Source organism: Pseudomonas sivasensis, assembly GCF_052938085.1.
Genome location: NZ_CP176442.1, coordinates 1,075,753 through 1,133,423 on the forward strand (window position 1 = coordinate 1,075,753; position 57,671 = coordinate 1,133,423).

Below are 57,671 nucleotides of genomic sequence, written 5' to 3' on the forward strand. Positions count from 1 at the left end.
GTCGTTCTGAGTGGCCAGCCAGCGCCAGGCAAGCGCCGCGCCAGGGCCGATGCCGCTGACCAGCGTCGCAGGGCCCTTGAGCTGGCTCAAGGCGCTTTGCAGCGCTTGTTCCTGCAGCTTGCAGTCATCTTTTGGCAAGACCACCTGGACGATCTGCGCTTTGCCACCCTGGCTCAGGGTTAACAACTGGCTATCGGTCAGGGTTTCGTCGGCCATCACCGCCACGGCCACACGGGCTTTCGGGTTGCCGGCCGGAGTCACGCGGGTCATTACCGAGCCATCGGCCTGGGGCAGTTGCTCCAGGGTCGGCTGCGGGGCAGGGCGTTTCAAATACCAAAAGCCGCCACCCAGAACCAGGGCCAGCAGCACTACAAAGGCCAATACATACCGCCAGGAGCGTCGAATCATCAGCGTTTCACCAATCCAGTCAAGCCACCCGCGATCAGGGCGGCGGTATCGGCCAGTGCCACCAGCGGATCAAGTCCTGCGGGCACGGCCATGTAACGGGGTTCCCAGTCTGGCTGGAACTTATCTTTGAAGCGGCGCAAACCTTGGAAGTTATACAGTTGCTCGCCACGACGGAACACCATCGAACCCAAACGCTGGGTCAGTGGCGCGCCGCGTCGCGGTTGCAGGCCCGACAACGGCACCATGCCGAGGCTGAAACGGGCGTAGCCGTGACTCTTATAGTGTTGAATCAGACCGACCATCATGAATTCCATGGTCAACTTGGGCGCATCCGGATGGGCGCGCATCAGGTCGAGGCTGGCCAGGTCGTGATTGTAAGTCTCAAGCAAGTTGGCGAAGGCTACCGGGCGTCCTTCGAAGCGAATGATCGCAATCCGAAAATGCTTGAGGTAGTCGTCACTGAAGCGTCCCAGGGAAAACCCTTTTTCGCGCACATTCTTACCGGTAAGCCATGCGTCCGAGATGACTTTTAATTCATCCATCGGCGCCGTACCCGGTTCATGGATCTCCAGAGACAGACCGTCCCGGGTGCCACGGTTCCAGGTGTAGCGCAGATCCTTCATCTCTTTGCCTTTGGCTTCCAGGTCAAAGCGTTTCAGGTCGACGCGCGCCTCTTCGCCCAGCTTGATCGCGGTTAGGCCGATGTCCATGTAGTAGGGCAGGTTCTCTGCCCGTACCTGATAGAACACCGGACGCGCGTGGTGGATGTCGCACAGGTCGCGGAACTGCCAAATCATCTCGGCCCTTGGCTGGGTCGGTCCAATTGGGTCGTACAAGGCCACCAGGCTGCGGCCGCGACGGGCATACATCAGGAAGGCTTCGTCGTTGGGGTGGAACAGCAGCGCCTTGTCACCGGTCAGCGCAAGGCCACCGTCGGGTTGTGACGAAGCCATCAGGATCTTCGAGGCGCGCTCCAGCTCATCCGGGGTCGGCAGGTGAATCACCGGGCGGGCGGTGCGCAGCAGCCAGGTCAGCGATACGATCACCAGCAGCACGGCGGCTCCCAGCAATGAGCGCAGGCCGCGTGGGGCGTTGGCATCGAGGGTGAACTGCCACCACAGTTGATGGCTGTACGGCACATCTTGATAGGCAAACAGCAGCAGCCAGATCGAGGCACCCAGCACGCAGACGCTGGACACCAGGTACAGCGGTGAGAACGGCAGTTCTGTCAGGCGGCTGGCGCGGTAGAACGAGCGGCGAAAGATCGCCAGCAGCACCGCCGTCATGGTCATCAGGCTGGCTTCTTCCCAGTCGAAGCCTTTGAGCAGCGAGAGCAGGGCGCCCACCAGCAGCAGCACCATGGTCAGCATCCAGGCCGCCGACAAACGTCGACGCAGGCCTTGGGCCAGCAACAGGCACAGTACGCCGATCAGGCTGGCACCAAAGTGCGAGGCATCAATCAGGCGGTGGGGAATCAGGAAGCCGATGTTTTCCAGGCGTGAATCGATCTCTGGCGTGGCGCCTGAAAACAGCAGGACCACGCCGGACAAAAAAACCAGTACGGCCAGCACTGGCGCCGCCAGACCTGAGGCCACGCGCAGGCTCTGCTGGGTCTGGAATAGTCGTTGCGCCTCGTTGATCAGCAGGAACACGCACGCGATCAGGAGCGGCAACACTACGTAGATCATCCGATACAGCAGCAGGGCAGCGGCCAGTGGTGCGGCGCCGAGCTTGTCTGCAAACGCGGCGAGCAGGATCGCTTCGAACACCCCGACTCCGCCCGGTACGTGGCTGAGCACGCCAGCGGCGAGAGCCAGCAGGTAAACCAGCAGGAATGGACCGAAGGGCGGCGCTTCTGGCAGCAATAGATAGAGGACAGTGGCGGCGGCGGCGACATCCAGGGCAGTGATGACCAATTGCAGGAGCGTCAGGCGCCGGCCGGGCAGGCGCAGGGTGCGACGGCCGACTTTGACCAGCAGGTTGTCCGGGTAAGGTTGCTCCGGCAAGCGGCGGCGGTAAATGCCGATACACAGCGCGGCCGACAACAGCAGCACGGCACCGGCAATCGCGCCGAGCAGGCCTTGCGACAGATGCAGGTAGGTCGACGCTGCAGGTAGGTTGCTCAGTGTCGCGAGTGCGGCCAGCGGGGGCAGGGCGCAGCCCAGGGCCAGGCTGGCGAACACAGTCATATGGGCGACTTCCGAGGCCCCGATGCCATGGCGTGCATATAAACGGTAGCGCACCGAGCCGCCGGAGAGCATCGACAGGCCAATCGCATTGCCAATGGCAAAGGCGGTGAAGCCGCCATGGGCCAGTGTCTTGGCGGGCAGCTTCACGCCGGCATAGCGTGCGCCCGAGAACTCATAGCCGAGAAGAATGACAAACCCTGCGACGCCCGCGGCAAATGCTCCCAGCAGTGCAGGCTTAGGCACTTCCAGGATCGAGTCGTGAAGTGCGTAAAGGTCGAGTTCCAGCAGAAGGTGGCGGCAAGCGATCAAGGCGATGGCGAACAGCAACAGGGTGACCGCCAGCCCGAGGGGTTGCCGGTACTTGCTGATCAGATCCAGCCAACGCAATCGGGTAGGCGTGATCGGTTGTTCTGCTGTGACGGTGTCTTGTGGTTCAGACGAGTTGGCGCGCATCAATCACCTCGTGGATTGTGCGCGACAGGATGGGGGTATCCAGCCAAGTTACCAATCCCTATGGACAAAATAATTACAAATATTAACGCGTATCACCGGGGGCGGCGACAGCGGCCCTTGGTCGTAGAGGAGTAAGCATAGCGTGCGATGAGATGGACTCTACAAACCGTGTACGGTTTCATGAAAGATGCCATCCCATTGTTTCAGAAGAACTTTTTCACCGGATACAAAAAAGGCCACTCTTTCGAGTAGCCTTTTTTGATGTTTGGTTGCGGGAGCCGGATTTGAACCGACGACCTTCGGGTTATGAGCCCGACGAGCTACCAGACTGCTCCATCCCGCGTCTGTGGGCGGCATTCTACAGCCAAGCGGCGAGGTGTCAACCGTTAATCAACCGATGGTGCAAATAAGTGTGAATTAACCGCCCATGCAACCTAAGTTCTCGATTGAGAAGGCTTTTTGTGGTGAGCAGGCTTGCTCCGCGTTGGGCGCGAAGCGTTCGTAATGAAGTGCACGCGATCCAGGTTTGAAAAACACACGCGCACAAAAAAGGCCACTCTTTCGAGTAGCCTTTTTTGATGTTTGGTTGCGGGAGCCGGATTTGAACCGACGACCTTCGGGTTATGAGCCCGACGAGCTACCAGACTGCTCCATCCCGCGTCTGTGTGTCGGCATTCTACAGAGGATCACGAGTGTGTCAACCTGTGAGTTGAAGAAAAGCGCTTGTGCTTCAATCGGTTAGCTCTCCAGAAAGCCTTGTAGGGGCCGCGCGAGCCAGGCGGGCCAAGGGTTTCGGCTCTATCGGGATGCTGTTTTCGATTGAAAAAATAAATCCATTTGTGAAATTTCCTACCGCTTAGGCAGAAGATTCAAACTACTGGTGCTATATACAGGTGTGAGTGCGATACTGCCCACCCGTAGGATTTCACCCCTCTATATATGACGCAGCGCAAAATCATCCACGTCGACTGTGATTGCTTCTACGCCGCTATCGAGATGCGCGATAACCCGAGCCTGGCGCAAAAGCCTCTGGCTGTGGGTGGCTCGGCGGACCGAAGGGGCGTGATCGCTACGTGCAATTACGAAGCGCGGGCGTACGGGGTGCGCTCAGCCATGTCGTCGCGCCATGCCTTGAAGCTTTGCCCGGACCTGACCATCGTCAAGCCGCGCATGGATGCTTATAAAGAAGCGTCGAAGGAAATTCAGACGATCTTTCGCGACTACACCGACTTGATTGAGCCATTGTCCTTGGATGAAGCCTACTTGGACGTCTCGGACAGCCCGCATTTTGGCGGCAGTGCCACGCGTATTGCCCAAGACATTCGTCGGCGGGTCTCCAACCAATTGCACATCACCGTATCCGCCGGCGTGGCCCCGAATAAATTCCTGGCCAAGATCGCCAGCGACTGGAAAAAGCCCAACGGCCTGTTTGTGATCACCCCGGACCAGATCGAAGACTTTGTCTCGCAGTTACGCGTGAGCAAGTTGCACGGCGTCGGCAAGGTCACGGCCGACAAGCTGGCTCGTTTGGGCATTGAAGACTGCCTGCAACTGCGCGAGTGGAGCAAACTGGCGTTGGTACGGGAGTTCGGTAGTTTTGGCGAGCGACTCTGGAACCTGGCTCGTGGGATCGATGAACGCGCAGTGCAGAACGACAACCGTCGGCAATCGATCAGTGTGGAAAATACCTACGACGTGGACCTGCCGGATCTCTCAAGCTGCCTGGAAAAACTCCCTGAACTGATGGAGACCCTGGCTGGGCGCATGGCGCGCATCGACAGCAGTTACCGTGCGGGCAAACCGTTCGTTAAGGTGAAGTTTCACGACTTTACCCAGACCACCTTGGAGCAGGCGGGGGCAGGGCGGGATCTGGAGAGTTATCAACAGCTGATGACCCAGGCGTTTAATCGTGGTGATAAACCGGTGCGATTGTTGGGTATTGGCGTGCGGTTGCTGGACCTAAGTGGCGGCCACGAACAGTTAGAGTTCTCTTGGTAGAAACCGGAAACAAAATGTGGGAGGGGGCTTGCTCCCGATAGCGGTGGGTCAGCTACGTATAAGTTGACTGATGCACCGCAATCGGGAGCAAGCCCCCTCCCACATTTGGATCTACAGTGTTTTCGAAGTCTCAGCGTGCTCCGGGATCTGCGACTAACCGCCCCGCGTCCTTGGTCAGCGCCTGCAGGAATTCCTGCTGTAGCTCCGGATCATTTCGGGTCAGCTCAATCAGGCTTTGTTCCAGTTCACTGGCTTCTTCTTCCAAGCCCAGCTCCGACAGACGCTTGACCCGGTGCACCCATTGGCTGACTTCGTCGTCTTCCAGGTCGTCGTAGATCAGGCCGTGGGCTTCCAGCAACTTGCCGCGCAAGGTACTGCTGATTGCCAGAGTCGAGTCCGAATGTACGTCGTCCTGGCCATCTTCCACGCTGATCTTCAGCGTCGTGATGCGATTCAGGTCCTGCTCGGCAAACGGGCTGTCCAACAGGTTCAGGCGCAGGACGCCGTTGCGGTCGGTGGTCAGCTCGTGGATCTTTTTGCCGGCGGTGACCTGCACCGGTCTTTCGCTCCAAGGCAGGCTTGAATACTCCACGCGCTTGTCACGCTGGACTTCATCGATACCTGCCAGATTCTGTTGCGCCCGGCCGTGGGATTGCACGTTCATGAACGGGTTGAGACCGTCCACGCCGTAAGTCAGCCAGTCGTGGGTCATGCTGGTAGGCAGGTTGCCGAGGGCGAAGATATTCGCCACGTTGGCACCCGCGCCCGCCACCAATGCCACCGCACCCAGGGGCAACTCATAGAGTTTGCGCCAGGGCTGGTAAGGCGTGTAGCGGTCGTAGCGACGGGTGACTTCGAATTCGGTGACCTCGAACGTCTTCTGCTCGTGAATGCGAACCCGGCGTTGCGGCAGTTCCAGCACTTTGGGATCGCCTACATCGATCTGCAGACTGTGGTCGAGCAACTTACGCTCGACCCGCTCCTCGTGCTCACTGCGTTGCGACATCTGGTTGGCGCAGCCGCTGACCAGCAGGGCGCCGCACAAGGCGGCGCCCCCCAGGGCTCTGGTGTTTCGCTTGAACATGACTTCTCTTGATCTGGTTTTCAGCGACGAATACGCGCCTGAAGGAAAGACAGCACGTCAGCCACCGGCAATGGTTGGGCTTCGGCTTCGGTCCGGCTCTTGTATTCCAGATTGCCATCGGCCAGGCCGCGGTCGCTGACCACGATCCGGTGCGGGATGCCAATCAGTTCCATGTCGGCGAACTTGATGCCCGGGCTGGTTTTCTTGTCCCGGTCATCGAGCAGCACTTCAAAACCGGCGGCCGTCAGTTCGGCATACAGTTTGTCGGTGGCTTCGCGTACTTGCTCGGTTTCGTAACGCAGGGGTACCAGGGCGATCTGGAACGGCGCCAGTGTGTCGCTCCAGATGATGCCTTTCTCATCGTTGTTCTGCTCGATGGCAGCAGCAACCACGCGGGATACGCCAATGCCGTAGCACCCCATGTCCAGGGTGATCGGCTTGCCGTTCTCGCCCAGCACTTCGCACTTCATCGCCTTGCTGTACTTGTTGCCCAGCTGGAAGATGTGCCCGACTTCGATGCCGCGCTTGATTTCCAGGGTGCCCTTGCCATCCGGGCTTGGGTCGCCGGCGACGACGTTGCGCAGGTCCGCTACGGTCGGAACTGGCAGGTCGCGTTCCCAGTTCACGCCGAAATAGTGCTTGTCGTCGATGTTCGCGCCGATACCGAAGTCGCTCATCAGTTCGACGGAACGGTCGATGATGATCGGCAGCGGCAGGTTCAGCGGGCCGAGGGAACCGGCGCCGGCGCCAATGGCGTTGCGCAGTTCGTCGTCGGTGGCCATGACCAGCGGGCTGGCCACGCCAGGCTGTTGGGCAGCCTTGATTTCGTTGAGTTCGTGGTCGCCACGGATCACCAGGGCGATCAGTTTGCCTTCTTCCTCGGCGCGCACGATCAGGGTCTTGATGGTCTTTTCAATCGGCAGATTGAATTTTTCCACCAGAGCCGCGATGGTCTTGGTTTCTGGCGTGTCCACCAAGCGGAGTTCTTCAGCCGGCGCTGGGCGCGAGGTTTCGCGCGGTACGGCTTCGGCTTTCTCGATGTTGGCCGCGTAGTCGGAACCGTTGCTGAACGCGATATCGTCTTCGCCGGATTCAGCCAGTACGTGGAACTCGTGGGAACCGGCACCGCCGATGGAGCCATTGTCCGCTTCAACTGCCCGGAACTTCAGGCCCAAGCGCGTGAACACATTGCAGTAAGCCTGGTGCATACGATCGTAGGTGACCTGAAGCGATGCCTGGTCAGCGTGGAACGAATAGGCGTCCTTCATGATGAATTCGCGGCCGCGCATCAAACCGAAGCGTGGGCGGATTTCATCACGGAATTTGGTCTGGATCTGATACAGGTTCAGCGGCAGCTGCTTATAGCTGCTCAGCTCGTTGCGCATCAGGTCGGTGATCACTTCTTCGTGGGTCGGGCCAGCGCAGAAGTCGCGGCCATGACGGTCTTTGAAGCGCAGCAACTCAGGGCCGTACTCTTCCCAGCGCCCGGATTCCTGCCACAACTCAGCCGGTTGGGTGCTCGGCATCAACACTTCGAGAGAGCCGGCGGCGTTCATTTCTTCACGAACGATGGCTTCGACCTTGCGCATCACCTTCAAGCCCATGGGCAGCCAGGTGTACAGGCCGGAGGCCAGTTTGCGGATCATGCCGGCGCGCAGCATCAGCTGATGGCTGATCACGACCGCGTCGGAAGGCGTTTCTTTCTGTGTGGCGAGCAAATATTGACTGGTACGCATGGTAGGCCGTTGTCGGTTGCTTGGACTTGAAATGACTTGGGATTGTACGGGCGCAAACTGCCGCCGTACAGGCATCAGAATATAGGGCTGTTTGAAGGAGCGAGGGGGACGCCTAGTTCTTGCTCGCGATGGGGGCGCCGCAGTCTGGCTTTTAAAGGGCCCCCAAAATCAGTCTTCTGCCGGCGGATTCAACCGAATCCGCCGATTCTCCTGAAACCAGTGCAACGCAATCAGCAGCAGCGTCGGCACCCCCAGCATGCAGGTGATCAGGAAGAAGTTGTGATATCCGAACTTCTCCACCATCACCCCCGAATACCCACCGATCAGGCGCGGCAGCAGGAGCATGATCGAACTGAGCAAGGCATATTGAGTGGCGGAAAACTTGAGGTTGGTAAGGCTCGACAGGTAAGCCACAAATGCCGAGGTGGCCAGGCCGGAGCTGAAGTTGTCCAGGGAGATGGTGAAGATCAGCATCTGCAGGTCGGGGCCCATGTCTGCGAGCATCACGAATAGCAGGTTGGTGCCGGCCGACAGGACACCGCCGATAAACAGGATCGGCAGGATGCCGAACCGCACAATCAGCAAACCACCCATGCCGGCGCCGAGCAGGGTCATGATCAGGCCGAAGATCTTGCTGACCCCGGCGATCTGATCCTTGGTAAAGCCCTGGTCGATGTAGAACACGTTGGCCATCACGCCCATCACGGTGTCGGACATGCGATAGGTGGCGATCAGCCCGAGCAGCAGCAGTGCCTGCCAGCGGTAGCGCAGGATAAAGTCGTTGACCGGTGTCAGCACCGGCGCCAGGCCGCGACGGCCCATGGTCGAGAGGCACAGGGCGGTGAGGATGATATAGAGAATGGCGCGCAGGAATGCGCGGTCCTCCATCAGCAGGTCCCACACGCTGGTGTCGTGGAACACCACGCTTCCGAAGTCGGTGTTGTACAACTGGGTAAACATGGCGGGCACTGACACCAGCAGAACGATCAGCACAAACACCGACATCAGTTGGTGCATGAAACTGTAGCGCCCGGCCTGCAACTGGGTGCGCAATGGCACATTGGGTTCGCGCATGAACAGGGTGGTCAGCAGCGCGGGGATCATCAGCACGCCGAACAGCACATAGGTGCCGGTCCACGCCGAGTGTTTATAGTTGAAGCCGGTGGAGCCAAAGCCTTCGGCAAAGAACAGTGCACCCGCCGTGGCCAGCAGGGCGGCTATGCGGTAGCCGGACATATAGCTGGCGGCCAGCGCGGCCTGGCGGCTGTCGTCGGCGATTTCCAGGCGATAGGCGTCGACCGCGATGTCTTGGGTGGCGGACGCGAAGGCGACGACGACGGCAATAGCGATCAGCCAGGACAAATGTTTCTGCGGGTCGCAGAAACCCATGCCGATCAATCCAAGGATCACCAGCGACTGGGCCAATACCAGCCAGGAACGACGCCGTCCAAGTTTGCCGAGCAGCGGCAGGCGCCATTGGTCGAGCAGTGGTGACCAGACCCATTTGAAGGCGTACGCCAGACCGATCAGGCTCGCATAGCCGATGGTCTCGCGGGCCACACCGGCCTCGCGCAGCCACACCGAAAGCGTCGAGAACACCAACATGTAAGGCATGCCGGCGGCAAAGCCGAGCAACAACAGCACTAACGTCGAGGGGCTGGCATAGGCGGCGAGCGCGGCGCGCCAGGTTTTACGGGGCATGGGCTGGAGTCTGCCTCAGGTTTGCGGAAACAAAGCGCGCACTCTAACCGCTGTGCTCTACCGGGCGCCAGCCATGGCGCTGAATATCCACGCGATTATTACGGACAGTGACGCCTTCATCGCGCAAACGCGCACGCTGCTCGTCGCCGGAGGCGCTGCCCACCGGCAGGCTTATCCGACCGCCGGCACCCAGCACGCGATGCCAGGGCAATGTGGTGCCTTCTGGGAGTTGGCTCAAGGTGCGGCCCACCCAGCGTGCAGCGCGGCCCAGCCCGGCCAGTTGCGCCAGCTCGCCGTAACTCACCACGCAGCCGGCGGGGACTTGCGCCAATGTCAGGTACAACGCGGTACGGCGCATCTCGGCCGCGTTTTGCGGGGTGTCGGCAGATTGATTCACTGAGGTGCTATCCGTTGAAAATGTCGGCATATCTGTAAGAAATATGCTGTAAGCAGGGTGTTGAGAATTGAACTCAATACAGATCCTTGAGTCAGTCCTTGCTAACACGTCATCTAAGACGATAATGCCCTCTTTTCGCCAAAACCGAGCCTCGAATCCGCATATGTTGTCCAGAACCCTGCTGTGCCTTGCTGTTTTCAGCGCCTCAACACCTTTGCTCGCCGATACCGTCTGGTTGAAGAACGGTGACCGCCTGACCGGCAAGATCAAGGTATTTGACGGTGGCAAGCTGCTGATCCAGACCGACTACGCGGGTGCAATCCCGGTGGACTGGAAGCAGGTTAAAACCCTGGAGAGCGACCAGGAGTTGTTGGTCAAGCAGGACGCCTACACTGGCGAGAAGGCTAAATCCCTCAAGGCTGCGGATGATGGCAAAGTGGTGCTGGCCAATGGCGAAGCGCCCAAGACTGTAGAACTGGCCAGCATCCAGCAGATCATCAAGCCCAAGCCTGTGATCGAAGACCTGGTGTGGAAGGGCAACGTCGACATGGCGCTGGACTACAAACGCGCCGAGAACGACACCAACGACTACGATATCGACTTCAAAACCACTGCCCGCCATGGCCAGTGGAGGCATACCGGTCAAGGTGAGTACAACCGCGAATTCCAGGACGACGTGACCACCACCGACAACTGGGCTTTGGAATACGACCTGGACCGGTTCATCACCGAGCATTGGTTCTGGCAAGGGCGTTTGACCTACAAGCGCGACAAAGTGGAAGACCTTGCGCGTCAACGCACGGTCGGTACCGGTCCGGGCTACCAGTTCTGGGACGACGAACTGGGTGCGTTCTCCCTGGGGTCGCTGGTCAACCGCACCGATTATGAATATGCCGATGGCGGTAAGGACAACTTCTATTCCCTGGCTATGAAGTGGAACTACAACCGCTATCTGGTGGGCAAGACCGTCGAGTTCTTCACCACTGGCGAACTGGGCAAGCCTATCGATGCGCCCGCGGATTACTCTCTGGATGCGGAAGTCGGCCTGCGCTACAAGGTCACCGAGTGGGCTTCCCTCAATCTCAAGGCCGAGCGCGACGTTATCAGTGGCGACTCGGAAAGCAGTTTGAGCAAGACCCGCTACACCGCAGGCTTCGGCGTGGCCTGGTAATAAGGCTGCATAAAACCTGCTTGGCAACCTGCGCGGATATTGATTACCTTGTGTTGCGATCCATTCCCATATGGGTTGGGCGGCTGAATACCCGAGGAGTCACACGTTGAGCGCGCACGTTGCCAAGAACGCCCGAGAGCTATTGCTCAAGGAATACCGTGGGGCTCTCGCCACACAGTCAAAAGCCATGCCGGGTTTTCCCTTTGGTTCGGTCGTGCCGTACTGCCTGGACGAACAGGGTCGCCCGCTGATCCTGATCAGCCGTATCGCCCAGCACACCCACAACCTGCAAAAAGACCCCAAGTGCTCGCTGCTGGTGGGCGAACGTGAGGCCGATGATGTGCAGGCCGTTGGGCGTCTGACCTACCTGGGGGAAGCCGAGAAGTTGGAGGAGGGCGCCGCCATCGAGGCTGCCGCCGAGCGCTATTACCGCTACTTCCCCGATTCCGCCAACTACCATAAAGCTCACGATTTCGACTTTTGGGTGCTCAAGCCGGTGCGCCACCGTTACATCGGCGGCTTTGGCGCGATTCACTGGGTCGACCAGTTGACCCTCGCCAACCCGTTCGCGGGCAAGGCTGAGCGCAGCATGATCGAGCACATGAACAGCGATCACACCAAGGCCATCGCCCATTACGTTCAGCTTGCCGGCCTGCCTGCCGTGGAGCCCGCGCAACTGGCCGGCATCGACAGCGAAGGCATGCACCTGCGTATCGGCCAATCCCTGTACTGGCTGCCGTTTGCCGAGCCTTGCAACACGCCGACACAAGTACGTGAAGCCCTGGTTTCATTGGCCCACGCCCAAGCCTGGCCGAAAAAAGCCGCGGCTGACGCTTGAATTCACGAAACGGCGACGTCATCTAAGGTGGACTGGCAAGGCATTCTTGCGTTGAGGAACCATTTGATGCGCCCTTTTTTATTGCTCTTTCTGCTGTTCCCGGTGTTGGAGCTGTTCGTATTCGTTCAAGTCAGCAGTGCGATCGGGTTTTTCCCGGCCCTGTTGCTGATCATTCTCGGCTCGATGCTTGGCGTTCTGGTGCTGCGCGTCGCCGGCCTGGCAACGGCACTGCGTGCCCGTGAAAGCCTGAACCGTGGCGAACTACCGGCCCAGACCATGCTTGAGGGTCTGATGATGGCCCTGGCGGGTGGCCTGTTGATCCTGCCGGGTTTCGTCAGCGATGTTGTCGGGCTGTTCCTGCTGCTGCCGTTCACTCGCAAACTTCTGGCGGGCAAGATGCGCCAGCGCGCCGAAGAGGCGGCGATTCGCCAGCGTGCGTTCGCAGACGACCTGCAACCCCGTGGTGGCCCGGCTCCGCGCCAGCCTTTGGGGCGTGAAGGCGATGTGATCGAAGGTGAGTTCGAACACCGCGACAGCAAATAACCGCTTTATTGACACGGCACCTGCGGGTGCCGTGTTGCTTTTATCGCTCGGTGACTGCAAAAAAATTCCGCCGATCGCCCTTGTAATAAGCTTATGCGCCCTTATGTAACGGTCACCGCAAGGTTTCTGGTGGCGACACCAGACAGACTTCCGCGTCTTGCTTGGCGAGGCGCGACCGGCACAGCCGGATAACAACCTGCCGGTACTGACACCGGCCGATGAAAAACACAATTAGGAGAGATCGACAATGAGCAAGCTTCGTCCTCTGCACGACCGCGTCGTAATCCGTCGCAGCGAAGAAGAAAAGAAAACCGCTGGCGGTATCGTTCTGCCAGGTTCGGCTGCTGAAAAAGCCAACCACGGTGTGATCGTCGCTGCAGGCCCAGGCAAGACTCTGGAAAACGGTGACGTACGTGCGCTGGCCGTTAAAGTCGGTGACAAGGTTGTATTTGGCCCTTACTCCGGCAGCAACACTGTGAAAGTCGACGGCGAAGACCTGCTGGTTATGGCTGAGAACGAGATTCTCGCTGTTCTGGAAGACTGATTTCCCCGCTCATTTTCCCGTTACTACAAAGTATTTAAGGAATATCGATCATGGCTGCTAAAGAAGTTAAATTCGGCGATTCCGCCCGTAAAAAAATGCTCACCGGTGTCAACATCCTGGCTGACGCAGTAAAAGCTACCCTGGGCCCGAAAGGTCGTAACGTGATCATCGAGAAGAGCTTCGGCGCTCCGACCATCACCAAGGACGGCGTTTCTGTAGCAAAAGAAATCGAACTGGAAGACCGTTTCGAAAACATGGGCGCGCAGCTGGTCAAAGACGTTGCCTCCCGTGCCAACGATGACGCAGGCGACGGTACTACCACCGCCACCGTTCTGGCTCAGTCGATCGTCAACGAAGGCCTGAAAGCCGTCGCTGCCGGCATGAACCCGATGGACCTCAAGCGCGGTATCGACAAGGCCACCATCGCCGTTGTTGCCGAGCTGAAAAACCTGTCCAAGCCATGCGCTGACACCAAGGCTATCGCTCAGGTAGGTACCATCTCCGCCAACTCCGACAGCTCCATCGGCGACATCATTGCCGAAGCCATGGAAAAAGTCGGTAAAGAAGGCGTGATCACCGTTGAAGAAGGCACTGGCCTGGAAAACGAACTGTCGGTTGTAGAAGGCATGCAGTTCGACCGTGGCTACCTGTCCCCGTACTTCGTCAACAAGCCAGAAACCATGGTTGCCGAGCTGGAAAGCCCGCTGATCCTGCTGGTCGACAAAAAGATCTCCAACATCCGCGAAATGCTGCCAGTGCTGGAAGCCGTTGCCAAAGCCGGCCGCCCACTGCTGATCGTTTCCGAAGACGTTGAAGGCGAAGCCCTGGCGACTCTGGTTGTGAACAACATGCGTGGCATCGTCAAGGTTGCAGCCGTCAAGGCTCCAGGCTTCGGCGACCGTCGCAAGGCCATGCTGCAGGACATCGCTGTTCTGACCGGCGGTACCGTAATCTCCGAAGAGATCGGCCTGAGCCTGGAAAGCGCCACCCTGGAAAACCTGGGTAGTGCCAAGCGCGTGACCATCTCCAAAGAAAACACCATCATCGTTGACGGTGCTGGCGTCGATGGCGACATCCAGTCCCGCATCAACCAGATCCGCGCCCAGGTTGCCGAGACTTCCTCGGACTACGACCGTGAAAAACTGCAAGAGCGTCTGGCCAAGCTGTCCGGCGGCGTTGCAGTGATCAAGGTTGGCGCCGGTTCCGAAGTCGAAATGAAAGAGAAGAAAGCCCGCGTTGAAGACGCCCTGCACGCAACCCGTGCAGCCGTTGAAGAAGGCGTGGTACCTGGCGGTGGCGTTGCGCTGATCCGTGCCCTGGAAGCCCTGGTTGACCTGAAAGGCGATAACGCTGACCAGAACGTCGGTATCGCTGTTCTGCGTCGCGCCGTTGAATCCCCACTGCGCCAGATCGCTTCCAACAGCGGCGACGAGCCAAGTGTTGTGGTCAACGAAGTGAAGAACGGTAAAGGTAACTACGGTTACAACGCTGCAACCAGCGAATACGGCGACATGGTTGAAATGGGTATCCTGGACCCAACCAAAGTCACCCGTTCGGCACTGCAAGCTGCCGCTTCGATCGCCGGTCTGCTGCTGACTACCGAAGTTGCCATTGCTGACAAGCCAAAGGCTGAAGGCGCTGGCGGTGGCGGTATGCCAGACATGGGCGGCATGGGTGGCATGGGCGGCATGATGTAAGCCAGCCTTACCCCTGTACTGAAAAAGCCCCGCCTGCAGTGATGCAGGCGGGGCTTTTTTGTGGGCGTTGCTTTGGGTTCAGGTGTGCGTTGCGCGCTTGGATGGCCGGTACAGCAACAGGCAATACAGCCCGAGGCAGATCAGCCAGCAGAAAATCGCCGTCCACACGTTATGGGAAAAGAAGTGTGCGCCTTGCATCATACGGCTGACGGAAAAGACGCTGCCCAAGCCGACGGCGAAGATGAATGCATAGCGCGCCATGCGCGGCTGCCTGTCCCGCAGTGCAAAAAACAGCGCGAACAAGGCGAACCCGGTGGCGGCATGACCGCCTGGCCAGCAGCGCCCGGGTTTATCGGTGGGCGGGCGAGGGCTCAGCAGTTTGCTGTAGGTCTCCTGACCGCCGAACTCTTGGACGCTCCATGGGCACTGGACGCCGGTGATGGTTTTCAGCGGAGAGACAAACGCCGTCGCCAGCCCGAGTGAGAGCACCAGGCAGCCCAGTTCGCGGCGATAGGGTTTGAGCCGTTGGAGGACAAACGTGCCGACAAATCCCAGGATCGCCAAGACCGAGAACAGGATGACCAACTCTTTGGCGCGGTCATGCAGGATGTCTTCGAGGAAGAAACTGTAACGCCCGATGAAACCGCCCTCCGCGCCGTTGTAGAACAGCTTGGCGAGGTCCATGTCCAGCGAGGTTAGCTCCAGCAACAGCAATAGAAGCGCAGCGCCGCCAGGGATGCCGAGGCATAGCCATAAGTTGAGAGGTTTGGAAGCCGGTACGGCGGGAGTGGTTCGCATGGTGAACCCTGGTGAAACAGTCCCGTACTGACCTGTACGGGACGTTTTGGTTAGCGCGTGCTCAATGCCGGGGCCTCTTCCTTGGGCGCCCTCCAGCTCAGCAACTGTTGTTTGAAGTCATAACTGGCAGCCTGGTAGTAGCTGATCGCCCGCTGGATCAACGGATCATCGCTGCCGACGCGCAGCTCTTTGCTTTCACCCAGGGCTTGGTCGTGTCGGCGTAGGCCCAGGCGCGGGCTGAGAATGGCCAGGTCCTTGCCGTCGAACAATCCCAGGTGCTGGTAGTTACCGACCACGACCCGAGGTGGCAGTGGGTTTTCCTGCAGCAGGTTACGGCCAAAGAACGTTGATTCGTAGCTCAGGTTGAGCAGGCCCAGCAGCGTAGGCGCCAAGTCGATCTGGCTGGCCAGTTGCGCGCTTTCTCGTGGGTCGATCAGCTTGGGCGCATAGATGAATAGCGGAATCTGGTAGTTGGTGATGGGCAGATCTTCTTTACCTGCGCTGCCGGCGGTGTGGTCGGCGACGAAGATGAAGATCGTGTTATCGAACCAGGGTTTTTGACGGGCGGCTTCCAGGAATTGGCCGATGGCATGGTCGGTGTACTTCACGGCGCCGTCGCGGCCATTCCCGGATTTGATGTCGATGCGCCCATCCGGGTAGGTGTAGGGGCGGTGGTTGGAAGTGGTCATCAACTGCAGCAAAAATGGCTGCTGCTTGGCGTAGTCGGTGTCGGCCAGTTTCAGGGTTTGTTTGTACAGGTCCTCGTCAGCCATACCCCAGGCGTTCTTGAACGAGATTTCCGACTCGGGCACGCTGCTCTGGTCCACGACGCGATAACCGTTACCGCTGAAAAACGCGTTCATGTTATCGAAGTACCCGCGCCCGCCGTACACGAACACGCTGTCGTAACCGACGGCCGTGAGTTGCTGCCCCAGGCTGGCGAAGCCGCTTTCACGACCAATGCGCTTGACGATCGAGCGCCCGGGCGTAGGGGGGATCGCCAGGGTAATTGCTTCCAGGCCACGGTCGGTGCGGGTGCCGGTGGCATAGAAGTTATTGAAATACAGGCTCTGTTTGCGCAGTGCATCCAGGTAAGGCGTGAGGTTGCGTTCGTCGCCGTTGCTGCCCATGTATTTGGCGCTGAAACTTTCGATAGTCACCAGCACGATATTGGGTTTGCGCGGCGTCCCCGGGTTGGTGATGGCGCGGCGAATATCCAGCGGGTCCTGACCGATAAAACGGGCGTTGGGCTCGCTGAGTTCGGTGCGCATTTGCTGGGCAACGACGTCCGTTGGCAGGGTTTTGTAGAACTGCGGGTAATCCAACTCATTATTACGGAAGGCGGCAAAGAACTGATACGGGCCATTGCTGGCCAGTTCGTTCTTGTAAGCGTTACCGCCCTGGGCGCGCGGGCTGTCTTGGCTGATCAGTTGCAGGCTCAGCCCGGTCACGATCAGCAGGCCCAAGGCATTCGCCAGCCGGCCACGCATTGTCGGCAGCGGGGCGCTCATCGCCGCGTTGAACGGCTTGCGCAAGGCCAGGCTCAGCACAATGGCCAGCATGGCTAGCAGGCTCAGCAGTTTGCCGATCGGATAGGACTCCAACAGGTTGTTCAACACCTCATCGGAATACACCAGATAGTCAACGGCAATAAAGTTGAAGCGCACGCCGAACTCATCCCAGAACAGCCACTCGGCCACCGAGGTAAACAGCATGGCGAACAGGCTGACGGTGAGCACCGCCTGCAGGAACCAGCGGTGACCGCGACGGCGCCACAGCGCGGGTGGGCATAGCAGCAAATACAGCCCCAGCGGCAGTGCTGCATAGGCCAGGAAACCCAGGTCGTACAGCAGGCCCACGCCAAACACCGGCAGCAGGTTGCCGCCGACTTCATCCAGGTGGGTGATGAGCAGTACGCTGCGAGTGAGCAGGAAAATAAACAGCCAGGCACCGGTTACCAACAGCAAATAGCGCATTGGCGCCATCTTGAGAAACCCCATGTCAATGTTCCTTATATCAATGGGAGGCGATCTTCTGCCTGACACTGTAGTCAGTTTGTGAAGCTATAGTGAAAAACTTGTTCAACTCCTTACAAGGTTGAAAACCTTTATCGTCGTACCTCTCAGCTCTATCCCTTAGCCACACTTGGCCTTAAGCTGCGCGAGCCAACACGGCCGTTACCGCGTACGGAGACACTGCCCATGCGAATTCTATTGGTTGAAGACAACCGCGATATTCTGGCCAACCTGGCCGACTACCTGGGGCTAAAAGGCTACACCGTGGACTGTGCGCAGGACGGTTTGTCGGGCTTGCACCTGGCCGCAACCGAGCACTACGACTTGATCGTGCTCGACATCATGCTGCCTGGCATCGATGGCTACACCTTGTGCAAACGCCTGCGTGAAGACGCCCGCCGCGACACGCCGGTGATCATGCTCACCGCTCGCGACCAGTTGGATGACCGGTTGCAGGGCTTCAAGTCCGGCGCCGACGATTATTTGCTCAAACCGTTTGCCCTGTCGGAATTGGCCGCGCGTATCGAAGCCGTGCTGCGGCGTGCCCAAGGTGGCGGCCGTCGCGCCCTGCAAGTGGCCGATCTTAATTACGACCTCGATACCCTAGAAGTTACCCGCGAAGGGCGCCTGCTCAAACTCAACCCGGTCGGCCTGAAGCTGCTCGCGGTCTTGATGCAGAAAAGTCCCCACGTACTGCGTCGGGAAGTGCTTGAAGAGGCGCTGTGGGGCGATGACTGCCCGGACAGCGACAGCCTGCGCAGCCATGTGCACCAGTTGCGGCAAGTGATCGATAAGCCGTTCGCCAAACCGCTGCTGCAAACGGTGCATGGTGTGGGTTACCGCTTGGCCGAGGGCCGTGATGGAGTTTAAGCAAAGCCTTGCCCAGCGGATCATCATCGCCTTTGCCTTGATGAGTGCGTTGGTGGCGGGCGCCTTCGCCATGGGCATCGTCGCGACCGTGCACCTGGTGGAAGAGAAGTTGATCTCGGCAGGCTTGGGCGGTGACTTGCAGCGCCTGCTGCTGATGGACACCGTTGAGGACTGGCGGCACCGGCCCGAGCCCGATCAGCTGTTTTACTTCAGCGGTGGCCCCGGCGATTTTGAATTGCCCAAGGACCTGCGCCATCTGGAGCCAGGGTTTCATGAGGTGTTTCGGGAGGCGCTGTCGTACCACGCCATGGTCGAAGTAGTCGACGGTCGGCGCTATGTGCTGCTGCAAGATCAAAGCGATTTCGAAGAGCGCGAGCGCGTGCTGTTTGCCGTGGTGTTGGTGGGCTTCGTGCTCAGCCTGGCGCTGGCGGTGTTCCTCGGTTGGGTGCTGGCCCGTAAGGTGATGGCGCCGGTGGTGCGCCTGGCTCGTCAGGTGCGCCACCGTGACCAGTTGCTTGGCCTGGCGCCGCCCCTGGCGCCCGACTATGCCGCCGACGAAGTCGGGGAGTTGGCCGTGGCCTTCGACGCCACGCTGGGGCGCCTGCGTCAGGCATTGTCACGCGAGCAGTTGTTTACCAGCGATGTCAGCCACGAACTGCGCACGCCCCTGATGGTGCTGGCCAGTTCCTGCGAACTGCTACTGGAAAACCCCGCGATCGATCAGCGTGGGCGTAACCAGGTCGAGCGAATCGCCCGTGCCTGTGAAGAAATGCGTGAACTGGTCCAAACCTTCCTGATGCTCGCCCGTGCCCAACATGACGATGGCAGCATGTCGCCCAAGGTCAACCTGTCGCAGGTGGCTGATGATCTGCTTGGCATTTGGCGCGAGCCCATTGAGCACAAGGGCCTGGAGTTGATCTACCAACCGGGCAACCCTTTGGATACCCGCTACAACGCGACCTTCCTGCATGCCGTGATGGGCAACCTGTTGCGCAATGCGCTGCATTACACCGAACGCGGTTTTATCCGGCTGACCCTGGAGCCTACCGGGTTTGTGGTGGAAGACAGCGGCGTCGGCATTCCCGAAGATAAGCGCGAAGCGATGTTCGAGCCGTTTGTCCGCGGCAGTGAGAAGCGCGGTGAGGGCCTCGGATTGGGTTTGTCACTGGTCCAGCGCATCTGCGAGAACCAGGGCTGGAGCGTTACCCTCAGCACTGTGGAACCCAATGGCTGTCGCTTTCATGTTCAGTTGAGTCAGGTCAACGCCTGACCGTTTCCCCTGCCGTTATCCTGCCAGAGATCGCCGTAATTCGGCGAAGATGGCCCCATGATATTGCTTGTATCTGTAAAGTCTTGAAATATATGAGATTGGACAGGACAAGTTTTTCACAATGGGTTGACCTGTTGATCACAGGACGCTGCTTAATGTTGTAGGCATCAGCAACAGGAGATCCGTTGATGCCTACCCCGATCAAACTCGAATTTTCCGACAAGTACGACGACGAACACGCCCACGAATATTTGCTCAAGCATCAGGACAATTTGGCCCGCCGCTTGTCCCACAAGCGCGACGAACAATTGGCCCGTGGTGCGTTGGCGATGGCGGGTGAGCCTAGCCTGGTGCTGGACTTGCCGTGTGGTGCGGGGCGCTTCTGGCCGTTGCTGGCGGAAAAACCCAACCGTGTGATTATTGGCGCCGACAATTCCGCGTCGATGTTGAAGGTCGCAACCGCCGCCCAACCGGCGGATGTGGTGAAACGGGTACGACCTTTGCAGACATCTGCCTTTGATATCGATTTGCCGGATAACTCGGTCGATAGCATTTTCTGTATGCGCCTGTTGCACCACATTGGTGATCCGGCGCACCGACTGGCGATATTGCGGGAGTTTCAGCGTGTTACCCGCGACAGTGTGATCATTTCGCTGTGGGTCGATGGCAATTTCAAAGCCTGGAAACGCAAACGCCTTGAAGGGCAGCGACGCAAGAACGGTGAGCAAGAAGGTTACCAAAACAGATTTGTGTTACCAGCTGCTACTGTTGAAGCAGAATTTGAGCAAGCGGGTTTCCGTGTTCAGGATTCTCTGGATTTCATCCCGCTGTACGCCATGTGGCGAGTGTATGTATTGCGCAAGAGGTAAGAGCATGGCAGTTGAGTGCGTAGCAGGCAGTCACGTAGCTCCCGAAGAAAGATTTGATTATTTCTGGCGCCAACAAGGCGAGTGGGTCGAAGAGCCCAATCGTCGTCGCGGCGGTGAAAGTGGTGTGCAGCGAGTGATGAGCGCCAATGGGCGTCTTCTCTACAGCAAGCGCCAGACTGGCCACATCTACCGCAGTTGGCTGCACCCCTTTGGGCGCCCCACGGTGCTGCGCGAGCGTGATGCCCTCAAAGGGCTGCGCTTGCTGGATGTGCGGGTGCCGGAGTTGGTGTTCTGCGAGGCGCGCCGCGATGCTGAGCACCAGTGGCAGGCGTTGCTGGTCACCGCGTCCCTAGACGGTTTTGACGAAATTGAAAACTGGTACTCCGCGGGTGGCCGTGAACGCTACGGCGAATTAGTCCACGAGCGCGTACTCAAGGAATTGGCCTGCACCCTGGCACGTATGCACAAGGGGCGTTGGCAGCACGGTTGCCTGTACATCAAGCATATCTTTGTAAGGGTGACGGGCGAGGGCGACGCGGCCAACGTGGAAGTGGCACTGCTGGATTTTGAGAAGTGCCGCCAGCGCATTACCGCTCATAAGGCAGCGTCCCACGACATGCTGCAACTGCGCCGCCATTCGTCGTGGAACGATAGCGACTGGGCAAAACTCAGCTACTTTTACGAGACGGCGTTTGGCAGCGCTATCAAGGGTTTAACCAAATGAAGCTAGAAATAGCACGAGGTGTGTTTCTGGTGGGGGCGTTAGGCGTTGCAGCCTTGGCCCTGGCCGCGTGGGAACAGCCTCGCACACAGGTACTCAGTGCGACGCAGGACGGGGCGCAATGCCTGTTGCCGCGCGTCGTCAAGGCGAGTGTGGCGGCCAAGCCTGATCACGAGTTGCTCCTGTTCATGTTTGGAATGTCTCAAGGGATGAGGCCGCAGAGTTGAAACGATTTAAACCACCCCGAAAGGGCCTTGCGATGCGAGGCCCTTTTTTTTGCTTCAAGCCTTATCCGGTTTGGCCAGGAGGGTATAAGCGCAGGGCAGTACAAACAGCGTAAACAACGTACCGATCGACATCCCCGTCGCAATCACCATCCCGATATCAAACCGGCTGACGGCACCCGCCCCGGTCGCGAAAATCAGCGGCACCATGCCGAACACCATGGCGGCTGTGGTCATCAGCACTGGTCGCAGGCGAATCGATGCGGCTTCCTCCACGGCTTGTCGGGGCGTGAGGCCCTTGTCCTTACGCAACTGGTTGGCAAATTCCACGATCAGAATGCCGTGCTTGCTGATCAAGCCGATCAGCGTTACCAACCCCACCTGGGTGTAGATGTTCATGCTCGACCAGCCCAGGAACAGCGGAATCAGCGCCCCACAGATCGACAACGGCACCGTCACCAGGATCACCAACGGGTCACGGAAGCTTTCGAACTGCGCCGCCAACACCAGGAAGATAATCGCCAGGGCCAGGCCAAAGGTTACCCACAGCGCCGAGCCTTCCTGAATAAATTGTCGGGACGCACCGCTGTAGTCGAACGCATAGCCGGGCGGGGTTTCTTCAATGGCGATCTGGCGCACGGTGTCGATGGCCTCGCCCATGCTCACGATCGGAAAGCCTGATATCAGCGCCGAGTTGAGTTGCTGGAACTGGTTCAACTGGCGCGGTCGGGCGCGGTCGGTGAGTGTGATCAGGGTCGACAGCGGCAACAATTCACCCTGGGTGTTTTTCACGTAGTAGTTGTTCAGCCAGTCGGGGTTATCGCGGTAGGCCCGTTCTACCTGAGCGATCACCTTGTAACTGCGCCCATCAAGGGTGAACCGGTTGATCTCCGCCTCCGCCAGCAGGGTTGCCAGGGTGCCGCCGAGGTCTTGCATCGACACACCCATCTGCGCCGCCTTGGCGCGGTCGATATCCACCACCACTTCGGGTTTGTCGAAGGCCAGGTCAATGTCGACAAAGGCAAACTTGCCCGACTCCATCGCGCGCTTTTTCACGCGGTTGGCCACTTCCAGCAACGACTCATAGTCATTGGCGGTGTTGATCACAAAGCCAAACGGCAGGCCCTCACCCGTGCCGGGCAGGGACGGCAGGTTGAAGCCGAACACTTGCAGGCCGGGAATCTGCTCGAGGCGATGCTGCACCTCGGGGAGGATTTGCATCTGGGTCCGGTCACGCTCGTTCCACGGCTTGAGCAGGAAACCGCCGATGCCCGATTGCACGCCGTTGAAGCCATTGATCTGGAACGACGAGTAGTACTCCGGAAACTCCTTGAAGATGTTGATGAACTCGTCGGTGTAGGTGTTGAGGTAGTCCAGGTTGGTGGGCTGCGGCGCGCTGGCAATCATGAAGATGATGCCCTGGTCTTCGTCCGGGGCCAGTTGCGACTGGGTGAACTTGAGGAACACCGGGATCAGGCACAGCACGATCAGCGCAAACACGATCACCACCGGCCGCGTATTCAGTGTGCCGTGGAGCATGCGTTGATAGCGCCGCTTGAGTCTGTCAAAAATCCGGTCGAGGCGATGAGCCAGGCCGCTCGGGTTTTCATCGTGGCGCAACAGCAGGGCGCACATCATCGGTGACAGGGTCAGGGCGACAATGCCGGAAATGATCACCGCCCCGGCCAGGGTCAGGGCGAACTCCTTGAACAGCGCCCCGGTGAGCCCTTCGAGAAAACCAATGGGCGCATACACCGCGGCCAACGTGATGGTCATGGACACCACCGGCAGGGCAATTTCCCGAGCGCCTTCCAGCGCCGCATCCAATGGCGTCTTGCCTTCCTCGATATGCCGGTGGATGTTCTCCACGACCACGATGGCATCGTCCACCACCAGGCCGATGGCCAATACCATCGCCAGCAGCGTCAGCAAGTTGATCGAATAGCCCATCAATTGCATGAAAAACAGCACGCCGATCATCGACAGCGGGATGGTGATCACCGGGATCACCACCGAGCGCAACGCGCCGAGGAACAGGAACACCACCACGATGACGATCAGTACCGCCTCAAACAGGGTCTTGACCACTTCGTTGATGGAGGCCTGGATAAATAGCGTGGCGTCGTAGGCAATTTCTGCCTTGAGGGTGGGCGGCAGCTGGGCTTCCAGCTCTGGCATGATCTTGCGCACTTCCTTGATCACCTCCAGCGGGTTGGCGCTGGGGGTAGCCTTGATGCCGATGTACACCGAGGGCGTACCGCCAAACGAGCTGATGGCGTTGTAGTTTTCCGCGCCCATTTCTACGCGGGCCACGTCCCGCAGCAGCACACGGCTGTCACCGTCGGTTTTAACGGCGATGGCGCCAAAGGCTTCAGCGGATTTGAGGTCGGTGTTGGCGTTGATGCTGGTCACCACGAACTCACCCTTCACCTCGCCGGCGGCGGACAGGAAGTTGTAGCGGCGCACGGCGTCGGTGATGTCGCTGGCGCTGAGGCCGAAACCGGCGAGCTTGACCGGGTCCAGCCAGATACGCATGGCGAACACCTGATTGCCGAGGATCTCCGCTTCTGCCATGCCCGGCAGGGTGGCGAGCTTGGGCTGGATGACGCGAGACAAGTAGTCGGTGATCTGCGGGTTGCTCAGTTGCTGGCTGGAGAAACTGATGTACATCAGCGCCGAAGCGTCGGCCGCCTCTTTGCTCAACACCGGGTCTTCGGCGTCTTGTGGCAGTTTGTTTTTTACCTCATTGGCTTTGGCCAGCAACTCGGTAAACAAGCGGTCGCTGTTGGCGCCGATGCGCGCGTAGATGGAAATCACCGAAAAGTTCTGGCGACTCACCGACGTCATGTAGTCGATGCCCTCGGCGCTGGCCAGGCTTTGCTGCAACGGCTGAGTGATATAGCCCTGGATGGTTTCGGCGTTTGCACCGGGGTAGGCGGTGGTCACCGTTATCAGGGCGTTTTCCATGGTCGGGTATTGGCGCAGCGGTAACTTGCTGTAGGCCTGCAAACCCAGCAGCACGATGAGCAGGCTGACCACCATGGCCAGCACCGGACGGCGGATAAAGGCATCTGTGAACTTCATGGCTCAGTGCCCTGCCGGCAGGTTTTTGTCCGGACTGATGGCGATGGGCGTGCCGTTATCCAGCTTGAGCTGACCGGCGCTGACCACCTGCTCACCGGCGCTCAAGCCCTTGCTCACCAGCACCAGGCCGCCGCGTCGTTCGCCGGTCTCGACAAAGCGTCGCTCGGCGATCAGCAGCGGTTGGCCATTGGCGTCCTTTTCCAGCGCGCCGCTCTCGTTCTTCTTCTCGGCCACGGCGTACACCGAGTTGCCGTAGAGGGTGTAGGTAATTGCGCTTTCCGGCACCACGATCTGTGCGGTGGGGTTGGGCAGCAAGACGTCGAGGCTGGTGAACATGCCGGGCAGCAGTGTGTTGTCCGGGTTGGCCAGGGTGGCGCGCACCAGGACATTGCGTGTGCTGTCCTCGACCTTGGGGTTGATTGCGCTGATGCGACCGGGGAATTGCTGCCCGGGGTAGGCTGAGACCTGCACCTGCACGGTTTGGCCGATGGCGACCTTGGGCACCGCGTGCTCGGGGATATAGAAGTCGACATACAGGCTGCTGATGTCCTGCAAGGTGGCGATCACCGTGCCGCTGGCCAGGTAGTCGCCCACGTCCACCTGGCGAATGCCGATGGTGCCGCTGAACGGCGCGACAATATGCTTCTTCGCCAGCGAGGCCTTGAGCTGGTTGACCGTGGCTTTGTTCTTTTGCAGTTGCGCGGACAGGCGGTCGAACTCGCCTTTGGAAATCGCCTGGCTGCCCACCAACTGGCTGCCGCGTCCGTAGTCCAGCTGGGCCAGGCCCAAGTCGGCCTGGGCAGTTTCCAGCAGCGCGCTTTCTACGGCGCTGTCCAGTTGCACCAGGGGTTGCCCGGCCTTGACCTTCTGCCCGGATTCGAACTGCACGTCTTTGACCGTTCCCGCAATTTCCAGGCTCAGGTTGACGCCTTGCAAAGCCTTGAGCGTGCCCACCGACGGTAGGCGTTGCTGCCATGGCTGCTCGACAGCGGTGGCGACGGCGACACTCACGGGCGGCTTGGGTTTGGAAAAGACCTGGATCTGCTGATAGATGGAAAAGGCTTTATAGCCCGCCAGCAGCAGGACGATTAACAGGACGACACCCAACATGATCAGCATGCGACGGCGCAGCATATTCCGGTTCCTTGGAAAAACTGAGACAGACGAAAACAGACAAGCTCGAAACATTACTCCGAGTGTAGTGGGGATTCCAGACGGTATTTTTGACAGGTCAACGGCCCTGTAATAGCCCGACTTGCAGGCGATGGCGCCTTCAAGCCCTGCGGCGATTTGAAGTACACCATCGCCGGCAAATCGGGCGACTACAGGGGGATGTCAGATCAAGTGGAGATGGTTGTCCCAGAGCCCTGCTGGTAATTCCAGCGGTTTGGCGACCAACTGTTTCTGGCGGCAATCGTAGTAGCGGCAACGGCCTTGGCCGGAGGTGACGACAAACCCATCCTCTACTGCACCGACCCCTGCGCAATCGGGTAACGGACCATCAAGATGCAGTTCGCCGCTGTCCATGTCCCAGATAAAGAAGCGATTGCCACGTGGCGCCGTCAATGCCACCAGGCGCAACTCGCTGTGCACCGCGACGCTGGCGGTGTAATGCCCCATGGCCTGCAATTGCTCGTCTGCCACTGGAAACGCCACGAACGGTTGCCCCGGACGCTTGATCGCCAGCAACTCGGAACGCTCCTGGGACGGTCCCATGAACTGCTGCCCGGTAAGGATGGTGCCATCGCTGGCGATGCCCATATGGCGCACGCTGTTCATCTGCTGGGCCAGGGTTTCCTTGCTGATGAGCGTGCCATCGCGCTGCATCAACACCAGGCTCGGCTCCATGGCATTGAGGTTCATCTCCACGCGGCTTTCGGCTTCGGTGCGAATGCCGCCATTGGCCACGATCAACGTCTCGCCGTCGGGCATCCACGACACCTGGTGCGGGCCAATGCCGTGGGTGGAAAGTTCGCCGCTGTGCACCAGCCGCTCGCCTTCGAACTTATACACACCGAGCAAGCCACGGCCGGGGTCTGACGTATCGTTCTCGGTGGCGTACAGCCAGTCGCCGCTCTTGTGAATCACCGCATGGCCGTAGAAGTGGCGATTGGTGTTCGAGGTGATGGTTTGCAGCAGCGCGCCATCACGCAGGTCGATCAGGTAACTTTCGGTGCCTGGGCGACGGGCGACGAACAACGCAATCGGCAGTGTCGGGTGGTTGATGATGTCGTGGCAGCGCTGGCCGACCTGAGTGGCAAACACTTGCTTGCCGTCCAAGTGATAGCCCACGGCGTAGTGCTTGCCGTCTGCATCATCGCGCGCCGACAGCAGCAGCGGCCCCTTGTCTTTCTGCTTGAACAACGTCCAACCACCCAGCGTGAGTGCGCTGAGCAGTACGCTGCCAACCGCCAAAGCCTGTCGCCTGAGCATCATCAGTCACCGTCGTTGGCGTTAAAGCCCAGTTGGATGCCCAGCGCCTTGGCCAGTTCGCCTTCGTGCAGGCGGTGGACGACGTTGAGGCTGTCATAGATGTCGTTGAGTTGCTGGCGACCGGCGTCATCGTTCAACAGTTCGTTGAGGGTGCGCTGGTTGCTGGCGAACAGTTTCAGGGACGCGGCGTAGGCGGCGTCGATTTTGTCGGCCAATGGTTTCTGATCCGACGGCAGCAGGCCACGCAGGCCTTTGTTGTCGACGCCGACCCATACGGTCTGGGCGGCAGCAAGGCTGGCCTCCAGGCTTTGCAGGGACGACTGGCTGCGCCACGCGTCGGCCTGGAACGGCTGCGGGATGCCCTTGGTCTGGCGGCCCATGGGCGTGCCGAGTTTTTTCTTCAGGCTGTCCAGGGCGGTCACTTGGACGCGCAGCAGGTCGGCGATGGCTTCGTGGGAATCGGCGTAGCGCTGGTTCGGAAACTTGGTCATCTGCGCGAGCATGCCATCGGTGCTGTTCCAGCTGGCTAGGATCTCTTCGGCCAGGGTTTTCTGACGCTCGCCGATGGCCACCAACAGTGGGCAATAACGGGCTTTGTTCGCATCGTCGGCGATGTCGGTCTTGGCGTCGTAGAGGATGTATTCGTAGGCCGACAGGCCTTGCACGACTACGCTGGACTTGGCCAGGGCGGCGCCGTCGATCTGCGGCTGGCTGGTGACCAATTGCTCGACCTGGCGCCCGACCAGGTTTTTCTTGTCCGGCCAGAACTGTATTTGCCATGCACGGTTGCCCTCGGCCAGCGGGCCGATCAGCAGCGGTTGCAACTCGGCCCAGGCTTTTTGCGCATGGATGAAGTCGGCGCGGGCGGTGTCCAGGCTTTCCTTGCCCTGGCAGTAGGCGAGGGCGCTGACGGCCAACTGACGGTCGGCTTCGACCCAGCGGCTGTAGGTCGGCAGGATCACTTGTTTGGCGATCGCTGCAGAGGTCACAGCTTGCGGGTCTTGTGGCGAGCAGGCACCCAGGGCGAGGGCGGCCAGGCTGGTGAACAACAACTTGGGACGGAACATGTCGAGCTCCCTTCTGTAAGTGGGGCGAAGCTTATAAAGAATTCAGGAACGCCAGCAACGCAGCGCGCTGTTCGGCATTAAAGGACAACACATGCTGCTGCGCCGCTTGTGCCTCACCGCCGTGCCAGAGCACGGCTTCCAGCAGGTTGCGGGCGCGACCGTCATGCAGAAACTGGGTATGGCCACTTACGGTGTGTGTCAGGCCAATGCCCCACAACGGCGGCGTGCGCCAGTCGCGGCCACCGGCCTTGAATTCGCTGCGGTTGTCGGCCAGGCCATCGCCCATGTCGTGCAACAGCAAATCGCTATAGGGACGGATCACTTGGTTGGCCAATTCAGGCTCGGCGGCATTGGCTGAGGTGGTGAACGTCGGCTTGTGGCACCCCTGGCAACCGGCCTGGAAGAACAGGTTTTTCCCGGCCAGGACTTGCGGATCGTTGACCTGGCGGCGCACGGGCACGGCAAGGTTACGGGTGTAGAACAGCACCAGGCGCAGAATGTTATCGCTGACTTCCGGCTCGCCATCGGCGCCATTGCCGTTGGGCGCCTGTTTGCAGGCCACTTGGGCGTCGGTGCAGTCATCGAAGGGTCTCAGGGACGTAGTGAGGCCCATATCACCAGAAAACGCGTGAACATTTTGTTGATTGAGGTTGGGTTGTCCGGCTTTCCAGCCAAAACGCCCGAGCACGGTTTTTTGCTGGGCGTCATCCCACACCTGATTGGCCCGGCCGACGATGGCTTCTTTATCGGCGGTTTTGGGGTCGGTATTGCGCAGGATGTCCGCGTCGCTGATGGCTTCAAGCAGGCCAAGGCCGATCATCGGCGGGGCGATGCGCGCCGAAAAACGGGTGTCGGGGTGCATTGGGCCATAGCCGAGTTGGGTGATCTGCAGGTCCGGCTTGCGCAGTTCGACGACGGTGCCGTCCTTGAAAGTGACGTTGACCGGTGTGTAGTCGACCCGCACTTTGCCTTCCGGAGTGACGCCGGGCACGGCCATGTCCTGCAATTGCCCACCGTATGTCGGCTCTGGCACCACGCCTGCTTGCTCGATGAGTTTGGCGTAGGGTTGCTGATCCTGAGTTGGCAGGGCGATCGACAGGCGCACCAGCATCGAGACCGCATTGGCTGCGTCGGGCAACGGCGGGTGGCCACGGCCGTCCTTGATGTGGCAGTTCTGGCAAGCGTTGGTGTTGAACAACGGGCCCAGGCCATCACGGGCGGTGGTGGTGGACGGCGCGATCACCCAAGGACTGCGAAAGAAACTGTTGCCGACGCTGAAGTCCAAGCGGCGCGTCGGCGACAAGTTGGCCGACGGCAGGGAAAACGCGTTCTGGTCGCGCTTATTCACCGTCGTCGCGCCGCCTGCCCGCGATTCACCCGGCTCGGCCTTGGTGAACCTGGGGGCGTCATCGCACGCAGTCAGGCCCAAGGCCATGCATACGACGGACAGACGAAGAAGCGAACGGAACATCGAGTTTCCTGAACGAGCGTGAAAAATATGGTCGCAAAGTCTAACAGGGCCGGGGGGAATGAATAAGAGCAATTATCGTTTGGTGGTCGCCGGTTTATTCCCGCTAGAATGACCGCACATTTTTTCTGGAGGTGGCCAATGCAGGCTCTCGACGCTTTGCTCAACCGTGTTTCCGTGCCGCGTTTGCTGGAGCCGGCACCGACCCAGGAGCAGCGCGACGTGCTGTTCGCCGCTGCCATGCGTGCACCCGACCACGGTCAATTGCGCCCTTGGCGTTTCCTCACCGTAGAAGGCGCCGCCCGTGAGCAGATGGGGACGCTGCTGGCCGAGGCTGCACGCTTGCAAGACGCCGACGCCCCGCAAGCCGCCATCGACAAGGCCCTGAACGGCCCATTGCGCGCACCGTTGGTGGTGGTGGTGATCGCCCGTTTGCAGGAGCACTTCAAGGTACCCAAGTCTGAGCAACTGCTGGCGGCGGCCTGTGCGGCCCACGGCATTCTGTTGGCGGCCTATGCCCAAGGGATTGGTGCGGTGTGGCGTACGGGTGAGTTGTCCTACTCGGCCCACGTTGCCAAAGGCCTGGGGCTGACGGCGGATGAGGAAGTGATTGGCTTCCTCTATTTGGGTACCCCGCAGAACCCGCCGCGTACGGCGCCGAAGGAAGATGTGGCGGCGTTTGTGCAGGCTTGGACGGGTCTCTAAGCAGTACGCGATCAAAATGTGGGAGGGGGCAGGCCCCCTCCCACATTTCACCTGTGGTGTTTCTTAAACCTTGAACTGATCCATGAGTTTCATCTGCTGGCTGGCCAACGCATTGAGTTGGCTGCTGATAGCCGCCGATTCGGTGGCCTGGCCGGTGAGGGTTTCGGTCACGGTGCGGATCGCCGAGACGTTACGGTTGACCTCTTCGGCCACCGCGCTCTGTTGTTCGGCGGCGCTGGCGATTTGCAGGTTCATGTCGCTGATCACCGTCACGGCGTCGCTGATCTTGCCCAAGGCCTGCACGGCCTGATGGATCTGTCCGGCATTGCTCTGGGCCTGGCTTTGGCTTGAGTGCATCGTCGCGACCACGCCACGGGTGCCGCTCTGGATGCGTTCGATCACCAGGCGGATCTCCTCCACGGAATCCTGGGTGCGCTTGGCCAAGTTACGGACTTCGTCGGCCACCACCGCAAAGCCGCGGCCGCTTTCGCCCGCGCGTGCCGCTTCAATCGCCGCGTTCAGCGCCAGCAGGTTGGTCTGTTCGGCAATGCTGCGGATCACTTCCAGCACCGAACCGATTTGCTCGCTGTTGACTGCCAGGGCTTCGACTTCGCCCACGGCCCTGCTGACTTCTTCGGCGAGGATCGTGATATCCCGCGTACTCTTTTCAATGATCTGCATGCCTTCGCGCGCCGACTGATCGGCACCGCGTGCCGCGCTGGCGGCATTCGAGGCGCTGTTGGCGACGTCATGGGCGGTGGCGCTCATTTCGTTGGACGCCGTGGCCACTTGGTCGATTTCACGGAACTGCACCTGCATGCCTTCGCTGGTCTGGCGGGCGATGGCCGAGGACTGGTCCGCCGTGCCGCGGGCCTCGGTGATGCTTTGCTTGATCTGGGCGATAGTCGGTTGCAGCTTGTCGAGGAAACGATTGAACCAGTTCACCAGTTCGCCCAGTTCATCCTTTTTACTGTAAGCCAAGCGTTGGGTGAGGTCGCCGTCGCCGCTGGCGATGTCCTTGAGCATCGCGGCCACGCTGTTGATAGGGCGGGTTACGCCGGTGGCGGTCAGCCAGATCAGCAGCAAACCCAGGAGCCCGGCGGCAGCGCCCACCAGCAAGGCCTTGAGGGTGCCGGTCGCCTGGGCTTTGTCGAGGACCTCCTGCAGTTTTACGGTGTCGGCCAGCATCACGTGTTTGGGCAGTTTAATCACCACCCCCCAGGCTTTGGCATCGGCGATCGGCTTGACTGCGTAGACCGCACGAATCGTATCGCCCTGCTCAAGATTGACGTGGCTGTCATTGGCCAGCAGTTGCACGATCTCATTGCCCTCGGCGCCCAGCGTATCGATCAGATTTTTGCCGACCCGCGCAGGCTCGCCGCTGTAGGCGGCAATCAGACCGGTGCTGGAGATAACCTCCAGGTGCGCGGCGCCATCGAACAGCGTCTTTTGGGCCGCATCAGCCAGGGTTTGCAGGCTGTTGAGCGCAATGTCCACACCCACCACACCAATCACTTTTCCATCCACCAGCAGCGGTTGGGAAATGGTGGTCATCAATACCGGTTTGCCGGCCACAGTGTCTTCGTACGGATCCAAGAGGCAGGTGCTGCGGGTGTCACGTGGGCAGGTGTACCAGATGTTGTAGGGGGTGCCGTTTAGGTTGGGGGTGGTCTTGGTCAGGTCTTCCTCGACCATGATGGTGTTCAGGCCTTCACCCCCGGCACGGCTCCAGTAGCTGGAAAAGCGGCCTTTTTCATTGGAGACGCGGGCCTTGTCGTTGATGAATTCGCTGTCCTTACCGTCCAAGCCATCGGGCTCGAACGACAGCCAGATTCCGAGCACCTTGTTGTTGCGTTCAAAGGCGGTTTTCAGGCTCTGATTGAGTTCTTCGCGAAGGGCTGCGGGCTCCAGAGCACGTTTGGCGGCGAGGTTGCGCAAGTCTTTGACTTGGTCGGCCAGGGCGGTGACCGCGGTTAGATTCTCGCCGAAGGTTTTCTGCAACTGCACCGCTTGTTCAGCGGCCCTTGCCTGCAACAGGCTTTGCACGCTGCTGGTGAGCATGCGTGAACTTGAATCGCTGATCAGATGGTCGTTCTGGTCCGTTTCGTACAGATTGATGCTCACGATCAGCGTAATCACCCCCAGCAGGCAAAGGCCGGACAGCAGCACGATTTTCAAGCGGATAGAGAGGGTGTCGAACATAGGTTCACTCACGAATGGTCTTGTTGGAATGCACAGCACGGCCAAGTCCATTCAGCGCTATATCCGGAGCATCGGCGCGGTAGGGGCTTTCATGAGCAGAAGGCGATGGGCGGTAGGAAAACGCCTACAGGTAGGGTTATGCGGGCTGTGCGAGCCGTTCGGGGCGGGACCAGATCCACAGATTGCCCAGGCTCATCCCGGCAATCGCCAGGTAGATGGGCCAGCCATGGTCGAGCATCACCAGCATCAGGATCGCGCACAACAGCATGCTCACGGTGGCGCTGACTTTGGCCCGGCGCGCGATGATCTTGCCGTTGCGCCAGTTGAAGAGGATCGGCCCAAACAGGCGGTGGTTTTCCAGCCAGGCGCTGAGGCGTGGCGAGCTTTTGGTCGCGGCCCAGGCGGCCAGCAGGATGAACTCGGTGGTGGGCAAACCGGGTATCACAATCGCCACCAGCCCGATGCCCAGGCTGACATAGGCCAGCAGGCCAAACAGGATCTGTGCGATTTTCGAGGTGGATTGGGTTTTGCCGGTCATGGTGAAGCTTTTCTTGGGGAAGGTTTACAAAAAAGTCCCAACTTAAATGCGATCAAAATGTGGGAGGGGGCTTGCCCCCGATGGCGGTGGGTCAGTTACCTATTTGTTGGCTGATGCACCGCTATCGGGGGCAAGCCCCCTCCCACATTGGGTTGCATTTCAATTTGCGGGATCAGGCCAGTTCAGGGGCGCTAGCGTACGCCTGTTCCAGCAACACGGTGAAGCGCACAAACGCATCCACCGCGCCTTTTTCTACCGCGGCCTCTTCCTCGGGGCTGAATTGCAGGCCGTCGAGGGTGCGGGTGAAGCTCTTCCAGCCTTCGGCACGACCGCCGGCTGGCTCACCCAAGTGGCGGGCCCCAAAGGTTTCGCTCAAGCCGAGGCCTACGGCGCGCTTGATCAGGAACGCGGCGCCCAACTTGGAGCCTTCCGAGACGAACAGCCAGCCCAGGGCTTCGGCTTTGCTCGGGTTGCTCACTGCACCGGCCACCGCGGCCGGTACTTCGGTGTCCAGGTCGGCGAGGTCCAGCTTGGCGGCTTCGGCGCGGCAGCGTGCGGCCAGGTCAGGCACGATCTTGATCAGTTCGGCGTCGTTGTACAGGGCCACCAGTTCCGACTGGAAAAGGTACTGCGCCACCACGAAACGGGCAAAGTTGGCCTGGGTTTCGAACGGGGCATGGGCCTTCACCAGTGCATCCAGCTTGGTGTGCGGCTCGTTGGTGATCTGGTTCAGGCGCTGGGAGCGCAGGCTTGGACGTTCTGCGTTAGGAGAAGCGGTCATGAAAAAGTCCTTGAGAAGGGGAGCGCCTTGGTGCCCGAAAGAGAGCGGTTATCAACTAGACGAACAAGAAGACGCGGCACAGTAAAAAATCCTCACCTCGTCGTTGATATTTCGACGAGGTGAGAAGGGCTTGGTCAGATATCCCAGATCACGTTAATCGCAAAGTTGCGGCCGGGCTGGGTCAGGCGGTCGAGGTTGGCCGGGCCGGTTACCGCGGCTTCGCCGACGCTGTCGTAGCTGCGTACGTCATCCCAGTTCCAGTACTTCTTGTCGGTGAGGTTGTAGAGGCCGCCGTTGATGGTCACATCGCTGGTGACTTTGTAGTAGGCGGTCAGGTCGACAACGCCGAAGCCTGGGGTTTTGAATGGGCCGCTGGTGTCGCCGTCCGGCGCGTGGAAGGTGGAGCTGTCTACGCGATTCTGCTTCTTCACCAGGGTCCAGCTCAGCAGGCCACCGTAATTGTCCTGGTCGTAGCCCAGGCCGAACACGCCCTTGAGCGGGTTGACGCTGTTCAGCGGTTCGCCGTTTTGGTCGTTGCGACCGTAGGCATAGGAGACCGCACCCTGGGTGTATAGGCCTTGTGGGGCACCGAATGCATCCAGGTTCAGGCGGCCCTTGGCTTCGGCGCCCTTGACGCTGGCGCGCTTGATATTGACGGCTTGGAACTGCTCGGCAGTGCCGCCGACCACGACGTTGTCTTCGTCGATAAAGTCGCGGTATTTGTTATAGAACACCGCCACCTCGAAGGAACCCTCGTCGAACTTGCCGCGAATCCCGGTTTCGATGCCTTTGCTGGTCTCCGGCTTGAGGTCCGGATTGGGTTCGACGGTGTAGCCCAGGTTCAAGTTTTCAAAGCGGCCGTACAGCGACTTGGCGGACGGCGTGCGGAAACCTTCGGCGTATTGGCCGAACAAGGTGTATTGGTCCGTCAGCGCGTAGGTCAGGCCAAACTTGGGCGTCACGCGGTGCCAGGTTTTCTTCTTGTCGCTCACCGTTTCCGCACCTGTCGGGTTGACGGTGTTGAGGAATGCCTGGGTCAGCTTGGGTTTGAGCTGGGTGTAGTCATAGCGCACGGCGGGGAGGAAGGTCCATTTGTCCCAAGTGATCTGGTCCTGTGCGAACAGCGAATAGGTGTTGATGGTCGGGTCGGGGAAGTCGCTGGCCTTCTTCACGCTATCGGAGGCCATCGGGCTGGGCGCGCCGATGGCGGTGCAACCGCTGCCGACGGCCACGCAGGTGGCGCTGCCCTCGCGCGAGCCGGTGACTTTCTGCTGCTTGAGGGTGGTGCCGTAGGTCACTTGGTGATCGGTTTCACCAAGGCTGAACGCTTTGTCCAACTGTGCATCGAAAACCCACTGTTTTTCCTGGTAGAGCGTGTCGCGTGTGCGCAGGACGCGACGACCGGATTGATAGATTTCGGCGGTGGTCTGGTCGGTCTTGGCGATCTGGTAATTGACGCTGGTCTTGATGCGGTCGGCAATCGGCGACTCAAGGGCGAAGCTGTTTTCCAGGCCGAAACGTTCACGGGTGATGGTGTCGTTACCACGACGATCACGGTAGAGGTTGAAGCCTCGGCCGCCGATGAACGGGCCGCCCACCGCGTTCTTCAGGTTGACGTCGCGATCATCCTTGTACTTCTCGTACGTCAGACCCAGGCGGTTGTCATCGCCATAGTTCCAGCCGAGCTTCGCCAGGATGTTAGTGGTGCGCGCTTCTTCCGGGTTGGCGCCTGTGCGATCCAGGCCGGTGGCGTTGTTGCCGTCGTAGGACTCAGTTTCGTGACCGTTGCGCTGGCTCAGGTGCAGCAAACCGTCGAAGTCTTGAACGCGGCCGGCGAAGGTGCCAGAGGTCAGCCAACTTTCGTCGGCGGAGCTGTAGCCGGTCTTCAGGCGGGCGCCGAAGTCTTGGCCTGGCTTGATGATGTCAACCGGGTCGAGGGTGAAGTAACTGACGGCGCCGCCGATGGCGCTGCTGCCGTAGAGGGCCGACGCCGGCCCGCGCAGGATTTCTACGCGCTTTACGATTTCCGGGTCGACGTAGTTGCGGCGGGTCTTGGCGTAGGGGCCGTTGAAGAAGTTGCCCGGCACTTCCACACCGTCCACTTGAGTAAGGATACGGTCGCCATCGATGCCGCGAATGTTGAAGCCGGCATTACCTGCGCGGGTGCCTGCGCCGCCTACCGAGACGCCGGGCTCGTAGCGCACCAGTTCCCGGATGTTGTTGACGTTCTGGCGGTCCAGTTCCTCACGTTCATGCACGCTGACGGTGCTCGGCACGCTGTTCACATCCTGCGCGTTACGGGTTGCGCTGATGGTCACCTGTTGCAGATTGAGGGTGCTGCCCGCTGCGCGCTTTTCCAGCACGATGTTGTTATTGCCCAGTTTGCGGTAGCTCAGGTTGGTCCCCACCAACAGACGGTCCAACGCTTTTTCTGGCGACAACGGGCCGCGTGCGCCAGGAGACGACACGCCCTGGCCCAGCTCTGCGGGCAGGCCGACTTGCCAGCCGGTCACGGCGGTAAAGGCGTTGAGCGCCGAGACCAGCGGCTGCTGTTCGATGCTGAAGGTGTAGTTGCCCTGGCTGCGCGAAGCCGGTTCGGCAGCGGTGGCGGCCATGGCCGGAGCGCCGGCCAGCAGGATGGCGGCAGTCAACAAGGACAGGACGGGCGAAGAAGACCGGCGGTTGAAACGAGAGGACATCGAAAGCGCTCCGGGGGACGAATCTTATAGTTGCGAACCGAATCAAATAGGAATCAGTTGCATTGGCTAAGACGAGACGTACCGCCGAAGGTTATCGAGTAAAAATAATTCTCATTTAGTTCAGTATGACCAGCGCCGGGTATTCCGAGAGCTTGGCAGAGGTGATGTGCGCCAGTGAGCGCACGACGTCCAGGGGTTGATCAAGCCGGTAATTGCCGGTGACCGCGACGCTGGCGAGTTGGTCGTTGGTGTTGACGATCCAGCCGGGGTAATAGCGGCGCAACTCGGCGAGCACTTCGCTCATCGGGCAGTTTTCAAAAATCAGCCGGCCTTGCACCCAAGCCAGGTCCTTATTGGCGTCCAGCTTGGCCGGTTGGCCGAAGCCTTTGGGGCCGATGCGGATACTTTCGCCGGCGCGCAGGCGTACGCGGGCATCGTCGAAAGTGTTGCTGAGGTCGACATCACCGCGCTGCACTTGCACCTGGGCCTCCCCATTGAGGTAGCGCACGGCGAAGGCGGTGTCGCGCACGCTGGCGCGCACCGGGCCGGCGTCGATTTCCAGGGGCTGGCCATGGTTGGGCACAACCTCGAAAAAAGCCTCGCCCTGGTACAGGCGGGCGATGCGCTGGTGGTCCTTGATGCTGCTGGAGAACGCCGAGTTGGTGTTCAGCAATACTTTCGAGCCGTCGTCCAATTGCAGACGTTGTCGTTCGCCCACCACGGTGAGGTGGTCGGCCTGCAGGCGCACCGGCAGGTTGCTGAAGCTGAACAGCCCGATCAGCAACACGGCGGCGGTGGCGAGCGGTTTCCAATGGGGTTTCATTCGGCGCCAGGCGCTGGGCTTGCGCGGCGCGGCCAGGGCCACCGCGGCGCTGTGAACCGGCGCGCCACCCCAGGCGGCCTGGGCCTTGGCGAAGGCGTTGACGTGGGCCGGGTCGCGGGCCAGCCAGGCTTCAAACTCGGCCTGCTGCCCAGCTTGCGGGCACTGCAAGGCAATCAGCCAATCCAGGGCCTGGTCCATAGCCGTGTCTTGCAGCACCTCATGAGCCAGCTCATGAGGGCGCAGTTTATTGGGGTCCGTCACGGTGTTCCTCGGGTCTTCGCCACGTTCTATTCATTATTCCTACAGCTCGGGTCGACATTTCTGTCGCGTGCAGCTTAAGGCCGATCCAGCCGGTCGGCCACACCTACGCAGATGGCCATGATCAATTTCAGTTCCTTTTGCACGGTGCTCAGGGACACGTCCAACTGATCGGCAATCTCCTGATAGCTGCACCCGTGCAGGCGGCTGAGGATGAAAATCTGCTGCTGGCGGGCGCTCAATTGGCCCAGGCTGACGCTCAGGTGTTCAAGCAGTTGCTCGGCCTGAGTCGCATCTTCGGGGGTGCTGATAGGGGCGGCGACGCTTTGCAGAATGTCCAGCGGGACATCTTCCTGCAGCGTGCGGGCCTGGATTCTGCGTGAGCGCAGGTGATCCAGCGCGAGGTTACGTGCGGTTTGATAAACGAAGGGTTCAAGGTGATCGATCGGCCGCTCGCTGAGGGCCCGTGTGACGCGCAGGTAGGTTTCCTGCAGCAGGTCCTCGGCGGTGCTGTGGTTATTCACCATCCGCTGCAAGGTGCGTAGCAGAATCACCCGTTGGGTGAGAAAGACTTGGTTGAAGCGAGATTGGCTCACAGTGATACCAGACCGATTTGCAGCAAATGATAATGCTTATCATCAACTCAAATGGCAAGTGGCTATTTCTCTGGGCCTACTTAGAACAATGTGGGAGGGGGCCTGCCCCCGATAGCGGTGTGTCAGTCAACACATTCCTGACTGATACACCGCCATCGGGAGCAAGTCGAATCGCCCCTCCCAAAGCATCGCATTATTCGGCGTTACACAATGCCAGGCAGTTATCCAGCATACGGTTGGAGAAGCCCCACTCGTTGTCGTACCAGGCCAATACTTTGAGCAACTTGCCGCTGACCTTGGTGTGATTGGCGTCGAAGATCGACGACAGCGGGTTGTGGTTGAAGTCACTGGAAACCAGCGGAAGGGTGTTGTAACCGAGGATCTTCGAGTGCTGGCTGGCTTCCTTGAGCAGCGCGTTGACCTCTTCGGCAGTGGCTTCTTTCTTCAGCGTTACGGTGAGGTCTACCAGGGACACGTTGATTACCGGCACGCGCACGGCCATGCCGGTCAGCTTGCCCGCCAGTTCCGGCAGCACCAGGCCCACCGCTTCGGCAGCGCCGGTCTTGCTTGGGATCATGTTTTGGGTGGCGGAGCGCGCGCGGTACGGGTCGGTGTGGTAGACGTCGGTCAGGTTCTGGTCGTTGGTGTAGGCGTGGATGGTGGTCATCAGGCCACTCTCGATGCCCAGCTCGCGGTGCAGCACCTGGGCGACCGGCGCCAGGCAGTTGGTGGTGCACGAGGCGTTGGAGATGATCTGGTGGGACTGACGCAGAATGTCGTGGTTCACGCCATACACCACAGTGGCGTCCGCGCCTTTGGCCGGTGCCGAGATGATCACCTTGCGCGCGCCGGCGGTAATATGGGCGGCGGCCTTGTCACGGTCGGTGAACAGACCGGTGCATTCGAATACCACGTCAATCTTGTGTGCAGCCCATGGCAGGTCAGCCGGGTTGCGAATGGCACTCACGGCAATCCGGTCACCGTTGACGGTCAGGCTTTCCTGATCGTGGGCGACCTCTGCGTCGAATGTGCCATGTACGGTGTCGTATTTGAGCAGGTGGGCATTGATCGAGCTGTCGCCCAGATCGTTGATGGCGACGATCTGCAAATCCTGGCGGTAGCCTTGGGTATACAGTGCGCGCAGGACATTACGGCCAATACGGCCAAAACCATTGATTGCGATACGAAGAGTCATTGGAGAGTGCCTGTCGTCGATTTGTTGTAAGAATTACAAGATTATTCGCATAAAAATAGAAAACAAGCCTTTTTAGTGGCAATATTTTGTTCAATCTACAACGAGTGACCTGAATCAACTGGTCCGATGATTCAAACGACACCCTGCCATCCCATGCGCTGCGGGCGTTTGATCAGCATAGACACTCAGGTCGCCACATCCGTTAGCCTGGAGTTCTACACATGCATCCCCGCGTTCTTGAGGTCACCGAACGGCTTATCGCCCGCAGCCGCGCCACCCGCGAGGCTTACCTTGCGCTCATTCGCGGCGCCGCCAGCGACGGTCCGATGCGCGGCAAGCTGCAATGCGCCAACTTTGCCCACGGCGTGGCCGGTTGCGGCACCGAAGACAAAAACAGCCTGCGCATGATGAATGCCGCCAACGTGGCAATTGTTTCCTCATATAACGACATGCTGTCGGCGCACCAGCCGTACGAACATTTCCCTGAACAAATAAAGAAAGCTCTGCGTGAAGTCGGCTCGGTCGGCCAGTTCGCTGGTGGTACGCCTGCAATGTGCGACGGTGTGACCCAGGGCGAGCCGGGGATGGAGCTGAGCCTGCTCAGCCGTGAAGTCATTGCTATGTCCACGGCGGTGGCGCTGTCCCACAACATGTTCGACGCCGCATTGATGCTGGGCATCTGCGACAAGATCGTCCCCGGCCTGATGATGGGCGCGCTGCGCTATGGTCACCTGCCGATGATCTTCGTACCGGGCGGCCCAATGCCGTCGGGTATCTCCAACAAGCAGAAAGCCGACGTGCGCCAGCGCTACGCCGAAGGCAAGGCCACTCGCGAAGAGCTGCTGGAATCGGAGATGAAGTCCTACCACAGCCCCGGCACCTGCACCTTCTACGGCACTGCCAACACCAATCAACTGTTGATGGAAGTGATGGGCCTGCACTTGCCGGGCGCTTCATTCGTCAACCCGTACACGCCGCTGCGTGACGCGCTGACCCGTGAAGCCGCGCATCAGGTTACGCGCCTGACCAAGGCCAACGGCAACTTCACGCCGATCGGCGAGATCGTCGACGAGAAATCCATCGTCAACTCCATCGTCGCCCTCAACGCGACCGGCGGGTCCACCAACCACACCCTGCACATGCCGGCCATCGCCATGTCGGCAGGCATCATCCTCACCTGGGACGATATGGCTGACCTCTCCGAGGTGGTGCCGACCCTGTCCCACGTGTATCCAAACGGCAAGGCCGATATCAATCACTTCCAGGCGGCGGGCGGCATGTCGTTCTTGATCCGTGAGCTGCTGGAAGCCGGCCTGCTCCACGAAGACGTCAACACCGTGGCTGGCAAGGGCCTGAGCCGATACATCCAGGAACCGTTCCTGGTCGACGGCGAGCTGGTTTGGCGTGACGGTCCTATCGAAAGCCTCGACGAAACCATTCTGCGCCCCGTGGCCCGTGCGTTCTCGCCGGAAGGTGGTCTGCGCGTGATGGAAGGCAACCTCGGCCGCGGTGTGATGAAAGTCTCCGCGGTAGCCCCAGAGCACCAGATCGTCGAAGCGCCGGCGGTGGTGTTCCAGGATCAGCAGGATCTGGCCGATGCGTTCAAGGCTGGTCAGTTGGAAAAAGATTTCGTCGCGGTGATGCGCTTCCAGGGCCCGCGCTCCAACGGCATGCCCGAGCTGCACAAGATGACGCCGTTCCTGGGTGTGCTGCAGGACCGTGGTTTCAAGGTGGCATTGGTGACAGACGGGCGTATGTCCGGCGCGTCGGGTAAGATTCCCGCCGCGATTCACGTCAACCCCGAAGCCCAGAGCGGCGGGCCACTGGCGCGAGTGCGCGATGGCGATATCATTCGTGTGGATGGCGTTACCGGCACCTTGGAGCTTAAGGTGGACGCCGAAGAATTTGCAGCGCGCACGCCTGCCACGGGCCTTCTGGGCAATAACGTGGGGGCCGGCCGCGAGCTGTTTGGATTTATGCGCTTGGCCGCAAGCTCCGCAGAGCAGGGCGCCAGCGCCTTTACCTCTACCTTGGAGACGCTTAAGTGAAGTTAGCGCTGGTCGGTGATATCGGGGGTACCAACGCCCGTTTTGCAGTGTGGCGGGATTCGGCACTGCATTCGATTCGGGTGCATGCCACGGCGGATTACCCAACCCCTGAAGAGGCGATCAAGGTCTATCTGAAGGAAGAGGGCCTGGAAATCGGGGACATCGGCGCGGTGTGCCTGTCGGTGGCCGGGCCGGTGAGTGGCGATGAATTCAAATTCACCAACAATCACTGGCGCCTGAGCAAGACGGCATTCTGCAAGACCTTGCAGGTGGATGAACTGCTGCTGGTCAATGACTTCTCCGCCATGGCCCTGGGGATGACCCGCCTGCAACCCGACGAATTTCGCGTGGTTTGTAAGGGCACGCCGGAGCCGTTGCGCCCGGCGGTGGTGATCGGGCCTGGCACTGGCCTGGGCGTCGGCACACTGCTGGATCTCGGCGCAGGTCGTTACGCGGCGTTGCCGGGGGAGGGCGGCCACGTCGACCTGCCCCTGAGCAGTCCTCGGGAAACCCAGTTGTGGCAACACATTTACAACGAGATTGGCCACGTCAGCGCTGAAACGGCGTTGAGCGGTGGCGGCTTGCCGCGTCTGTACCGCGCGATTTGTGCGGTCGACGGTCACGCGCCGGTGCTGGACACGCCTGAAGCCATCACGGCTGCAGGCTTGGCCGGCGACCCGGTGGCGATGGAGGTGTTGGAGCAGTTCAGCGTCTGGCTGGGCCGAGTGGCGGGCAATAACGTGCTGACCACCGGTGGACGCGGTGGTGTGTATATCGTGGGTGGGGTGATTCCGCGGTTTGCCGACTTTTTCATCAACAGCGGCTTTGCCAAGAGTTTCAGCGACAAAGGCTGCATGAGCGACTACTTCAAAGGTATTCCGGTGTGGTTGGTGACCGCGCCGTATTCCGGGTTGACCGGGGCGGGTGTGGCGTTAGAGCAGGCATTTGCTTAGGCAGTGACCTGCCCCCGATGAGGCCATCAAGAACACCCCATAACAACAAGGAGGACCCCGTGAGCGTAATCAGTAAATCGATTCTCCTCGTCGACGACGACCAGGAAATCCGCGAATTGCTGCAAACCTACCTCAGTCGCGCCGGTTTCCAGGTGCGTGGCGTGCCGGATGGCGCGGGGTTCCGCCAGGCGATGAACGAGGCGCCGTGCGACCTGGTCATCCTCGATGTGATGTTGCCGGACGAAGATGGCTTCAGCCTCTGCCGTTGGATCCGCCAGCACCCGCGCCAGGCGCAGGTGCCGATCATTATGCTTACCGCCAGTTCTGACGAAGCCGACCGCGTGATCGGCCTGGAACTGGGCGCCGATGACTATATCGGCAAGCCGTTCAGCCCTCGCGAGTTGCAGGCGCGGATCAAGGCTCTGTTGCGGCGCTGCCAGTTTGGCCAGGAGCGCAGTGGGAGTGGCGATGTGCTGGTGTTCGATGAATGGCGCCTGGACATGATCAGCCATCGGCTGTTCCACGTGGACGGCGAGGAAGTGATTCTCTCCGGTGCCGACTTCGCACTGCTCAAGTTGTTTCTCGACCATCCGCAACAAATTCTCGATCGCGACACTATCGGCAACGCCACCCGTGGCCGCGACCTGATGCCGCTGGACCGCATCGTCGACATGGCGGTCAGCCGCCTGCGCCAACGCCTGCGCGACACCGAAAAGCCCCCGAGGCTGATCCGCACCGTACGTGGCAGCGGTTATCAACTGGCAGCCAGCGTGGTTGCCGGCAATGTCCACTGAGCCGGTGACCGAACGCCGGCGCCGCTTCCCGGTACCGCGCTCGCTGCTGGGACGCATGCTGCTGCTGACCTTGCTTGCGGTGTTGTTCGCCCAGGCGTTGTCCAGCGTGATTTGGGTTTCGCAGTTGCGTGCTACCCAGCTTGAGGGCCTCGTCACCAGCGCTCGCAGCCTGGCCCATTCGATGACCGCCAGTGTGAGTTACTTCCGTTCGTTGCCGGTGGCCTATCGTCCGCTGGTTCTCGACCAATTGCGTAGCATGGGCGGCACCCGGTTTGTAGTCACCCTTAATGACCGTCCGCTGGACATGCAGGTATTGCCCGAAACCCCACGCAAGCAGGCGGTGCTGGTGGCCGTGGACGAAGTGCTGCGCCAGACCCTGGGCGCCGACGTGCACATCTCGGTGGAGTTCGTCAGCGCCGAAGACCTGCGCATCTTCAACGCCGGCCTCAAGCTCGATGAGTTGCCGCGCTCTTGGGCCCATTACGCGCTGACCCTGGAACCGGTAAACCCGCCGGTGCTGGTGACCCAGATCCAACTCGCCCCCGGCGAATGGCTGTACATCGCCTCGTTGCTGCCTGAGCCCTACACCAGCCTTGAAGAACAGGGCCTACCGTCCCAGCAGGTGTGGTTTATCGTGTTGACCAGCGGTTTTCTGCTGTTGTTCATTGGCCTGCTGGTGCACTGGCAAAGCCGCCCCCTCAAGCGCTTGGCGCGGGCGGCGCGAGACATGTCTCTCGGCGCCGATGTGGAGCCGGTGGCCGAAGGCGGCGGCAGTGAAGTGGTGGAAGTGGGCCGCGCGTTTAATGCCATGCGCGAGCGCATCAGCCGCTATTTGACCGAGCGCAGCCAACTGTTCAGCGCGATTTCCCACGACCTGCGCACACCGATCACCCGCCTGCGTCTGCGTGTGGAACTGCTCGAAGACGAAAACCTGCAAACCAAATTCGGCCGTGACCTGGATGAATTGGAGTTGCTGGTGAAGGGCGCGCTGCAATGTGTGAAAGACACCGATATCCACGAGAACATCCAGCCGGTCGACCTCAACCATGTGCTCGAATGCCTGGTAGAGCCTTATGTGGCGCCAAACGGTAACGGCCGTGTGACCCTGGATGGAGCTGCATTGGCGACCTATCCGGGCAAGCCGCTGGCGCTCAAGCGGTGTATCGGCAACCTGATCGATAACGCGTTGAAGTACGGGCAGAACGCGCATTTGCATATCGAGGATGATGGTGCGCAGTTTGTCCTGCACGTCGACGATGAAGGTCCCGGCGTGCCGGAGCAGCGTTTGGAACAGGTATTCGAGCCGCACTTCCGCCTGTCCGGGCAGCAGCAGGGCTATGGGTTGGGCCTGGGGATTGCGCGCAATATTGCCCACAGCCATGGCGGTGAAGTGAGTTTGCAGAATTTGCGGGAGGGGGGGTTACGGGTGACTCTGCAACTACCGCGCACCCTGGATTGAATGCTCGCGGACCCATGTGGGAGGGGGCTTGCCCCCGATGGCAGTGTCTCAGTCTGGTATCTAAAGCAGACCCACCGCTATCGGGAGCAAGCCCCCTCCCACATTTTGATCTTCATTCGGTCAGATGCTTTGGCGCAGGCGGGCCAGATCCCGCAGCGGCGGCGCCCCAAACAATCGGCTGTATTCCCGACTGAACTGCGACGGGCTTTCATACCCCACCCGATACCCCGCCGCTGATGCTTCCAGCCCTTCGGCAATCATCAATCTGCGTGCTTCCTGCAAGCGCAACTGCTTCTGGTACTGCAAGGGGCTCATGGCGGTGATTGCCTTGAAACGGTGGTGCAAGGTCGAAACGCTCAGGTTCACTTCCTTGGCCAGATCATCAATGCGCAGCGGTTGTTCGTAGTTGCCATTGAGCCACTTGATCGCTTGGCTCACCCGATGGCTCTGGCTGTTGGCCACGGCAATTTCATACAGGCGATAACCCTGCGGCCCACGTAGCAAGCGGTAAAGAATTTCCCGGTTGATCAGTGGGGCCAGCATGGCGATGTCTTTGGGCGTATCCAGCAAGCGCGCCAGGCGCAGCACCGCGTCGAGCAATTGGTTGTCAATCCGGTCTACGTACATGCCACGTGATGTCGGGCGTGTGGGTACGCCCATGGGGCCGGCTTCAGCGATCAGGGCGGTGAGCTGCGCCGGGTCGATATTGATCCGCACCGACAGGTTCGGATCGTCGGGCGTGGCGTCGATGATCCGCCCGGCCACCGGCATCGCCACCGAGAACACCAGGTAATTGAGCGGGTCGTAGGCAAAGATTTCATCCGCCAGGCGCACTTCCTTGCTGCCGTTGGCAAGGATGCACAGCGCGGGTTCCACCAGCACCGGCATAAAGTCGCGTGGCGTGTTGTGGCGGTTCAGGTAGAGCGACGTGATCGCGGTACCGTAGGAGCCATCTTCCCAAGTATGCCTGTGCACGATACTGGCCAGTTCGGCACGCTGCTTTTCCATCTCGGCATCGAGAGGAATGGACTGATATTCGGGCGACGACATGAAGCGTCCTCTGCAGGCGGCTTTGATGGGGTCAGCTTAGCGGCGGCTTTTCAAATAGTGTTAGGTCGATTCTGCACAATCCTTGCCTGATCCTGCGGCGTATCGCCAATCAGGCAAGCGTGAGGCCTGTCATCTCCCTGAAATACTGCGTTTGTGCATGGCGCAAAACCAGTGAGCCGAGTACCCGGTTTACGCTTCTCGCAGGATTGTGCAATAAGCCGGCAGGAATCGACTAACCGCGCCTACCTGCGCGCCGTTATCTTTGATCCTGTGGCAGCACACCCTCACCGTGTTTGCCGAGCATCACTTCTCAACGGGAGAGTCGAACATGTCCACCCCCATTCCCGCGAGCCATATGGCCTTTATCCGCGCCCGCACCGGGTGCAGCACCGAACTCGGTGCACGCTTGAGCAGTTTGATCGAACCGGGTCGCCAGGCTCAGGGTTGTCTGCAATTCTCGTTGCAGCATTCCCAGGTCGATCCCGATGTGTGGTTGGTCTCGGGTTTCTGGAGCAGCGAGCAGGCGATGAGTGCCTACTTCAGCTCGCCGGCCCTGATGATCTTTACCGAGCTGTTGAACGACATGGTGGTGCGCAGCATGGATTTCCAAACCTTCACCGACGCATCCGCCACTAACGCCTATGGCGAGTACCTGCAACTCGCTGGGTGAACAGGTTTAGAATGGCCGCCTTTCCATTGGCCAGGACCTGCAACATGGCACGTAAACAATTTGCCCACCACGAAGCCGTATCCGCCGTAGTACCGGGTGAAGGGGGCTACAGCGCCGCCGTCGCCGTCAAGGCACTGGATGGTATGGGGGCACCGAAGTTTCACAAGATCCTGGATGGACAGACGTTCAAGACCGCCTCCGACGCCGATGATGCAGCCACCGTGCAGCTTGAGCGGTTGATCGGTGTGGATGAAGAGGGGCAGCTGACCTGGGCGAGCGCCGCCATCTGAACAACGTCGACAATCTAATGTGGGAGGGGGCTTGCCCCCGATAGCAGTGTGTCAGTCAACAAAGATGTTGAATGTGCCATTGCCATCGGGGCACGCCCCCTCCCACATTTTTGTTGTATTTCAGTCAGGGTTTGCTGGCGCCTGGGCGATACATCTTGAACAGCGCCTCCGGCCCCAGCTGGAAGTAATCCGCCGGGCCGCCACCACGCAGGATCGGCTCGGCGGCGGCGGTGTCGTAGATGCCATCCTTGAGCAGCCACTTGGCAATGTGCACCGCGACCACCTCGCCCAGCACCAGCCAGCTCGGCACCAACCCTTTGTCGGCGCGTTGTAGCTGGATAATCTGCGTCACCTTGCATTCGAATGACACCGGGCTTTCGCCCACCCGTGGCACGGCGATGATTTTCGAGGCCACCGGCGTCAGGCCGGACAACTCGAACTCATTCACCTCCGGCGAGACCGCCGCGCAACTCTGGTTCATCTGCTCGGCCAGCGGGCGGGTAGCCAGGTTCCACACGAACTCGCCGGTCTGTTCGATATTGTTCAGGCTGTCTTTGCGCCCGACACTGGAAAACCCAATGATCGGCGGAATGTAGTTGAACGCATTGAAGAAGCTGTAGGGCGCCAGGTTCAGGCGGCCTGCGCTGTCGTGCGACGAGATCCAGCCGATTGGCCGTGGACCAACGATGGCGTTGAACGGGTCATGTGGCAGGCCGTGGCCGTTGGCGGGTTCGTAGAAATGGATATCGTCAGACATGAGCCGGGGTTCCTGCTACGCAATTCTGGGAGGCGGTCATAGTGCAACCCGTGGCAGCGAATTTCCATCAAGCCATGGAATTTTCATTCATCGCCCACCTATTTTTCACAGCGGCCCGTTCAGTCTGCGCACAAGGTCGACACCCCTATAAGTCGGCCATCGAAAGACTGAGCTTCGGAGCCTTCTACCTTATGAATAAACTTCCTCAGATCACCCTGGCGTTCTGGGTCATGAAAATCTGCGCAACCACCTTGGGCGAAACCGCCGGGGACTTGTTGTCGATGACCCTGAATGTCGGTTATGCGATCAGTTCGATGATTTTGATCAGCGTGTTCCTGGTCACCCTGGTGACGCAACTCTGGTCCAAAACCTACAACCCGGTGCTGTACTGGATCGTGATTTTGTCCACCAGCACTGCAGGTACCACGATGTCCGACTTCATGGACCGTACCCTGGGGCTGGGTTACGCCACGGGGTCGATGATCCTGATTGTGATCCTGATGATCATTTTTGCGCTGTGGCACCTCAGCGGTGACTCGCTGAACGTGAACAAGGTGCAGACCTTCCGGGGTGAGTTGTTCTATTGGATGGCGATCCTGTTCTCCAACACACTGGGCACCGCATTGGGCGACTTCCTGGCGGATGATTCGGGTCTCGGCTTCGCCGGTGGTGCCTTGTTGATTGGCTCGACCATCGCTGCGGTGGTGGCGCTCAAGTACTTCACCCAAATCTCGTCGGTGTTGTTGTTCTGGGTGGCGTTTGTGTTGACCCGGCCGTTTGGTGCAACCCTGGGCGACTTCCTGACCAAGCCCCATGAAAAGGGCGGATTGGATTTCGGCACCATTGGATCATCGGCGGTATTGGCGGCGGTGCTGGTGGTGATGATTGCCGGAGCGTCGTATGCGCAGCGGCGGTATGGGCGCAACGAGGTGGCGGAACTGTCCTGATTAACCCAGCGATGTAAAACCAATGTTGGAGGGGGCTTGCCCCCTCCCACATGTTTAGTCCGTGGTAATCCGCGAATGTTTGCGGGTGTCTTTCATGGTCACGTAGACCATCAGCGACACCGCGATACACGCAGTCACGTACCAGTAGTAGCCGGTTTCCATCCCGATGCTCTTGAACCACAGCGCGATGTATTCAGCTGTACCGCCGAAGATCGACACGGTCAGTGCATACGGCAGGCCCACGCCCAGGGCACGGATTTCGGTCGGGAACAGTTCGGCCTTCACCACCGCGTTGATCGAGGTGTAGCCACTGACGATGATCAGCGCGGCCATGATCAGGAAGAACGCGCCCCACCAGGACTGGATGGTGTGCAGGGTGGTGAGGATAGGCACGGTGAACAGGGTGCCGAGGATGCCGAAGGCGATCAGGATCGGACGACGGCCGACTTTGTCGGACAGCCCGCCGATGATGGGCTGCAGGCACATGAACAGAAACAGCGTGGCCGCCGAGATGGTGGTGGAGTCGGAGATGCTCATCCCGACGGTGTTCACCAGGTATTTCTGCATGTAGGTGGTGTAGGTGTAGAACGCCAGGGTGCCGCCCATGGTCAGGCCGACCACGGTCATCAGTTCCTTGGGGTGACGCATCAAGGTGCGCATTGCGCTTTCCTTGGCTTTTTCTTTCTTGGTGAAGGACTCGGTTTCTTCCATGCCACGACGTAGGTACAGCGCGACGACTGCGCACAGGGCGCCGATGGCGAACGGGATACGCCAGCCCCACGCGTACAGTTGCTCGGTGGTGAGTACCTGTTGCAGCACGATCAGCACCGCCAGGGCGATGAGCTGGCCGGAGATCAGGGTTACGTACTGGAAACTGGAGTAGAAGCCGCGACGTTCCTTGGTCGCCATCTCGCTGAGGTAGGTGGCGGAGGTGCCGTATTCGCCGCCGACTGATAGCCCCTGCAGCAAACGGGCAAACACCAGCAGGATGGGCGCACCGATACCAATGGATTCATAGCCCGGGCTCAGGGCAATCAGCAGCGAGCCGAAGCACATCAGGTAGACCGAGGCCATCAGGGCTTTTTTACGCCCGACCTTGTCGGCGTACAGGCCCATCAGCCAGCCACCGATCGGGCGCATCAGGAAGCCCACGGCGAAGATCGCGGCGGTGTTGAGCAGTTGGGCGGTGGTGTCGCCTTTCGGGAAGAAGGCTTTGGCGAAGTACAGCGAGAAAGCGGCGTAGACGTACCAGTCGTACCACTCGACCATGTTGCCGACCGATCCGCTGAAGATCGATTTGATGCGGCTGGAGGTGGTGCGTTCTTTTGCCGGCGCTGCCGCCGACCCCAGAGGCAGGGAGTTGGAGTTATCCATTGAAGGATCCTTCATCTAGTTGTTTTTATGGAGCGGCGCGAGCGCTGCCTGGCTGGGCTATAGCAGGAGATGTGCCAGGTAGATGAAGGCCCGATCTAGAAGGGTTTGCAGATTTTTTTGAGCGGAAACTTGCTGAAGATTCGGTGCCAATGAGCGGAAATCCGCTCATTCGTCCTTGAGGAACATGTCCCGTGCAAGGCCATGGCGCTGCATCTTTTCATTGAACGTCCGGCGGGGCAGTTGCAGCTCCGTCAACACCGCCTTGATATCGCCCTTGTGCCGGGTCAAAGCGGCCTTCAGGCAATGGGCTTCGAAGGCTTCCTGCTGCGCAGCCAGTGATTGCCCGGCCTCGATGCCCTCCGGCTCCGGCTCGCCAAGGCCTAATACCTGACGCTCGGCGACGTTGGCCAGTTCACGCACATTGCCGGGCCAGTCATGGCTGAGCAGGCGCCCCAAGGCTGGGCCGCTCAACGGCTCGGGCGTGCGGCCTAAGCGTTCGGCAGCGCTGTGGGCAAAGTGCTCGTACAGCAGCGGAATATCTTCACGACGCTCGCGCAAGGGCGGCAGGCGCAATTGTGCGACGGTGAGGCGATAGGCCAAGTCTTCGCGAAAGCGTCCGGCGCGGGCCTCTTCGAGCAGGTCAGGCTTGGTCGCGGCAATGATGCGCAAGTCCACATGGATGCTCTGGTTGGAGCCCAGTCGTTCCAGTTTCTGCTCTTGCAATACCCGCAACAGTTTCACTTGTTGGGCCAAGGGCATGCTTTCGATTTCATCCAGGAACAGCGTGCCGCCGTGAGCGTACTCCAGCTTGCCGATGCGCTTGCCCTGGGCGCCGGTGAACGCGCCGCTTTCGTGGCCAAACAACTCGGCTTCAAACAACTGCTCGGGAATTGCCGCGCAATTGAGCGCCACAAACGGCTTCTTGGCCCGCGGGCCGAAATCATGCAGGCAGCGCGCGACCAGTTCCTTACCGCTGCCGGTCTCGCCACGGATCAACACGTTGACCGGCAAGCTGGCCAAGTCGAGCACCTGGCGGCGCAGGTTCTGCAACCCGCGGGACACGCCGAGCAGGCTGGATTCAAGCTGCGAGCGGTGATCGGCCTGTTGATGCAGGCGACGGTTTTCCAGGATCAGCCCGCGTTTGTCCAATGCACGTCGCAGGCTGTTGAGCAGGGCCTCGGGACTGAAGGGTTTTTCCAGGAAGTCGTAGGCGCCGTCGCGCATGGCTTCGACGGCCATCGGCACGTCGCCGTGACCAGTGAGCAATATCACCGGCAAGTCGGCGTCGCGGCGCTGTACTTCGGCGAGCAATTCCAGGCCGCTGAGACCAGGCATGCGCACGTCGCTCAGGATCACACCGGGAAAGTCTTTGGGCAGGTGCGCCAGGCATTCCTCGGCGCGGCTGAACAACTGCACCTCAAACCCGGAGAGACTCAACCACTGCTCCACGGCCGTGCGAATGCTGGCTTCGTCATCGACCACAATCACCGCATTCAGCATAGGTCCGGCGTCTCCAGCGCGATGGGCAAGGTCAGGGTGAAAGCCGCGCCGTCGCCCTGGTTATCGGCGATCAGGCGTCCGCCCAGTTCGTGCACGATAGCGAAGGACACCGCCAGCCCTAAACCGAGGCCGTCACCCACCGGCTTGGTGGTGAAGAACGGATCGAACACGTTGTTCAGGTGTTCTTCGGGGATCCCGCCGCCGCTGTCGCTGACGGTCAAAAGCCAAAGCTGTTGGTCGGCGTGCAGGCGGATCTCAAGGCGCTTGCGCGGTTTGTCGGCCATGGCGTCGAGGGCGTTGCGCAGCAGGTTGATCAGTACTTGTTCCAGGCGGATGGCATCGCCGCGCACCCAAGCCGGGCGTGTCAGGTCCAGCACGACGCCAATGGCTTCATCGCGCAGGCGCGCGTCGAGCAGATGCAGGGACTGGTCGACCACCGTGGCCAGGTCCAGGCGTTCGCGCAGGCCACTAGGACTTTTGCGAGCGAAGGTCTTGAGATGGCCGGTGAGTGCGGCCATGCGCGTGAGCATGTCGTCCAGCGGCGTGAGCGCCTTGTAGGCGTCGTCCACACGGCCGTGATCCAGCAACAGGCGCAGGGTAGCAAGCTGCATGCGCTGGGCCGTGAGTGGCTGGTTGATTTCGTGGGCGAGGGCGGCGGACATCTGCCCCAGCGCCGCCAGCTTGGCTGATTGCACCAAACCATCCTGGGCGGTGCGCAGGGCCTGGGTGCGTTCTTCCACCAGTTGCTCCAGCTCTTCACGGCTGCGCTGGCGCAAGCGGGCCAGGCGCCAGCGTTGGCTCAGGAACAGCGCGAGGAACACCAGCGCCAGCCAGGAACCGGCGGCGGCCAGTCCCGCGTTGCGTTGGTCTTCAAAAGGAAATTGCGGTTTGCGCAGCAGGTGCAGGGTCCAGCCTTCTGCCTTCAATGGCAGGGATTCCCAGATGTATTGGGCGCTGCCGTCGGGGCCGTTGACGCGCATCAGGTGACTGTTTTCGTCGAAGCGCTGCAGGGTGTCGGTTTCCAGCGCCAGCAGTTGTTTCTTGTCGTACTGGCGGGTGGCCTTGAGCTCAGCGAGGTCATTGGCCGATAGCGGCCGCAGGTTCCGATAGCGCCAGCCAGGCTGGTTGGCGATGAACACGATGCCGCGCGCATCGCTGACCAGCAGCAAGTCATTCCCCTGGGCCCATTCTTGCTCAAGCTCAGGGAACTCCAGCTTCACCACCATGGCGCCAAGGAACTGCTCGTGTTCATCGAGCACTGCGCTGGAAAGGAAGTAACCCGGAATCCCGGTGGTCACACCCACCGCGTAAAAGCGCCCGGTGCCCTGGCTTTTGGTCTGGCTGAAATACGGCCGAAATGCATAGTTGTGCCCGACGTAACTGCTCGGCAGCGCCCAGTTGCTGGCAGCCACGGCCAGGCCGGTGCGGTCCATCAATTCCAGGGTGGACGACTGCGCGGCGCCGTTGATGCGTTCGAGCTTGCGGTTAAGCGCGTCCTGGGTAGCGGTGTCCAACGGGCCTTTTAACGCGCTGATCATTTCCGAGTCCAGTGCGAGCACGGCGGGCAGGGCGCGGTAGCGTTCGATCAGGGTGTGCAGCGAGTTGGCATATAACGCGAGCTGTTGGTTGGCGCGGGCGGCCTCATCCACGAGGGCCTGGCGTTCGGCCTGGCGCGTGGCCAATGCAGCGGCCAGCACCGCACCAGCGATGATCAACAGGGCGTAGAAGGTCAGGCGCAGGGGGCGAGGGATCGCGATCATACGGTGATGAGCAGGCACGGTAAGGGGCAAGCACCATACCACGCGCCATAAAAAAGGCGACTGGGCCATGGGGCCGCAGTCGCCTTTATCCTTGAGGGAAAGTGCTTACTGCACTTCTACCGCCAGGCTTTCACTGATCTTTTGCTGCCAGATGGCAGGACCGGTGATGTGCACGGATTCGCCTTTGCTATCGACTGCAACGGTGACCGGCATGTCTTTGACGTCGAACTCGTAGATCGCTTCCATACCCAGTTCGGCGAACGCGACAACCCGCGACTTCTTGATAGCTTGCGCCACCAGGTAAGCGGCGCCGCCCACGGCCATCAGGTACACGGCCTTGTGGTCCTTGATCGCGTCGATGGCGGTCGGGCCGCGCTCGGATTTGCCGATCATGCCCAAAAGGCCGGTTTGCTCAAGGATCTGACGGGTGAACTTGTCCATCCGCGTCGCGGTGGTCGGGCCAGCCGGGCCAACCACTTCTTCGCGCACCGGATCAACCGGGCCGACGTAGTAGATGAAGCGACCCTTGAGGTCTACCGGCAGGGTTTCGCCCTTGTTCAGCATCTCGACCATGCGCTTGTGCGCAGCGTCGCGGCCAGTGAGCATCTTGCCGTTGAGCAACACGGTTTCGCCCGGTTTCCAGCTCTGGACTTCTTCCGGGGTCAGGGTGTCGAGGTTGACGCGACGAGCCGACGGGCCGGCTTCCCAGACGATTTCCGGGTAGGCGTCCAGCGGTGGCGCTTCCAGCGACGCAGGGCCCGAGCCGTCGAGCACGAAGTGCGCGTGACGGGTGGCGGCGCAGTTGGGGATCATGCACACCGGCAGGGAGGCGGCGTGGGTCGGGTAGTCCATGATCTTCACGTCGAGCACGGTGGTCAGGCCACCCAGGCCCTGAGCGCCAATGCCCAATTGGTTGACCTTCTCGAATAGCTCCAGGCGCATCTCTTCGATACGGTTGGACGGGCCGCGCTTTTTCAGCTCGTGGATGTCGATGGATTCCATCAACACTTCCTTGGCCATCACTGCGGCTTTCTCGGCGGTGCCGCCGATGCCGATGCCGAGCATGCCCGGTGGGCACCAGCCGGCGCCCATGGTCGGAACGGTCTTGAGCACCCAGTCGACGATCGAGTCGGACGGGTTGAGCATGGCCATTTTTGATTTGTTCTCGGACCCACCACCTTTGGCCGCCACGTCCACTTCCACGGTGTTACCCGGGACGATGGAGTAGTGGATCACGGCCGGGGTGTTGTCCTTGGTGTTTTTACGTGCACCGGCCGGGTCGGCCAGGATGGATGCGCGCAGGACGTTTTCCGGCAGATTGTAGGCGCGACGCACGCCTTCGTTGATCATGTCGTCCAGGCCCATGGTGGCGCCATCCCAACGTACGTCCATGCCCACGCGCACGAACACGGTGACGATACCGGTGTCCTGGCAGATCGGGCGATGGCCGGTGGCGCACATGCGCGAGTTGATCAGGATCTGCGCCATGGAGTCACGGGCTGCCGGCGATTCTTCGCGCAGGTAGGCCTCGTGCATCGCCTGGATGAAGTCAACGGGGTGGTAGTAGGAAATGAATTGCAGGGCGTCGGCAACGCTCTGAATCAGGTCGTCTTGCTTGATCACGGTCATGAGTCGCGCTCCTCTATAAGGGAACATTCAATAAAGGTGGGCTCAGTGGGGTACATCGGTCGGCTGAGCCCACCTTTCCAAGGCACGCCAAAGTGGTGCAGGCGCGACGCTAAAAAGGCGCGGCAGTATAACCCGACGCGGTGGCCGATACACCCGACTATGGTCAAACTGTCGCAGGCATGATTCCCTGTGCGCGTCCCCTGTAATTGAGTCCTTATATGCCTGAACTGTACGTCGGCGAACGCCATTGGTCGGTAACTGCCGGCAGCAATCTGCTGGATGCCTTGAACCAGGCGGGTGTGGCCGTGCCCTACAGTTGCCGGGCGGGCAGTTGCCATGCATGTTTGGTGCGCTGCCGGGGCGAGGTCGAGGACAAGCAGCCCGATGCCCTGAGTCCCGCGCAACGCCAGGACGGTTGGCGGTTGGCCTGCCAGTGCCAAGTGACGGGCGATCTGCAGGTCGAGGCGTTTGACCCGCTGCGTGACGGTTTGGCCGCCCTGGTGGTAGGTGCTGATTGGCTGAACTCGAATGTAGTGCGCCTGCGCCTGCAACCTGAGCGCGGTCTCCGTTATCGGGCTGGACAGCACCTGGTGCTGTGGGCAGGGCACGTCGCGCGGCCTTACTCCCTGGCGAGCCTGCCCCAGGAAGATGCATTTCTGGAGTTTCATATCGATTGTCGGCAGCCCGGTGAATTCAGTGATCTTGCCCGGCAGTTGCAGGTCGGCGATCACCTGCGCCTGGGCGAGCTACGCGGCGGCGCTTTGCAATACGATCCCGACTGGCAATCCCGGCCGCTTTGGCTGCTTGCCTCCGGCACTGGCCTCGGCCCGTTGTGGGGCGTATTGCGCGAGGCTTTGCGCCAGGATCACCAAGGCGCCATTCGTGTGATTCACCTGGCCCATGATGCCGACGGCCATTATCTGGCTGAACCCCTGATAGCGCTGGGTGCACGTCATCCGAACCTTACGGTGGAACTGTGGACCGCGGCCGAGTCGGCCCAGGCATTGGCGCAACTGCGGCTTGTTTCCCGGCAAACGCTCGCCTTACTCTGCGGACACCCCGCCAGTGTCGAGGCGTTTTCCAAGCGCCTGTTTCTGGCGGGACTGCCGCGTAATCAACTGCTGGCCGATGTGTTCCTGCCCCGTGGTTGAGCGCTGAACTCTACAGCCGCGAGACTCACCATGACCGACGCCATCCTGCTGCACCGCGAGCGCGGGTTGCTGACCCTGCAGCTCAACCGCCCGGAAAAGAGAAACGCCCTGACCCGCGCCATGTACACGCAACTGGCCGAGGCGCTGGAGCAGGCGGATGCCGACTCAGCGATCAGCGCCGTGCTGATCCAGGGCAGCAGCGAGTGTTTTACCGCCGGTAATGACATCGGCGATTTTCTTGAACAGCCGCCCAGTGATCTCGACAGCCCAGCGTTTCATTTTATGAAAAGCCTACTCAACTGCCGTAAGCCGGTGATCGCGGCAGTGGCGGGAGTCGCGGTGGGGATTGGCACAACCCTCCTGCTGCACTGTGACCTTGTTTACATCAGTCGTGATGCGCGCTTGCGTATGCCGTTCGTCAACCTGGGGCTGTGCCCTGAGTTTGGTTCGAGCCTGATCCTGCCGCGTTTGCTTGGGCATGCGAAGGCAGCTGAACTTTTGCTATTGGGCGAGGGATTTACCGGGGAGCAGGCTGCCGCCTGGGGTATCGCCACTGAGGCGTTGGGCAGTGGTGAAGCGGCGTTGGCCAAGGCGCGGGAAATGGCCGAGCGTTTTGAAATCCTGGCGCCAGGGGCGGTGCAGGTGACCAAGCAATTGATGAAAAGTGTGGACCGTGATCAGTTACGCCAGGTCATCGAGGAGGAGGGCGCGTTGTTCGTCCAGCGCTTGAAGTCACCGGAGGCGATTGCGGCGTTATCGGGGTTTATCGCCAAACGCTAACCCACATGAAAAGCAAAAAGCCCCGCCATTCGCATGGCAGGGCTTTTTTTCAGCGTGTCACTCAGACCATTGGGTCGCCAACGTGCAGGATCTTCATGCCGTTGGTGCCGCCGATGGTGTGGTAGCTGTCGCCCTTGGTCAGGATGACCCAGTCGCCTTTCTCCACGACGCCACGCTTGATCAGTTCGTCGATGGCCGCTTGGCTGACTTCATGGGGCGGCAACGACGCCGGGTCGAACGGAACGGTGTACACGCCACGGAACATGGCCGCGCGGGCCTGGGTTTCGCGGTGAGGGGAGAACGCGTAGATCGGAACCGAGGAACGAATGCGCGACATGATCAACGGCGTGTAGCCACTTTCGGTCAAGGCGATGATCGCTTTGACGCCCGGGAAGTGGTTGGCGGTGTACATGGCTGCCAGGGCGATGCTCTGGTCGCAGCTTTCGAAGACCTTGCCGATACGATGGCTGGAGGTCTTGCTGGTCGGGTGCTTTTCGGCGCCGACACAGATGCGCGCCATGGCCTGCACAGCTTCCAGCGGGTACGGGCCGGCGGCACTTTCAGCCGAGAGCATCACGGCGTCGGTGTAGTCGAGCACGGCGTTGGCCACGTCGGATACTTCGGCGCGGGTCGGCATCGGGTTTTGGATCATCGACTCCATCATCTGGGTCGCGACGATCACCGCTTTGTTGTGGCGGCGTGCGTGCAGGATGATCTTCTTCTGGATACCGATCAGCTCGGCGTCACCGATTTCCACACCCAGGTCACCACGGGCAACCATCACGGCGTCGGACGCTTTGATCAGACCGTCGAGAGTTTCGTCGTCGGCCACGGCTTCGGCGCGTTCGATCTTCGCCACCAACCAGGCAGTACCGCCGGCTTCGTCGCGCAGTTTGCGGGCGTATTCCATATCAGCGGCGTCGCGCGGAAAGGACACGGCCAGGTAGTCCACTTCCATTTCAGCAGCGAGCTTGATATCGGCCTTGTCTTTTTCAGTCAGGGCCGGGGCAGTCAGGCCACCGCCGCGACGATTGATGCCTTTGTGATCGGACAGCGGACCGCCGATGATCACGGTGCAGTTCAGTTCGGTCGGGGTGGCGGTGTCGACACGCATTACCACGCGGCCGTCATCCA

Annotated in this window: 48 protein-coding genes and 2 tRNA genes (2 of these 50 only partly in view); 21 read left to right on the plus strand and 29 right to left on the minus strand. The window is 60.2% G+C overall.

Going from position 1 to position 57,671, the window contains the following annotated elements:
• From ACKZ62_RS05110 to ACKZ62_RS05125, 4 genes are all read right to left on the minus strand, one after another.
• A protein-coding gene (locus ACKZ62_RS05110; RefSeq protein WP_095185797.1) for a virulence factor family protein crosses the window boundary here: on the minus strand, positions 1 to 408 show its 5' end (the start). Its footprint begins 873 nt before the window's first position; 408 of the gene's 1,281 nt are visible here — the first part of the coding sequence; its start codon is at positions 406 to 408; its stop codon lies off the left edge, out of view.
• Positions 408 to 3,050, minus strand: coding sequence for a bifunctional lysylphosphatidylglycerol flippase/synthetase MprF (gene mprF / locus ACKZ62_RS05115; protein WP_032890807.1), 2,643 nt, complete (start codon positions 3,048 to 3,050; stop codon positions 408 to 410). The genes ACKZ62_RS05110 and mprF overlap by 1 nt, the downstream gene beginning before the upstream one ends.
• 266 nt (positions 3,051 to 3,316) lie before the next feature.
• Positions 3,317 to 3,393 (minus strand) — tRNA-Met (locus ACKZ62_RS05120).
• Positions 3,394 to 3,633: 240 nt separating this feature from the next.
• A tRNA-Met gene (locus tag ACKZ62_RS05125) sits at positions 3,634 to 3,710 on the minus strand.
• 279 nt (positions 3,711 to 3,989) lie between these two features.
• Here ACKZ62_RS05125 and dinB point away from each other — a divergent pair.
• Entirely contained in the window at positions 3,990 to 5,048 is a 1,059-nt protein-coding gene (gene dinB, locus ACKZ62_RS05130) for a DNA polymerase IV (protein WP_447096403.1), read from the plus strand.
• 130 nt (positions 5,049 to 5,178) lie between these two features.
• Here dinB and ACKZ62_RS05135 read toward each other — a convergent pair whose 3' ends face one another.
• The 4 genes from ACKZ62_RS05135 to ACKZ62_RS05150 form a co-directional block, all read right to left on the minus strand.
• Positions 5,179 to 6,132, minus strand: a complete 954-nt coding sequence (locus ACKZ62_RS05135) for a hypothetical protein (protein ID WP_032890811.1) — start codon at positions 6,130 to 6,132, stop codon at positions 5,179 to 5,181.
• Positions 6,133 to 6,152: 20 nt separating this feature from the next.
• On the minus strand, positions 6,153 to 7,868 hold the full coding sequence (locus ACKZ62_RS05140; protein ID WP_095185795.1) for a proline--tRNA ligase: 1,716 nt from the start codon (positions 7,866 to 7,868) through the stop codon (positions 6,153 to 6,155).
• 168 nt (positions 7,869 to 8,036) lie between these two features.
• Positions 8,037 to 9,569 carry an AmpG family muropeptide MFS transporter gene (locus ACKZ62_RS05145; protein WP_032890815.1) on the minus strand — a complete coding sequence of 511 codons (1,533 nt, stop codon included), beginning with the start codon at positions 9,567 to 9,569 and terminating at the stop codon, positions 8,037 to 8,039.
• Between the two features lie 43 nt (positions 9,570 to 9,612).
• Positions 9,613 to 9,996 carry an MGMT family protein gene (locus ACKZ62_RS05150; RefSeq protein ID WP_050442874.1) on the minus strand — a complete coding sequence of 128 codons (384 nt, stop codon included), beginning with the start codon at positions 9,994 to 9,996 and terminating at the stop codon, positions 9,613 to 9,615.
• Positions 9,997 to 10,129: 133 nt separating this feature from the next.
• Between ACKZ62_RS05150 and ACKZ62_RS05155 the strand changes: the two genes are divergently transcribed.
• The 5 genes from ACKZ62_RS05155 (at position 10,130) to groL (ending at position 14,759) form a co-directional block, all read left to right on the plus strand.
• Complete coding sequence (locus ACKZ62_RS05155; RefSeq protein WP_032890819.1) at positions 10,130 to 11,137, plus strand: DUF481 domain-containing protein; 1,008 nt, start codon at positions 10,130 to 10,132, stop codon at positions 11,135 to 11,137.
• 106 nt (positions 11,138 to 11,243) lie between these two features.
• Positions 11,244 to 11,975 carry a HugZ family pyridoxamine 5'-phosphate oxidase gene (locus tag ACKZ62_RS05160; protein ID WP_181639803.1) on the plus strand — a complete coding sequence of 244 codons (732 nt, stop codon included), beginning with the start codon at positions 11,244 to 11,246 and terminating at the stop codon, positions 11,973 to 11,975.
• 66 nt (positions 11,976 to 12,041) lie between these two features.
• A complete protein-coding gene (locus ACKZ62_RS05165) occupies positions 12,042 to 12,518 on the plus strand; it encodes an FxsA family protein (protein WP_032890823.1) in 477 nt (158 codons plus the stop codon).
• A gap of 247 nt (positions 12,519 to 12,765) precedes the next feature.
• The gene (locus ACKZ62_RS05170) at positions 12,766 to 13,062 is read left to right on the plus strand and encodes a co-chaperone GroES (protein ID WP_003175874.1); all 297 of its coding nucleotides are present in this window, start codon (positions 12,766 to 12,768) and stop codon (positions 13,060 to 13,062) included.
• 50 nt (positions 13,063 to 13,112) lie between these two features.
• A complete protein-coding gene (gene groL / locus ACKZ62_RS05175; RefSeq protein ID WP_032890825.1) occupies positions 13,113 to 14,759 on the plus strand; it encodes a chaperonin GroEL in 1,647 nt (548 codons plus the stop codon).
• Positions 14,760 to 14,837: 78 nt separating this feature from the next.
• On the opposite strand, the gene ACKZ62_RS05180 is transcribed toward groL, so the two are convergent.
• Positions 14,838 to 15,557 (minus strand): phosphatase PAP2 family protein, encoded by a 720-nt coding sequence (locus tag ACKZ62_RS05180; protein ID WP_122756113.1) that lies wholly within the window; start codon positions 15,555 to 15,557, stop codon positions 14,838 to 14,840.
• A gap of 50 nt (positions 15,558 to 15,607) precedes the next feature.
• Positions 15,608 to 17,557, minus strand: coding sequence for an LTA synthase family protein (locus tag ACKZ62_RS05185; protein WP_447096404.1), 1,950 nt, complete (start codon positions 17,555 to 17,557; stop codon positions 15,608 to 15,610).
• 201 nt (positions 17,558 to 17,758) lie between these two features.
• Here ACKZ62_RS05185 and colR point away from each other — a divergent pair, with 201 nt between their 5' ends.
• From colR to ACKZ62_RS05210, 5 genes are all read left to right on the plus strand, one after another.
• Positions 17,759 to 18,442 carry a two-component system response regulator ColR gene (gene colR, locus ACKZ62_RS05190; protein ID WP_027605482.1) on the plus strand — a complete coding sequence of 228 codons (684 nt, stop codon included), beginning with the start codon at positions 17,759 to 17,761 and terminating at the stop codon, positions 18,440 to 18,442.
• Positions 18,432 to 19,712: a sensor histidine kinase gene (locus ACKZ62_RS05195; RefSeq protein WP_095185791.1), complete on the plus strand. Its 1,281-nt coding sequence runs from the start codon at positions 18,432 to 18,434 to the stop codon at positions 19,710 to 19,712. Before colR ends, ACKZ62_RS05195 begins: the two co-directional genes overlap by 11 nt.
• 188 nt (positions 19,713 to 19,900) lie before the next feature.
• The gene (locus ACKZ62_RS05200) at positions 19,901 to 20,581 is read left to right on the plus strand and encodes a class I SAM-dependent methyltransferase (RefSeq protein ID WP_032890833.1); all 681 of its coding nucleotides are present in this window, start codon (positions 19,901 to 19,903) and stop codon (positions 20,579 to 20,581) included.
• A 4-nt stretch (positions 20,582 to 20,585) separates the two neighbouring features.
• On the plus strand, positions 20,586 to 21,305 hold the full coding sequence (locus tag ACKZ62_RS05205; protein WP_032890835.1) for a lipopolysaccharide kinase InaA family protein: 720 nt from the start codon (positions 20,586 to 20,588) through the stop codon (positions 21,303 to 21,305).
• Positions 21,302 to 21,529, plus strand: coding sequence for a hypothetical protein (locus tag ACKZ62_RS05210; protein ID WP_032890836.1), 228 nt, complete (start codon positions 21,302 to 21,304; stop codon positions 21,527 to 21,529). The genes ACKZ62_RS05205 and ACKZ62_RS05210 overlap by 4 nt, the downstream gene beginning before the upstream one ends.
• A gap of 54 nt (positions 21,530 to 21,583) precedes the next feature.
• On the opposite strand, the gene ACKZ62_RS05215 is transcribed toward ACKZ62_RS05210, so the two are convergent.
• The 5 genes from ACKZ62_RS05215 to ACKZ62_RS05235 all read right to left on the minus strand — a co-directional run bounded on the left by ACKZ62_RS05215 (position 21,584) and on the right by ACKZ62_RS05235 (position 29,545).
• Entirely contained in the window at positions 21,584 to 24,610 is a 3,027-nt protein-coding gene (locus tag ACKZ62_RS05215) for a multidrug efflux RND transporter permease subunit (protein WP_447096405.1), read from the minus strand.
• 3 nt (positions 24,611 to 24,613) lie between these two features.
• Positions 24,614 to 25,744: an efflux RND transporter periplasmic adaptor subunit gene (locus tag ACKZ62_RS05220; protein ID WP_442116802.1), complete on the minus strand. Its 1,131-nt coding sequence runs from the start codon at positions 25,742 to 25,744 to the stop codon at positions 24,614 to 24,616.
• 201 nt (positions 25,745 to 25,945) lie between these two features.
• Positions 25,946 to 27,043 (minus strand): DUF1513 domain-containing protein, encoded by a 1,098-nt coding sequence (locus tag ACKZ62_RS05225; protein ID WP_447096939.1) that lies wholly within the window; start codon positions 27,041 to 27,043, stop codon positions 25,946 to 25,948.
• A 2-nt stretch (positions 27,044 to 27,045) separates the two neighbouring features.
• Positions 27,046 to 28,110 carry an imelysin family protein gene (locus ACKZ62_RS05230; protein WP_032890843.1) on the minus strand — a complete coding sequence of 355 codons (1,065 nt, stop codon included), beginning with the start codon at positions 28,108 to 28,110 and terminating at the stop codon, positions 27,046 to 27,048.
• Between the two features lie 31 nt (positions 28,111 to 28,141).
• Positions 28,142 to 29,545, minus strand: a complete 1,404-nt coding sequence (locus ACKZ62_RS05235) for a di-heme oxidoreductase family protein (protein WP_447096940.1) — start codon at positions 29,543 to 29,545, stop codon at positions 28,142 to 28,144.
• A 174-nt stretch (positions 29,546 to 29,719) separates the two neighbouring features.
• Here ACKZ62_RS05235 and ACKZ62_RS05240 point away from each other — a divergent pair, with 174 nt between their 5' ends.
• A complete protein-coding gene (locus tag ACKZ62_RS05240) occupies positions 29,720 to 30,283 on the plus strand; it encodes an NAD(P)H nitroreductase (protein ID WP_447096406.1) in 564 nt (187 codons plus the stop codon).
• 63 nt (positions 30,284 to 30,346) lie between these two features.
• Here ACKZ62_RS05240 and ACKZ62_RS05245 read toward each other — a convergent pair whose 3' ends face one another.
• From ACKZ62_RS05245 to gap, 7 genes are all read right to left on the minus strand, one after another.
• Positions 30,347 to 32,485, minus strand: coding sequence for a methyl-accepting chemotaxis protein (locus ACKZ62_RS05245; protein ID WP_095185784.1), 2,139 nt, complete (start codon positions 32,483 to 32,485; stop codon positions 30,347 to 30,349).
• A gap of 136 nt (positions 32,486 to 32,621) precedes the next feature.
• Positions 32,622 to 33,023 (minus strand): YbaN family protein, encoded by a 402-nt coding sequence (locus tag ACKZ62_RS05250; RefSeq protein WP_447096407.1) that lies wholly within the window; start codon positions 33,021 to 33,023, stop codon positions 32,622 to 32,624.
• A 172-nt stretch (positions 33,024 to 33,195) separates the two neighbouring features.
• Entirely contained in the window at positions 33,196 to 33,804 is a 609-nt protein-coding gene (locus ACKZ62_RS05255; RefSeq protein ID WP_032890853.1) for a biliverdin-producing heme oxygenase, read from the minus strand.
• Between the two features lie 134 nt (positions 33,805 to 33,938).
• Positions 33,939 to 36,503 carry a TonB-dependent receptor gene (locus ACKZ62_RS05260; protein WP_447096408.1) on the minus strand — a complete coding sequence of 855 codons (2,565 nt, stop codon included), beginning with the start codon at positions 36,501 to 36,503 and terminating at the stop codon, positions 33,939 to 33,941.
• A gap of 115 nt (positions 36,504 to 36,618) precedes the next feature.
• On the minus strand, positions 36,619 to 37,587 hold the full coding sequence (locus ACKZ62_RS05265) for a FecR family protein (protein ID WP_122753139.1): 969 nt from the start codon (positions 37,585 to 37,587) through the stop codon (positions 36,619 to 36,621).
• Positions 37,588 to 37,661: 74 nt separating this feature from the next.
• Positions 37,662 to 38,180, minus strand: coding sequence for an RNA polymerase sigma factor (locus ACKZ62_RS05270; protein ID WP_032890856.1), 519 nt, complete (start codon positions 38,178 to 38,180; stop codon positions 37,662 to 37,664).
• A 193-nt stretch (positions 38,181 to 38,373) separates the two neighbouring features.
• A complete protein-coding gene (gene gap, locus ACKZ62_RS05275) occupies positions 38,374 to 39,375 on the minus strand; it encodes a type I glyceraldehyde-3-phosphate dehydrogenase (protein ID WP_032890857.1) in 1,002 nt (333 codons plus the stop codon).
• A gap of 221 nt (positions 39,376 to 39,596) precedes the next feature.
• Here gap and edd point away from each other — a divergent pair, with 221 nt between their 5' ends.
• From edd to ACKZ62_RS05295, 4 genes are read left to right on the plus strand one after another with little or no spacing between them, the layout of a single operon-like run.
• Positions 39,597 to 41,423: a phosphogluconate dehydratase gene (edd, locus tag ACKZ62_RS05280; protein ID WP_447096409.1), complete on the plus strand. Its 1,827-nt coding sequence runs from the start codon at positions 39,597 to 39,599 to the stop codon at positions 41,421 to 41,423.
• Positions 41,420 to 42,376 carry a glucokinase gene (locus ACKZ62_RS05285; RefSeq protein ID WP_447096410.1) on the plus strand — a complete coding sequence of 319 codons (957 nt, stop codon included), beginning with the start codon at positions 41,420 to 41,422 and terminating at the stop codon, positions 42,374 to 42,376. The genes edd and ACKZ62_RS05285 overlap by 4 nt, the downstream gene beginning before the upstream one ends.
• Before the next feature lie 17 nt (positions 42,377 to 42,393).
• A complete protein-coding gene (locus tag ACKZ62_RS05290) occupies positions 42,394 to 43,170 on the plus strand; it encodes a response regulator (protein ID WP_185168276.1) in 777 nt (258 codons plus the stop codon).
• Positions 43,160 to 44,629 (plus strand): ATP-binding protein, encoded by a 1,470-nt coding sequence (locus ACKZ62_RS05295; RefSeq protein WP_032890861.1) that lies wholly within the window; start codon positions 43,160 to 43,162, stop codon positions 44,627 to 44,629. The genes ACKZ62_RS05290 and ACKZ62_RS05295 overlap by 11 nt, the downstream gene beginning before the upstream one ends.
• A 120-nt stretch (positions 44,630 to 44,749) precedes the next feature.
• On the opposite strand, the gene ACKZ62_RS05300 is transcribed toward ACKZ62_RS05295, so the two are convergent.
• On the minus strand, positions 44,750 to 45,679 hold the full coding sequence (locus tag ACKZ62_RS05300; protein ID WP_032890862.1) for an AraC family transcriptional regulator: 930 nt from the start codon (positions 45,677 to 45,679) through the stop codon (positions 44,750 to 44,752).
• A 328-nt stretch (positions 45,680 to 46,007) separates the two neighbouring features.
• Between ACKZ62_RS05300 and ACKZ62_RS05305 the strand changes: the two genes are divergently transcribed.
• Both ACKZ62_RS05305 and ACKZ62_RS05310 read left to right on the plus strand, forming a co-directional pair.
• Positions 46,008 to 46,349 (plus strand): antibiotic biosynthesis monooxygenase family protein, encoded by a 342-nt coding sequence (locus ACKZ62_RS05305; protein WP_032890863.1) that lies wholly within the window; start codon positions 46,008 to 46,010, stop codon positions 46,347 to 46,349.
• A gap of 44 nt (positions 46,350 to 46,393) precedes the next feature.
• Positions 46,394 to 46,639: a hypothetical protein gene (locus ACKZ62_RS05310; protein WP_032890864.1), complete on the plus strand. Its 246-nt coding sequence runs from the start codon at positions 46,394 to 46,396 to the stop codon at positions 46,637 to 46,639.
• Positions 46,640 to 46,763: 124 nt separating this feature from the next.
• Here the strand turns inward: ACKZ62_RS05310 and ACKZ62_RS05315 are convergent, their stop codons facing one another.
• A complete protein-coding gene (locus ACKZ62_RS05315; protein ID WP_099602753.1) occupies positions 46,764 to 47,396 on the minus strand; it encodes a flavin reductase family protein in 633 nt (210 codons plus the stop codon).
• 191 nt (positions 47,397 to 47,587) lie between these two features.
• On the opposite strand from ACKZ62_RS05315, the gene ACKZ62_RS05320 reads away from it, so the two are divergent.
• On the plus strand, positions 47,588 to 48,343 hold the full coding sequence (locus ACKZ62_RS05320; protein ID WP_032890866.1) for a COG4705 family protein: 756 nt from the start codon (positions 47,588 to 47,590) through the stop codon (positions 48,341 to 48,343).
• Between the two features lie 54 nt (positions 48,344 to 48,397).
• Here ACKZ62_RS05320 and ACKZ62_RS05325 read toward each other — a convergent pair whose 3' ends face one another.
• From ACKZ62_RS05325 to ACKZ62_RS05340, 4 genes are all read right to left on the minus strand, one after another.
• On the minus strand, positions 48,398 to 49,717 hold the full coding sequence (locus tag ACKZ62_RS05325) for an MFS transporter (protein ID WP_032890867.1): 1,320 nt from the start codon (positions 49,715 to 49,717) through the stop codon (positions 48,398 to 48,400).
• Positions 49,718 to 49,882: 165 nt separating this feature from the next.
• Positions 49,883 to 51,217: a two-component system response regulator MifR gene (locus ACKZ62_RS05330; RefSeq protein WP_095185777.1), complete on the minus strand. Its 1,335-nt coding sequence runs from the start codon at positions 51,215 to 51,217 to the stop codon at positions 49,883 to 49,885.
• A complete protein-coding gene (locus tag ACKZ62_RS05335) occupies positions 51,211 to 52,977 on the minus strand; it encodes a sensor histidine kinase (protein WP_447096411.1) in 1,767 nt (588 codons plus the stop codon). Before ACKZ62_RS05335 ends, ACKZ62_RS05330 begins: the two co-directional genes overlap by 7 nt.
• Before the next feature lie 105 nt (positions 52,978 to 53,082).
• Positions 53,083 to 54,606 (minus strand): fumarate hydratase, encoded by a 1,524-nt coding sequence (locus ACKZ62_RS05340; protein WP_032890870.1) that lies wholly within the window; start codon positions 54,604 to 54,606, stop codon positions 53,083 to 53,085.
• A 218-nt stretch (positions 54,607 to 54,824) separates the two neighbouring features.
• Between ACKZ62_RS05340 and ACKZ62_RS05345 the strand changes: the two genes are divergently transcribed.
• Positions 54,825 to 55,757, plus strand: a complete 933-nt coding sequence (locus tag ACKZ62_RS05345) for an iron-sulfur-binding ferredoxin reductase (protein WP_260367557.1) — start codon at positions 54,825 to 54,827, stop codon at positions 55,755 to 55,757.
• A 30-nt stretch (positions 55,758 to 55,787) separates the two neighbouring features.
• A complete protein-coding gene (locus tag ACKZ62_RS05350) occupies positions 55,788 to 56,537 on the plus strand; it encodes an enoyl-CoA hydratase-related protein (RefSeq protein ID WP_447096412.1) in 750 nt (249 codons plus the stop codon).
• A 61-nt stretch (positions 56,538 to 56,598) separates the two neighbouring features.
• Here ACKZ62_RS05350 and pyk read toward each other — a convergent pair whose 3' ends face one another.
• Positions 56,599 to 57,671: the 3' portion of a pyruvate kinase gene (gene pyk, locus ACKZ62_RS05355; RefSeq protein ID WP_032890873.1), read on the minus strand. 379 nt of this gene lie beyond the right edge of the window; 1,073 of the gene's 1,452 nt are visible here — the last part of the coding sequence; its start codon lies off the right edge, out of view — the gene reads right to left on this strand; the stop codon is at positions 56,599 to 56,601.

Coding starts and splice junctions, on each gene's coding strand:
- mprF (WP_032890807.1), bottom strand. CDS start 3,050: ATGCGCGCCAACTCGTCTGAACCACAAGACACCGTCACAGCAGAACAA.
- dinB (WP_447096403.1), top strand. CDS start 3,990: ATGACGCAGCGCAAAATCATCCACGTCGACTGTGATTGCTTCTACGCC.
- ACKZ62_RS05135 (WP_032890811.1), bottom strand. CDS start 6,132: ATGTTCAAGCGAAACACCAGAGCCCTGGGGGGCGCCGCCTTGTGCGGC.
- ACKZ62_RS05140 (WP_095185795.1), bottom strand. CDS start 7,868: ATGCGTACCAGTCAATATTTGCTCGCCACACAGAAAGAAACGCCTTCC.
- ACKZ62_RS05145 (WP_032890815.1), bottom strand. CDS start 9,569: ATGCCCCGTAAAACCTGGCGCGCCGCGCTCGCCGCCTATGCCAGCCCC.
- ACKZ62_RS05150 (WP_050442874.1), bottom strand. CDS start 9,996: ATGCCGACATTTTCAACGGATAGCACCTCAGTGAATCAATCTGCCGAC.
- ACKZ62_RS05155 (WP_032890819.1), top strand. CDS start 10,130: ATGTTGTCCAGAACCCTGCTGTGCCTTGCTGTTTTCAGCGCCTCAACA.
- ACKZ62_RS05165 (WP_032890823.1), top strand. CDS start 12,042: ATGCGCCCTTTTTTATTGCTCTTTCTGCTGTTCCCGGTGTTGGAGCTG.
- ACKZ62_RS05170 (WP_003175874.1), top strand. CDS start 12,766: ATGAGCAAGCTTCGTCCTCTGCACGACCGCGTCGTAATCCGTCGCAGC.
- groL (WP_032890825.1), top strand. CDS start 13,113: ATGGCTGCTAAAGAAGTTAAATTCGGCGATTCCGCCCGTAAAAAAATG.
- ACKZ62_RS05180 (WP_122756113.1), bottom strand. CDS start 15,557: ATGCGAACCACTCCCGCCGTACCGGCTTCCAAACCTCTCAACTTATGG.
- ACKZ62_RS05185 (WP_447096404.1), bottom strand. CDS start 17,557: ATGGGGTTTCTCAAGATGGCGCCAATGCGCTATTTGCTGTTGGTAACC.
- colR (WP_027605482.1), top strand. CDS start 17,759: ATGCGAATTCTATTGGTTGAAGACAACCGCGATATTCTGGCCAACCTG.
- ACKZ62_RS05195 (WP_095185791.1), top strand. CDS start 18,432: ATGGAGTTTAAGCAAAGCCTTGCCCAGCGGATCATCATCGCCTTTGCC.
- ACKZ62_RS05200 (WP_032890833.1), top strand. CDS start 19,901: ATGCCTACCCCGATCAAACTCGAATTTTCCGACAAGTACGACGACGAA.
- ACKZ62_RS05205 (WP_032890835.1), top strand. CDS start 20,586: ATGGCAGTTGAGTGCGTAGCAGGCAGTCACGTAGCTCCCGAAGAAAGA.
- ACKZ62_RS05210 (WP_032890836.1), top strand. CDS start 21,302: ATGAAGCTAGAAATAGCACGAGGTGTGTTTCTGGTGGGGGCGTTAGGC.
- ACKZ62_RS05215 (WP_447096405.1), bottom strand. CDS start 24,610: ATGAAGTTCACAGATGCCTTTATCCGCCGTCCGGTGCTGGCCATGGTG.
- ACKZ62_RS05220 (WP_442116802.1), bottom strand. CDS start 25,744: ATGCTGCGCCGTCGCATGCTGATCATGTTGGGTGTCGTCCTGTTAATC.
- ACKZ62_RS05225 (WP_447096939.1), bottom strand. CDS start 27,043: ATGCTCAGGCGACAGGCTTTGGCGGTTGGCAGCGTACTGCTCAGCGCA.
- ACKZ62_RS05230 (WP_032890843.1), bottom strand. CDS start 28,110: ATGTTCCGTCCCAAGTTGTTGTTCACCAGCCTGGCCGCCCTCGCCCTG.
- ACKZ62_RS05235 (WP_447096940.1), bottom strand. CDS start 29,545: ATGGCCTTGGGCCTGACTGCGTGCGATGACGCCCCCAGGTTCACCAAG.
- ACKZ62_RS05240 (WP_447096406.1), top strand. CDS start 29,720: ATGCAGGCTCTCGACGCTTTGCTCAACCGTGTTTCCGTGCCGCGTTTG.
- ACKZ62_RS05245 (WP_095185784.1), bottom strand. CDS start 32,485: ATGTTCGACACCCTCTCTATCCGCTTGAAAATCGTGCTGCTGTCCGGC.
- ACKZ62_RS05250 (WP_447096407.1), bottom strand. CDS start 33,023: ATGACCGGCAAAACCCAATCCACCTCGAAAATCGCACAGATCCTGTTT.
- ACKZ62_RS05255 (WP_032890853.1), bottom strand. CDS start 33,804: ATGACCGCTTCTCCTAACGCAGAACGTCCAAGCCTGCGCTCCCAGCGC.
- ACKZ62_RS05260 (WP_447096408.1), bottom strand. CDS start 36,503: ATGTCCTCTCGTTTCAACCGCCGGTCTTCTTCGCCCGTCCTGTCCTTG.
- gap (WP_032890857.1), bottom strand. CDS start 39,375: ATGACTCTTCGTATCGCAATCAATGGTTTTGGCCGTATTGGCCGTAAT.
- edd (WP_447096409.1), top strand. CDS start 39,597: ATGCATCCCCGCGTTCTTGAGGTCACCGAACGGCTTATCGCCCGCAGC.
- ACKZ62_RS05290 (WP_185168276.1), top strand. CDS start 42,394: ATGAGGCCATCAAGAACACCCCATAACAACAAGGAGGACCCCGTGAGC.
- ACKZ62_RS05295 (WP_032890861.1), top strand. CDS start 43,160: ATGTCCACTGAGCCGGTGACCGAACGCCGGCGCCGCTTCCCGGTACCG.
- ACKZ62_RS05300 (WP_032890862.1), bottom strand. CDS start 45,679: ATGTCGTCGCCCGAATATCAGTCCATTCCTCTCGATGCCGAGATGGAA.
- ACKZ62_RS05305 (WP_032890863.1), top strand. CDS start 46,008: ATGTCCACCCCCATTCCCGCGAGCCATATGGCCTTTATCCGCGCCCGC.
- ACKZ62_RS05310 (WP_032890864.1), top strand. CDS start 46,394: ATGGCACGTAAACAATTTGCCCACCACGAAGCCGTATCCGCCGTAGTA.
- ACKZ62_RS05315 (WP_099602753.1), bottom strand. CDS start 47,396: ATGTCTGACGATATCCATTTCTACGAACCCGCCAACGGCCACGGCCTG.
- ACKZ62_RS05320 (WP_032890866.1), top strand. CDS start 47,588: ATGAATAAACTTCCTCAGATCACCCTGGCGTTCTGGGTCATGAAAATC.
- ACKZ62_RS05325 (WP_032890867.1), bottom strand. CDS start 49,717: ATGGATAACTCCAACTCCCTGCCTCTGGGGTCGGCGGCAGCGCCGGCA.
- ACKZ62_RS05330 (WP_095185777.1), bottom strand. CDS start 51,217: ATGCTGAATGCGGTGATTGTGGTCGATGACGAAGCCAGCATTCGCACG.
- ACKZ62_RS05335 (WP_447096411.1), bottom strand. CDS start 52,977: ATGATCGCGATCCCTCGCCCCCTGCGCCTGACCTTCTACGCCCTGTTG.
- ACKZ62_RS05340 (WP_032890870.1), bottom strand. CDS start 54,606: ATGACCGTGATCAAGCAAGACGACCTGATTCAGAGCGTTGCCGACGCC.
- ACKZ62_RS05345 (WP_260367557.1), top strand. CDS start 54,825: ATGCCTGAACTGTACGTCGGCGAACGCCATTGGTCGGTAACTGCCGGC.
- ACKZ62_RS05350 (WP_447096412.1), top strand. CDS start 55,788: ATGACCGACGCCATCCTGCTGCACCGCGAGCGCGGGTTGCTGACCCTG.